The sequence below is a fragment of the Pseudomonas sp. SIMBA_041 genome (assembly GCF_046535095.1).
Taxonomy (GTDB): domain Bacteria; phylum Pseudomonadota; class Gammaproteobacteria; order Pseudomonadales; family Pseudomonadaceae; genus Aquipseudomonas; species Aquipseudomonas mucoides.
In genome coordinates, this window is the sequence record NZ_JAWRXJ010000006.1 from 55,128 (window position 1) to 108,986 (window position 53,859).

Consider the following 53,859-nt stretch of genomic DNA (forward strand, 5'->3'; position numbering starts at 1 on the left):
GATACTCCAGAGGTGTGTAATGTTTAGGCCACGGTCGGTCATTGCTGTTCAAAATGTCGAAAAGTGTCTGGCGGCGTTAGACAGGGATCAATCTGCCCAGGGCTGGTTAACAATAAAACACTGACTGGTGTCAGTTCTTTAAAGTAATCCTCATGAAGCGCCATACCGATCAGCCCTCTTGGGCAATGATTGAAATCTTGCCGTTGCGCTCAATGATCGCAAACTTAATTTCTTCCAGTTTTTCAATGCCTTGGCTGGACCGTGCAGCCTCCATGATGTCGGCTTCCACCAGTCGCGCGTGGCGTAACCGTTGATGCAACAGCTTGCCGTTCTCGACGATGATCGTGGGTTCACCATCAATCAAACGTGAGACCCAGCCCGAACGTTGTTTGAGCAATGAAAAACCAACATCGATAGCGATCAGGGTGACGATAACAAGCATCGAATTGGTCAGTGAAAAATCATCGCCCAGCAGCGCTTGCTGAGTGGCTTCGCCAATGATCATCAGCAATACAAAATCGAAGGTGGTCAGCTCGGCCAGCGAGCGTCGGCCGGCAATCTTAAACAGCACCATGAGCGCCACATACATCGCTGCCGCACGCAATACCGAATCCATAGGGTCACCTAGGGGAATATGAACTGATTTAGTGTCACACCAGGGCTACCGGGCGTAGTGACGTGACTACGAAAAAAACCTAATCCGTCGCCGCGCAGCGTGAGATACAAGGTGGCCTGCCCCTGATTGTCGGTTTGTACCCAGACGCGCATGCCCTGAGACAAACTTCTGCTGCGCAACGGTTCAGGCTGCAGCGACTCGATGCTGAAGCCCTCTAACATTTCCCCGGACAAATCCAGTTCGATTTGTGTTTCAGGTTTTCCGTTCACGCTGATCTTCATCGAATTCATTGAGCCGTTACGGTGGAACATCTCGTATTCCACCCTGACGCTGCCATCCATACTGTTTACATCTCGGGTACTGAGCAGCCCACGAGAGAACAGGCCAATCAAGCCGCACACCATCAGCAACACCAGTAAGTACCAACCGATCCGCTCAAAACGCCAAACCTTCATCTGGTAGGACATGTCTTCGCAAATTGGGTAATCACGACTCTGTAGATCCGGGTGCTCGGCATCATCCTTCATCATTTTCACCTCACTCTCCAAGCAATGCCTGACTATGGAAATGGGGTAGCCGTCGTAATGCATACTCTGTTGCCTCTGTTTGTACCTGGCAACGGGTGCCGAAAAAACGATGCTCCTGACAAAATACGCTTTTGACTTCTTTAGATTGAAACGCCCAAGCGAAGCAGATGGTGCCCGCCGGAATGCCGTCAACATCTTCTGGGCCGAGAATGCCCGTCGTCGCCACCGCGACGTTGGCTGTGCTGTCTTGCAAAGCGCCTAAGGCCATCTCCTTGGCAACTTCCACGCTTGTCAGATTGAATGTTTTGATGGTGTAAGCGCTGACATGAAGGAGACGTTGCTTGGCTTGCGGTGAATAAACCACATACCCACATTCGATGAACGCGCCGCTACCTTCGACCTCAGACAACAGCGTCACGATTTTACCGGCGGTGCACGACTCGGCCGTGGTCAGGACCAGGGAATGTTTACGTAGATAAGCGACGGTGTCGTCAGCGATGGCCATGATTAACTCTCGCAGGCTTTTCGTTGCTGCCAGCCTGGTAATCTTCTCCCGCGACTGCGAGGAGATACGCTTGATCAGCTTGCACTCTCAAATCTCGCCACTCGTTCCAAGACACGAGGCCTAACCGATCCATTTCATTGCTTTGACGAACTAGTTCTTCATGGTAAGCATCGGGACAGTCCATACGCAGCTGCCTGTTTTCCAGTGCGCAATGCCAGACATCAAGGGCACGCAGTCTCGCCTCTTGAGCCGGCGTCAGCAGATTTTTGAAGGCATTCATTTCATTCGTCCGACCCGGATATTTCTTGGTTGAGCAGTCGCTCTACGATTTGGTTCAGATCGACTGACGAGAAGCAGGCGGCATTCAGCGCAACCTGTCCACCCGCTGGCGGTTCTTTAAGAAAGTTACGAATGTGCTGCCGAAACCGTATTGCACGCTACTTGCGAACACTGACCGGCCCGTTTTTGACATCCATCACCAAACGCTTGGAATATGCGTAAATAATCGGCGTTAATCAGTACTTGCCATTCTGGGTGCCACTGGATTGCCAACGCGAAAGCTTGGCTGTCTTCCACGGACAGACCCTCCACCAGCCCATCCTCTGCTACCGCCTCGAGGCGCAGCCCATGTCCCACCCTGGCAATGCCCTGACTGTGAACAGAATTGACCTCAATAATGCCCTCCAACCCCAGTCGGGACAGTGCGCCGCCCGGGTTTATCGTGATTGCATGGGAGCGGGCATATTGTTTCTCAATCGATTCGCCATTAGCAGGATGGTGCTCGGGCCTGGCCCCATCCAGCCTCTGCACCAGAGTCCCCCCAAAAGCTACGTTTAATTCCTTGAGACCGCGGCAGATGCCGAGCGATGGAAGGCCGGCTTCACAGCCGCGCGCCAGAGCGGTAGGGTAAGGTGATCACGAGCGGCATCAAGTTCTGCACCTGGTGGGCTCGGTGGACCGCCGTAATGTGTGGGGTTTACATTGGAAGGAGAGCCTGTGAACAGCAGTCCGTCCAAGCCCTCAATGATGTCGGCAGGGTCAAGCAGCTGTGGAAATTGAGGCAAAATAAGCGGTAACCCTTTGGCTGCAGAAATAACGGCCTGTGCATATTTGTCGTCAACCATCTGAACGGCGTGTGAATCGATTTGCCATGAGCAAGCAGTGATTCCGATTCTTGGGAGGCTAGACATAGAGCGCTCCGTTTAAAAGATAGCGACCGGCCCCAGAATTGTCAGTGCAAATGGTTATCTGCTTAATTGCTCGGCGACGGCAGCTCGTAGGCAGCGCCCGTTCGCTGAGCGGACGGACGCGCTTCGTTGGTTATTTCTTGGCTTCCTTGTCAGGATCTGCCGAGCGTTCGAGAAATGCTTCGGTCAGCTGCGGCAAATGCTCGAGCAGCCAGTCCGCCATCGCAACTTCCTGTGGCAGTATCTTTTCGCAGGCTTTCTGGGTCTGCGTGTCGCCCGCCGCTTGCGCCGCTGCGATCAGCACGGTGTAGCTGGCGATTTCCATATTCTCAAATACGTAACCTGCCATCGCCCCTTTGATGACTTCGTCACTCATCAACGATCCGCCGACGGCTTGGCCAAACGCCATCAGCTTGCCGCCCAAATCCTTGATGGTCGATGAGTCACCGCCCAAGCGCTTCAGGCATTCGTCGATCAATTTCTGCTGGCCCAGCGTCTCTTCAATGTGCTGATCGATACGCGCCTTGAGCTGTGGATAATGCTCCAGACGTTTGGATTGCGCCTTGAGCATTTGCTCAGCTTGTTGCTCCATGGCGTGGGCGTCACGCAGCCAGTCGAGCAGGTTTTCCTGTGGGGTAGCCATGTCAAATCCTCTTTCCGCTGATTTCTCAGTCATTCGCAGGAGCGCCGAGTGGTGACCCGCGTATCCCGGGGACCGCACGCAGAGCGCGCGATTTTGCTTGGTTAAATCCCTTTCTCGGCCTGCGTACCAGAGCCCAGATCCGCACCAGTGACTGGCTCGCTATTGGGGTCGGACATCGTCCGGGCTTTCAGATTTTCGAGCAATGCTTCGTCGGCGCTGTCCAGCTGCACCGTAGCCAGCCCATCGCCACCGTCGACGGCCGGCGCCGGAGTCTCGACGAATTCCCAATCGTCACCCTGGTTCCACGGTCCGCGCATACTTTCCGTGCCCTGCGACATGTTGAAATAGACATTGGTAAATTCAGGCATGCCCGGAAGCTTGCCTTGCGGAAAGTTTGGCTGGATCGCGTGCAGGGCTTTTTCAAAGGACAGCTGATGTGCGATCTCACGCGTCATTAGAAAACCCAACGCCTCTTTTACGCCCGGATCATCGGTGACATTCATCAAGCGTTCGTAGACGATCTTCGCCCGCGCTTCAGCGGCAATGTTGGAGCGCATGTCCGCCGTGGGTTCACCGATGGTGTCTACGTAGGCCGCAGTCCATGGCACACCGGCCGAATTGGTCAGTGGCGAGCCGGCGCCATACAGAAGGCTGGTAATGTGTGAATCGTTGCCTGCACCATTCAGCGAACGGTACAGCTCACCTTCCTCCTCGACACCTTCGGCCATCCGTCCCTTGGCGCCTTTATTGAGCATGACGATGATCGATCCAACGATCTCCAAATGACTAAGCTCTTCGGTGGCAATGTCCATCAGCAGGTCTTTACGGCCAGGATCATCCTCGGCCAAGGCCTGGGTGAAGTAACGCGACGCCGCCGCCAACTCGCCTTGCGCGCCACCGAACTGTTCCAGTAAAAGATTGGCAAGGCCAGGGTTGGGTTGAGCGACACGTACAGTGTATTGAAGTCGCTTGTTATGTAGAAACATGACAAATCTCCTCAGTTTTGAAAAGCGCGGCGGCATGCACGGGTTAAACACCGCCTACTCTTTTGTGAAACATCGGCGTTGCGAAAATTTCAAAAAAAAACAACTTTCAGGACCAGTGGTTGAATGCGCCGAACAAGCGAAACGGCGAATGGGCGCTGCGATCTGGCATCCACCGGACCGGGCTTCACCGGTGTCGTCTCGTTAATGCCTCCTGGGGGTCATTGCGGGGCGGCTGGTTTAGCGCCACTTCTGAGAGCTGCGTAATTCACCGGTCAGCGAGATTACGACACACACGTCGCTCCTTGACGGGTGTAGGGCATTCACCCAGCGGCGATACCGCAGCGTTTTGGCGAGCCCCCCAGTTCTTGTGTTCGCCGTTCGTCGATTATTTCAGCTCCTAAACATTGAAAATGGAACAAGGTCGAACCAAGGCTTTTCTAACTGTTAAGCCCGACTTCTAAAGGCGAGCTGCTCATGCATAAACTCCTATTTGCCCGTGCCATGCACGGGCGTTTTTAATGAGTGTCGCTAATTGCACGCATGCAAATTGGCAGTGTTATGCGGAGCGTTCGATGAATAGTGAAAAAGCTCAAAAAGAAAATAATCCTGTCTGCCCGCACAACTATATTCGTAACGGTTATCTCGGATTGCAGATAGATGTTTATTACTGCATGGAATGTGGTGAGTCACAAGTTGCAGTGCAATGGAAAAAATTTGAATTGCGCAACGCCCCACCGCGTGGATTGCTGAATAAATCGACTTGATCGCTCACTGCACGAAAGATTCGCCATTTCTCCTTCACTTTGCCCGTTTAAGCGGCACGTCAACGTCACGCCAATATGCCGATGAGCAATCACCTGATGAACAAGTGGACCCGCTACGTCACCGCATGGGTCCTTATCCGACCGTTAGCAATAATCGACTTTTATAGATATAAGACTGGCTGTTACTCCTCCTCGACGCGGCTGGCTTCGCCTTTTGCAGGCCATTCGCTATCCGCCGTCGACGTTTCGCGAGCACGTTCGGGTTCGTGCAAATCCTGCCATTCGCCGTCGGCAGGTTCAGACGCAATTACTCCAGTGTGTGGGGTCTCCCTCTCGAGCTGGTCTTGGGCGAGCCGCCAATAAAATTCCTCAGCGCCGTCAGGACGCGCATCCTTTTCCCACAGCTCGTAAGCTCTTTGCCGGATTTGCGCTTCACCATTCATGGTCATTCCTCCTACGATCGAGTTTTTTATCTGTGAAATGCGGGACCTTCCATATTTAAGGGTTGAATCAACTCACAAAGGTTCAACCTATTTTTTCAGCAAGCTACGCTGAGACATCGCGTTATCCAAACGGGTGAGCAGGTCCAAATACCCACGTTCTGATGACTTCATCTACCGGTACTGCGGTCTCCATTTTCCATGCGTTCACGCACCCCGCCGCCCACCTCACGTCCACTTTCCATGGGTTTGTATAGCGAGCCAGACGTAGGCGCTGCCGAAGGCGCCTGTTCCATTTGATATTTATGCGCGACGTCAGCAGAAAATCGCTCGGTGAAATCGGGTGCAAGTTGATGCGACCAGATCGAACTCCTGGCTTTCCAGCCGACCGGGATTTCCTCGCTGGGATGGAGGGTCGCTCGGACAATGGCATCGATAACGATTGGCGGGTCGTCCATGCTCGCCATGCGCGGGGTGTGCCCGCTGTAATTGGCAGCACGTTCCCACCAGGGCGTATCGACTGCCCACGGCATCACCGTCGATACCGTAAGGGTGTCGGTGTTGCTCAAGCGAATTTCTTCGTTGAGCGTACGACCCAGACTGAGTACCGCCGCTTTCGACGCGGCATAAGAGCTCTGATAAGCGAGCGGCACTTCGCTGTCGACCGAACCGACATGGATCAGCGCGCCATGCCCCTGCAAACGAAACTGTTTCATCGCGACGAAACTGCCATTGACCACGCCTTTCAAGGTCACGTCGATCACCCGCGAATGATCCTCCAACGGAATGTCTTCAAAGCGGCCGATCGCGCCAATCCCGGCGTTATTGATCCAGCGTCGACCGTGCCGAATCTCGCGAGGGTCGCTCTCATCAATTTATGCATATCTTCCGGATTGGCGACATCGGCGGTTACCACCAGCGCCTTGCAGCCGGCCTGCCTTATCTGGCTGGCAACTTCTTCCAACAATGCCGTGCGCCGGGCAGCCACAACGACGTTAACGCGTAGTTGCCCGAGGGCCAAAGCCGTACCACGCCCAAATCCGCTTGAAGCTCCGGTGATAACAATGGTCTTGCCCATCAGGGCTGCCTTGTCGGCGGGGCTCAATCCGGATGTCGCGCAGGCCGATAACGTCGCGGCACATACCAAAATGAACAGGAAACGAACAGAAGGGATCATTACCAATTCCTCGACAACGGTACGTGTCCATTCGATGCCCGGCCGCGCGGCTTAGTTGGGAAAAATACGGGCTGTTCCGATAATCGGTGAAGCACCGGCGAGGCGCAAACCGCTCATCAGCGCCGTTCGCAAATTCTTGAACCCTGCGCAGAGCCATCCTTCTACCGAACACTGCCGTGGCAGCATTGCGTCGCCATGGGCCACCGGAGGACGTTCCAGTGAATCAACAACAATTGATTGCCACCCACTCACACCCCGATGCTACTCACGGACCCAATCTCGGGTCACCCGAACGCGCATTGTCGATTGCCATCGGCGCCGTCGTGTTGATCAACGGTTTACGCATCGGTGGCGCTGGAGGAATTCTGCAAGTAGCCCTTGGGACGCTAGGCCTGATCCGCGGCGCATCGGGCCACTGCGCGGTGAAAAAAGCCTTGACGCCGACTCCGTTCGAGGAGGTGTTCCAGCAGGAACACGGTTGGAAAAACAGCGAGGCAGTGACGCGCAGCATCACCATCGGCAAGCCTCGAAGCGACGTGTTTGCCTTTATCAAAGAACCTCAGAACATCGGCGAACTGATCCCTTGGGTCAACACCGTGGAACGGACAGGGGATAGGTCAACGCGCTGGACAGCAACGGCTGCGATGGGACGCAAACTGCAGTGTAATCTTGAGCTGCAAGAACAGCAGCCCGACACACTCCTGCGCTGGGACACCGGCGTCGATTCAATGTGGCGGCATGATATTGCCCTGCACTTCAGCGACGCGCCGGGCGATCGCGGCACCCAAGTCAAAGCAGTGATTGTCGGCAAGCCTGGCTTGGGTAAACTCGGTTATGCAGCGGCTTCGGCCATCGCCGGTTTTACGGATAAGGCGTTGTTGAACCTGCTTCACAGCATCAAACAACGGCTGGAAACCGGTGAAGTGAGTACCAACCACCTACAACCGGAGCTGTCTGCCGACTTCTTCTACCTGCATCCGCACACTGACGAAGCAGCGATGACTCAACGCTCGCCGACACAGTCAGTGAAGACCGGAATCGCTTTGAAAGGAGGACATCTCTGATGCGCGCACTCACCTGGCAAGGTCCGAACAAACTTCAGGTCGACAACGTACCCGACCCGACGATTCTCAATCCGCGAGACGCGATCATCCGCGTCATTCTATCTTCGGTCTGCGGGTCTGATTTGCATTTGCTCGGCGGCTACGTGCCGTCGATGAAGCCCGGCGACATCATCGGCCACGAATTTCTTGGCGAAGTGGTCGACGCAGGCTCTGGCGTGACCGGCTTCAAGAAAGGCGATAGGGTCATTACCATTTCCATCATCGGCTGCGGCAATTGCGAGCATTGTCGGCGTAGCGATTTCGCTTGCTGCGACAACTCCAACCCGAACCCGAGCATCACTGATATCGCCTACGGTCAGCCATGCTGCGGCATCATTGGTTACAGCCATGCGTTCGGCGGATACGCCGGCAGTCATGCGACGTATATTCGCGTACCGTTCGCCGACGTCAATCTGTTCGCCGTGCCCGAAGGCGTCAGCGATGAGCAGGCCGTGTTTGTCTCCGATGCGGCACCTACGGGCTACTTCGCGGCAGACAACGCCGACATTCATCAGGGCGATACAGTCGCGGTCTGGGGCTGCGGCGGTGTCGGGCAGATGGCAATTCGCAGCGCTTATTTACTCGGCGCGGAACGAGTAATTGCGATTGATCGCTTTCCCGATCGTCTGCAAATGGCCGAATCGCGTGGTGGCGCATTGACCATAAACTACGAAACGACCAACGTTCATGACGCGTTGCTGGAACTGACCGGCGGCCGCGGACCCGATCGCTGCATCGATTGCGTGGGAATGGAGGCACACGGCACCGAGCTCGATTACGCGTACGACAAAGCCAAGCAAATGCTGCGCTTGCACACCGAACGCGGCACAGTGCTGCGCCAATCTATACGCGCTTGCCGCAAGGGTGGCACCGTCTCGGTGGTGGGTGTCTATGGCGGTTTGCTCGACAAGTTTCCGATGGGCGCGATCGTCAATAAATCGTTGACGTTGCGTTCCGGCCAACAGCCGGGGCAGCGATACGCAAAGCGCCTGTTTGAGCACATCCAACATGGTGAACTCGATCCTTCCTATCTGTTGACGCATCCGATGAGCCTTGAGGACGCTCCCGAAGGCTATTCGATGTTCAAGGACAAATCCGGGCAGTGCATGCGAGCAGTATTTCAACCTACGCGGTAGTCGACTTTTGTGAACCGCTTTACAAAATGCGTAGCCCACACGCTGGGCAAAAGGTGTAATGAAGAAGCTGGCGCGCTATTGCCGTGGCTCTAAGTTCTATGCGAAGCCACTGCCTGCGCTTTCCACAGCGCTTTGAACGGCCCATCGCGTTTGATTAGATCCTCAGAAATGCCGTCTTCGACAATCTGCCCTTCGTGCAGGATGACGAGTCGGCCGAGATTGGCCAGGGTGGACAAACGATGCACAATGGCAATAACCGTTCGCCCGCGCATCAATGCCGTGGGCGCTGTAGGAATGATCGACTCGGTTTGCGAATAGAGCGTCGACGTAGTTTCGTCCCGCTCAAAGATCGGCGAGTTCTTCAGAAATGCCCGAGCCAGGCCGAGGCGTCTTCGTTGACCGCCGGACTGGATCGCCCCGCGCTCACCGATAAACGTGCCGTAACCGTGTGGCAAGGCGCGAATGAATACATCGCAATACGCTTGTTTGGCCGCGTCCAAGACGTGTTGATCGGTGGCCTTTGGCGTAAGCGATGTTCTCAAAGATGCTGCGATTGAACAGCGCTGCATCCTGCGGGACCACCGCGGTCTGTTGGCGCGAGCTGTTCTGGCTGATCGATTGAATGTCGCGGTCGCCGATCAGGATGATGCCGCTGCGCATGTCATCAAGACGTTACAGCATATTGATTAAATTCGATTTTCCTGCGCCGGATGAACCGACAATGCCCACGGTCTGTTCTGCAGGAATTTCGAGAGACAGACGCTTAAATACCTCGCGACCGTCCGGGTAGTTGTAGCTAACATCGATAAATTTCATCGCTCCGCGTGGCCATTGTACTTCTTCCGTTTCGTCCGACAACGCATGGGCTGGACGATAATGCGCAAGGTTTCAGAAATGTCGCCCAGCTGATGAGAAATGTCGACGAGTGCCAACGCCAGATCTTAAGTACCATGCAAAATGCGGAAGGTCAGCGCACTCATCATCACGAAATCGCCCTCCGTGATGCTGGCCCGACCCGCACCGACTGCAACGCAAAATCGATGTGCCGTTTGCGCCCGCGAATGCCGAAAAAAGTAACCAGCAGACCGGCCAACAACACACAAGCGATCAGGCGCCGGCCATGCCAATACGCTCTACATAAAACAACCGCCCCGATAAAGTTCATGCCCCGACGGAATGATCTCGCATGCCAGACCACTATCAATCGAGCCCGCGCCCCTGCCGAGGAAATTCGAATAGCCTGCGGACCGGAGAAATGCTGCGAGAAATAGCGCACGGGATGACCCGTCAGATAGGCGAAGAGGTCGGCGCGCAGATTGGCAAAACTGGCGACCACCATGCGGCAACCGAGCCAACAGCCGAAACGTCAGAAAATATTTTCCAGCACGAACAAGCCGAGGAACACATAAACGGAAGCCGGAAGCCGGAAGCCGGAAGCCGGAAGCCGGAAGCCGGTGGCATGATCGCCCAGGGTTATGACATCCACCAGCAATTGCATGCCCGTATTGCACAGCCGCCGCGCAGCTTGCCGCACCGACTATTAGAAACAGCATGTCATCGAAGTACCAGGGACGCCACAGTACGTAGCGCCAGAGAAACGCTATCGGCAGGTCGGGTAAGGTCGGCTTCTGGCCGTGCTCCTCCCTTTCTATGGCGGTCGATATCGGAAATGGATTCGGTGCAAGGTAGCGCGAGCCGTTGCGTCAATTGCTGCATCGCCAACCCGAGCGGGTGGCACGGTCGCGCTGGCCTTCGCCGTCGGTATAGCCGAACAGGCCGGCCTGGCAATAGCCTCAAACAGGATAATCGAGGATCGGCTACCACCATATTCCTCGATGGGCACGCCGCGGCGCCTGGCCAATTCTACCGTCGACGACATAGGCCAGCCACGGCAGACGGTCATCGCCTTCTGCACCGGTTTCCGAGATAAACATTGGCCGCCCGTACCGCTGGTGCACTTCGCTGAGCATGCCTGCCAGCGGTCGATACCGGGGGCGCCCTGAGTAGAGTCGAAGCGTGGAAGGCGAGCGTAAGGTAGAGCTGGGGTAAACCCTCAGCCGAGCTCACCTTGGCTGTCCAATACCGCGCGAACCTTGCGGGCGAGCTCGATGGGTCGGTACGGCTTTTCCAGCAACTCGAACTCTGCGCCGCTAATGTCGTCGCGCTCCAGCGAGTCTCGTGAATAACCCGACGTCAGCAGGATTCGCGTCGCCGGATACAGGCGACAAACCTCACGTGCCAATGCCAAGCCGTTCATTGCCCCCGGCATGACCAGATCACTGAAAAGCAAATCGATACTCGCGATTTGCAGCGATCCCAACGCTTGTGCAGCGTCGTACGCGATCGTTACTTGATAACCGTAATCGGTCAGCACCTCTCTGGCCAACTCAGCGACTTCTCGCCTATCCTCAACGATCAAGATGCGCTCAGCGCCTTTGAGCAACTCATTCTCAAGGGGCTGTTTTTCTACCCATAGCTGATTGTCATCGGCAGGGAAATAAAGACGGACCTTGGTGCCAGCGCCTGGGGTCGATTCCAGCCTGGCAATGCCTCCGGACTGTTTGACGAAACCGTAGACCATCGCCAGGCCCAGCCCGGAGCCTTTGCCCTCTTCCTTGGTTGTGAAGAATGGCTCCATGACTCTGTCTAGATTTTCAGCGGCGATACCCACGCCATTATCCGCCACGATGAGGCTGACGTAGCGCCCCGAGGCAAGCCCGGCGTGCGCATCGTCCGCCGCCGAGACGGAGAGATTGAAGGTTTGCACGGTAATGAGTGGCTGGTCTCGACCGCGCAACGAATCCCGAGCATTGGAGAGCAAGTGCTTCACCGCTATCTCTGCCTGGGTCGGGTCGATTCGGCAGTTCCATAAATTCGCCGCGAGGTCTAAGCGCAGTTCCAATTCGGCACAATCGCGTACGCACACACTCGTATGTTCGAGCAAGGCGTTGAGATTGATTACCCTGCCCTGCAACCGCTGCCGGCGGGAAAACGCCAGCAGGTGCTGCGTCAGCAGACGCGCTTTTTCCGCTGCGTCACGGGCATGGCCGGCGCCCGTGACGATACGTTGCGGATCACCGTTGGGTCGCTTGGCTGTGTGCTGGATCAACTCGATGTAACCGATCATCACTTGAAGCAGATTATTGAAATCGTGAGCGATTCCACCCGTCAGTTGCCCCAGTGCCTCCATATTCTGTGCGTAGCGCAAGCCGTCCTCAGCATCGCGGCGACGGCTCACATCCAACTGCGAGGCGAAGAAATACACCAGCTTGCCGTGTTCATTGAACGATGGCGCAATGAACAATTCGTTCCAGAACGTTGTGCCATCTTTGCGGTAGTTGAGCACTTCCACGCAGATTTCATGCTGATTCTTCAGCGCTTCCTCCACGCGTTGCAAAGTGACTTTGTCCGTTTGCTCACCCTGCAGAAACCGGCAATTGCGCCCCAGGACTTCGTCCAGTGTAAATTCCGTGAGATCAAGAAAAGCCTGGTTGGCAAACACAATAGGGTTATCGGACTTCCCAGGATCGGTGACGATCATGGCCGTGCGGCTAATTTGCACCGCCGCGAAAAAGAGTCCCTTTCTGCTTTCCGAAATGACGGCTGAGTTATCGTCGTCGATGATAGACTTTGATTTTCTTGGCATTTGATTCTCCTGGTCACGACGCTCTTTTGACGCTCTGACTTCAAGAGCCAGCCGGAGTGCCGCACTACACATCGTTTCAAATACGGCGTGGTTTAGCGCGCCTGAAATGTCGCGATGTGCGGATCCATGCGCGCCTATAGCTGCGGATAATGTTCCAAACACTAGGATTGCGCCGTAAGCAACTGCTCAGCCTGTTGCCTCATGGCATGGGCGTCCCACAGCCAGCCGCAGAATTTTCCTGTGGAGTCGCCATTATCGGATCCTCTTTTTTATAAATCTCTCCGTCGTAGGCCTCGACGCCGTCGGCGTTTCAATGCAACCGGATTCCCGTCAGGATTGTTGATGCTTTCCAACGGCGTTTGTCGGCGCTGCTGCTGTTCTTTGGGTTTTTCTAGAACGGTTTAATCGGCACTGCATTGTCCTGCGAGGACGTTTCATTATCGTCGGGAACCTCGGTTTCTGCCGATGGGTATGACGATTGGCGCGTTGGGGCATTGGGATAGCCGGGTAAGCCACGAGTATCGCCCCGCGTGGTGCCCTCGTCGCCTTTCAGCGGATGCTGCCAGTCAGTCGTCGCGTTTGGGTCTTCGTCTCGTCCAGCAGTGCCAAGAACGAAACCGTCATCGTTGGGGCTCCGATCGTTCTTGAGCGATGCTTCAGGCAGTGGCTTATTCATGGCTACCTCCAAATAGCGTGGGGTCGAACTTTTTGGAAGCGCACTGAACTGGTGAGTGCGATGCGCAAGACGAACGGTGCGCGCGTTCATCTCTTTATGCTCGATCACTTTACGCCTATCCGAAAACTTATACGAAACGGCGCTGCTCGCGCGTCTTTGTACAACTTCCGAGCATGTGCGATACCGTTCATCGGCCGCATAAAAAAAATATCAAGCATTTCTCAACGAGGCGAAATCCGAGTAAGTGTCCATTGCGACAATAAGCAACTAACGAAACGCTATTTTGATACTGGAGAGCCATCATGACTACAAGTAATAAAAACCCGGGCAACTTCGCCAATGATCGCGAGAAAGCTTCCGAAGCTGGTAAGAAAGGCGGTCAGGCGTCGGGCGGCAACTTTGCCAACGACCGTGAAAAAGCTTCTGAAGCAGGACGCAAAGGTGGCGAAAACAGCCACGGTGGCGGCCGTAAATCCGAGTAAACAAGGGTAACGTGCTTCCCCTGCGCATGGATGCGATAGCCGGGACGCAACCACGTAAGTTGAAACCTACGATCCATGGGACGTCTCGCGACTGCGAACGGTGGGCGTAATTGAACTATCAATCTACGTTAACTGTAATAGGCGAAGCGACGCGAGACATCTTTCTGGTGCTGGGTTGTCATATAGGCATTCAACTAAGGAATATAGGCGTATCTATATGACCATCGTTATACATATGAGGTAGACAGAAATGGCACAAGACAAACAAAGCGGTATGTCTGTAAACGAAGCGGGTAAAAAAGGTGGCGAAGCCACTTCCGCGTCCCATGATAAAGAGTTCTACCAGGAGATTGGCAGCAAAGGTGGCCAAAATAGTGGTGGCAACTTTAAGAATGATCCGGAACGTGCAGCCGAAGCCGGAAGCAAAGGCGGTCAAAACAGCGGCGGCAACTTCAAAAACGATCCGGAACGAGCCGCCGAGGCCGGCAGCAAAGGTGGTCAGAACAGCGGCGGCAATTTTGCCAATGATCGGGAAAAGGCCTCCGAAGCAGGACGCAAGGGCGGTGAAAACAGCCATGGTGGTGGACGCAACAGCAATAGCTAATGCGATCGATGCAGGGGAGCCTTGCTCCCCTGCCATTTCGCTACCGCAGCGGCAAGTTGCTGCTTGATGTCGGTTTCATCCTCCCTCCAAAGGCAACTCTAACGGACGGCACTTTACCCGGAGCCCCCAATGACGAACGCCCAATCGAACTCCCGTTGCGCATGCCCGGGATGCACCTGCAGTTTTAATTCTGACAATGCGGTCGAGCGCGACGGCAAGCGTTATTGCAGCCAGGCCTGTGCAGACCTTCACCCGAACGGCAGTCCCTGCCCGGACTCTGATTGTCATTGTGAACGCAGCATGGCGATGCATGACCGCCACGTTAGCGATTCGAAGCTGGACGAAGCGGTTGAAGAAACATTTCCCGCAAGCGACCCGATATCGCCCTGATCGACGCGCCGATCGGGCGCCACCTTTTGTCCTTCAATAGAACCCGGTAGGCGCGCTGTTTACTCCAAGCGCCAAAGCAGAGGACTTCACCATGATTGCCCCCGCAACCGGTATGAAACCGGGCGAGCGTTACATCATTGATAGCGTCGACGGTACAGGTCACACAAGTGAAGACGTACCCACATTCTGAACGGAGCGTTCACCATGACCTCACCCGTATCGATACCCATCGGGGCTGACGAAGAAGATGAACAGGCTCGGATAAACGCTTTGTTTTATGAGGCGGACAAGCTTGAAGATATTGCCTACCGCCTGTTCGATGAGAGCACTCGAGACGCTGACGTTTGGCAACATTTCAGCGAAGTCAAAGCCGCAGCCGATCTTAAACGCACCGAGGCGTGTCGCGCGTGGATGAACATGCGCCGCAAAGCGCTGCGCCCTGCGGATTAGGCCCTCGGATGCTAGGGGCGCAACCCGACAGCGTCGAGTTCAACGCAAGACCCGATCAATACCTGCGCCCGATGACCGGCCCCTGACGCCCGACGGTCGTAGCGCAGGCCATACACGCCTGCGTGCGGACACAGCTAACTATTCGTTGGCGTGGGCGCGAGCGTCGGCACAGGGCAAACGTCCAGCTTCCCCCCCAGCGATTCTCTCGGCCTGATCGATGCCACGTTTAAGCGCGTCTTCCACATTCCATTCATTGCCGGGCAACGTCTTGACGCGTTCCGCGACTGCCTGGCCGGTAGCGGTATAGACACTGACGAAGATCTCAATATCACCGTCCGGCTGCTCCCTCGCCCTGACTTCGACGTGGCATCCGTTCTCGACCTTCTGGGTATAGCATTCATCGGTTCGTCCCTGTTCTACCCAGTGTTTAAAGGTTTCGCCTCGAATAAACATGACCTCTCTCCCGTGCTTGATGCGCTCGTCACAGAGACCTCACTGAGGTTGGAATGATTCCGGGTTTCAGCGGCGCTTTTTGATCATAGCGCGGGGCGAAATGCTCGCCGCTTCGCCTGTTCAGCCACTCGTCAGACAAGGACACATTTTGTTAAACCATCCTGCCAAGGCCCTTTCACAGCCTTGAGGCCAGGCGAATCCATTCGCGTGAATGTTCTCCCTTTACATGATCCGTCGCGTTGCGGAAGTGATTTTTCTGCACTGGTTTTTATCGGGCATTGCGCGGTGCGCCGTTGCCAAGCCAGCGGATGCGCAGCGTCGACTTTTCGCCACTGCATATTTTCAACCCGGCGCGCCATGGTTCCGCACATGAAAGGATCTGGCGTCTAACAGGAGCAATTCATGAAGCGCACTATTGGCTATTGCCTGGGCTATCTCGCTGCGAGCTTTCTTTTGGCCGGCTGCAATCTGATCATTTTCCACCCCAAGGGCGACGTCGCCAGGGATGAGCGCGATCTGATCGTTCTGGCGACGGGCCTCATGTTGCTGGTGGTGGTACCGGTTATCGGGATGATGTTCGTGTTTGCCTACCGCTACCGGGCAACCAACAAGAAAGCTCGCTATTCACCACGCTGGGCCAGCTCGCACAAGATCGAAGCCATCGTCTGGGGTGTGCCATTCCTGATCATCTGCGTCTTGGGCTGGGTTACCTGGCAAACCACTCACAAGCTTGATCCCTATCGACCGCTGGATTCCGATGTAGCGCCGCTGAACGTAGAGGTGGTCGCCACCGACTGGAAATGGCTGTTCATCTACCCGGACCTGGGCATCGCATCGGTCAATGAATTGGCGATGCCGGTTTACACGCCTGTGAGTTTCACGATCACCTCCGACGGCGCGATGACCTCGTTTTTCATCCCGGCCTTGGGCGGGCAGATTTATGCCATGGCCGGCATGCAGACCAAGTTGCACCTGATTGCCAACGAAATCGGCCAGTTCCGTGGAATCGCTGCCAACTACAACGGCAAGGGCTTCTCGGACATGCACTTTTCCACTCGCTCACTCAGCGGCGCCGACTTCGAAGCGTGGGTGGCCAGTGTTAAACGAGCCTCGCAACCACTGGACCAGGCCACTTACGCGAAGTTGGCCAAGCCGACCATCAAACACCCCATCACCTATTACTCGAGCGTTCAGGAACGCCTGTTTTTGAACATCGTCGACAAGTATGAAGGCATGAACAAGGCCAATCAATCCAGGCAGGCTCGGCGAGACGACAATCTCGAGCGCACCACCCAACAGCCGGGGCTGATCGCAGAGGAGCATCAATAATGTTCGGCAAACTTTCATGGGACGCGATTCCTACCAGCGAACCCATCGTCATGTACACCCTGGCCTTTGTCGGTCTGATGGGTGTGGCTCTAGTGGGAACCATCACCTGGAAACGCAAATGGGGTTACATCTGGCGTGAGTGGTTCACCACGGTAGACCACAAGAAGATCGGCTGCATGTACATCATCGTGGCGCTGGTGATGCTGCTGCGCGGTTTTTCCGACGCCATCATGATGCGCACCCAGCAGGCGATGGCAGCCAGCGGGGGGCCCGGCTATCTGCCGCCCGAACACTACGACCAGATCTTCACCGCGCACGGCACGATCATGATTTTCTTTATGGCCATGCCCTTTGTCGCTGGCTTGATGAACGTTGTTGTGCCTTTGCAAATCGGCGCTCGCGATGTCGCCTATCCATTTCTTAATGCCTTGAGCTTCTGGCTGTTCGTGGTGGGTGCAGCGCTGGTGAACATTTCGCTCGGCGTCGGCGAATTTGCCCGCACCGGCTGGGTCGCCTATCCACCCTTGTCCGAGCTGGGTTACAGCCCAGGGGTCGGCGTTGATTATTACATCTGGTCGCTGCAAATATCCGGCATAGGTACGTTACTGACCGGAGTGAACTTCTTCGTCACTATCTTGAAAATGCGCACCGAAGGCATGACCCTGTTCAAGATGCCGGTCTTCACCTGGAACGCGCTTTGCACCTCAATTCTGATCCTCGCGGCGTTTCCGATTCTTACCGCCACGCTGCTCATGCTGACGCTGGACCGCTATTTGGGCATGCACTTTTTCACCAACGAGGCGGGCGGCAATCCGATGATGTATGTGAACCTGATTTGGGCCTGGGGGCACCCGGAGGTGTACATCCTGATCCTGCCGGCGTTCGGCATTTTCTCGGAGATCGCGGCGACCTTCAGCAGCAAGCGCCTGTTCGGTTACGTGTCGCTGGTGTGGGCGACGATTGCGATCACAATTCTGTCGTTCATCGTCTGGTTGCATCACTTTTTCACGATGGGCGCCGGCGCAAACGTCAACGCCTTCTTCGGCATCATGACCATGATCATCGCCGTTCCGACCGGGGTAAAAATTTTTACCTGGCTGTTTACCATGTACCGCGGCCGGGTGCGTTTCGAAACGCCGATGCTGTGGACCCTTGGCTTCATTCTCACGTTCAGCATCGGCGGAATGACCGGCGTTCTGCTGGCGGTGCCAGGCGCGGACTTCCTGCTGCACAACAGCCTATTTCTGATCGCGCACTTCCATAACGTGATCATCGGCGGTGCCGTCTTCGGCTACATGGCGGGGCTGACCTACTGGTTCCCGAAAGCGTTCGGCTTCAGGCTCAATGATCGTCTGGGACGAATTTCGTTCTGGTGCTGGATCATCGGCTTCTATTTCGCGTTCATGCCATCCTACGTGCTCGGTTTCATGGGCATGACTCGCCGGCTCAACCACTTCGACAATCCGGAATGGCGTCCCTGGCTGATGCTTGAACTGCTGGGCGTGGGCATCATTCTTTGCGGTGTGGCAGCCCAGCTCCTGCAGCTCTACGCGAGCATTCGCAATCGGCACCGATATCGGGACCTCACCGGCGACCCTTGGGACGGTCGCACCCTGGAGTGGGCAACCGCATCCCCACCTCCGTTCTACAATTTTGCCGAGCAACCCAGGGTCGATGATCTGGACGCGTATTGGGGCATGAAGGAACGCGGGATCAGCACGCTCCTGCATACCGATTACCGCAGCATCCACATGCCCCGCAACACGTCCATGGGCCTTGTGATCAGTGTCTTTGCGTTGATAGCAAGCTTTGCGCTGGTGTGGCACATCTGGTGGATGGTGATTGCCGGATTCTTGGCGGCTGTCGCGTCGATGATCGTGCGAAGCTACGACGACGATATCGACTTTTTCGTGCCCGCTGAGGAAGTTGCGCGCATCGAACGAGCGCGTATCAAAGATCTGGCGGAGGCCTGACCCATGTCCAATATTGTGGTTGACAAAGACATTGCCCATAACCACGAGCAAGGTCACGAAGACGCGGGCTCCCTGAGCGTCTTCGGCTTCTGGATCTACCTGATGACCGACTGCATCCTGTTCGCGACGCTGTTCGCGGGGTATGCGGTGTTGCGCGACAGCGTGGCGGGCGGCCCTTCGACCATCGACATTTTCGAGCTGCCCTACGTGCTCGGCGAAACCACCCTGCTGCTGTTGAGCAGCATCACCTACGGCTACGCCATGCTGGCGATGAACCGCAACGAGCCGGTCATGGTATTGCGGTGGCTGGGCGCGACATTCCTGCTGGGCTGCGGATTCATCGCGATGGAAATCAACGAATTCCATCACCTCGTTCAGGAAGGCTACGGGCCGGACCGCAGTGGTTTCCTCACTGCGTTCTTCACATTGGTGGGTACCCATGGCGCCCACGTCCTGAGCGGTTTGGTGTGGATGGCGGTGTTGATGGCTCAGATCAAACAGCGCGGACTGACCAGCACCAATGCGACGCGGCTGAGTTGCCTGAGCCTTTTCTGGCATTTCCTGGATGTCGTTTGGATCTGCGTCTTTACCGTCGTCTACCTGCTGGGAGTGGTGTGATATGTACAAGCAAAGTCCAATTCACAGCAGCGCCGGCACCAGCCACGGCAGCAGCCGCTCCTACATGGTCGGCTTCATTATCTCGGTGTTGCTCACCGTTGTGCCTTTTGCCCTGGTCATGTACCCGACGCTGCCCCGCAGCTTGACTGCCTGGACGGTGGTCGTGCTCGGTGCAATACAAATCGTCGTGCACCTAAAGTATTTCCTGCACCTGGACACCGCTGCGGAACAACGCTGGAACTTCATTGCGCTGATCTTCTCCGCGGTGATCATTATCCTGCTGGTTGGGCTATCGCTATGGATCATGAACAGCATTCACCACAATATGCTCGCGCATTGAAGCAATGGAGTGCGTCGCTCGGCGTAGGTCTGCAGCTCACCAAGCCAGGCATCATCTTCGGCAATATGGCCTCGGTACTTGGCGGTTACTTCCTGGCTAGCACCGGCCAATCCGTTTCGGGCCTGCACTTAGCCGCCACGGTGGTCGGGACCGCGCTGGTGATCGCCTGCGGTTGTGTGATCAACAACTGCATTGATCGCGACATCGATCGACGCATGGTACGCACGTGCCACCGAGCGTTGGCGATTCGGGCAGTCTCCATCGGGACGGCAATGTGCTATGCGATTGTCCTTGGATTGATCGGCTTCGGTCTGTTGTGGATTGCAACCAATGTCGTTGCATTCGCCGCGGCCACCGCTGGTCTCGTTATCTATGCGGGGATCTACACGTGCCTGATGAAACGGCGCTCGCACTGGGGCACACTGGTGGGCAGCCTCTCGGGCGCGATGCCCCCTGTGATCGGTTACTGCGCGGTCAGTGGGCGTTTTGACTTTACCGCGCTACTGTTGGTCGCAATGTTCTGCTTCTGGCAAATGCCCCATTCGCATGCGATCACCGTCATGCGCCATGAAGACTTTCGCGCCGCGAGATTGCCTACCCTCACGCCGCTTCAAGCGCGACGGCAGATTCTCCTCTACCTTATGGCATTCCTCATCAGTGCCCTAGCATTGGGATGGGCGGCGAGCTTGAATACGGTATATGTGCTTTTGGTGGTCTTGTTCGGCGGATATTGGTTTTATCTGGCTTGGCAACAGCCAAGGGCCGGCACTACGCAGATGTGGGCTCGTAGGATTTTCACAGTCTCCATTTTCTTGATCCTGATACTGAATTTCGCGATGGCACTCAATGCGGTAATTAGGCCATTGATTTAACCGACATGTTCGGTGTACATCGACCCAAGCGTACGAGAGCCGCCATTACTGAGGCAGCTGCATGAGTTAGAACATTTAGGTAAGCGCGATCCCTCGCCAGCATCTTAAGCAAAAACGCATATGCCTCATCCGCTGCACCTTTTAGTAGCTACCGGACTTGCTGAACGATCTACTCAGAACTCCTGTTAACACGCTCCCCCCGAAGAGCATTAGGCTTTTCCTTCAGAAGAGGACGCCGGCCCGATGCGAGCCGGCAAAAAGTTGGCCGTTCATTTTATGCTGCTGGCTTGAGTACGACCTTCGTCCAGCCATCGTCACGTGCGTCGAAGTGGTTATAGGCATCTGGGCCCTCGGCGAGCTTGAGGCGATGAGAAATAATCTGAGAAGGTTTTGCGCGACCATGATGGATAAGCTCGGCCAAGCGACGGTTGTAGACTTTGACGTTAGCCTGCCCAGTTCGAATCTGCTGCCCCTTGAACCAGAAAGCACCGAAATCGAAGGCCATCTTGCCTTCTTTGGCGAGTTCATTTTTAGCGCCAGGATCCTGAGGTACAAACACACCAACGACTCCGATACCCCCAGTCGCTTTTGTCGAGGCAACAAGGTTATTCATGGTGAGGTGATTGGCTTCATGACCGTGGCGGTCGCAGCATTGATAACCAACACACTCGCATCCTCGATCGGTGCCTTTGCCGTGGGTCAGGTTCAAGATCTGTTCCACGGCCTCTTTCTCAAGCGAGTTGATGGGCGTAGCACCCATCTGAGCGGCGAGCTTTAAACGGTCGGGATGATTGTCGACCACGAACACCTGAGAGGCGCCCTTGATCATTGCTGAGTGGGCGGCCATTAAACCCACCGGGCCGGCGCCATAGATGGCAATGCTCTCCCCAGGAAGGAGGCCCGCCAGCTCGGTTGCATGCCAGCCCGTTGGAAAGATATCCGACAGCATGACGTAATCTTCTTCACGCTCTTGCGCGTCGTCGGGCAGCACCAGGCAATTGAAGTCGGCATACGGCACCCGTAGCAGCTCTGCCTGCCCGCCCTGATAAGGCCCCATATCAGCAAATCCGTAGGCCGCGCCCGCATTACCTGGGTTAGCGGTCAGGCAGAATCCGGTCAGGCCTTTTTCACAGTTTTCGCAAAAACCGCAACCAATGTTAAATGGCAGGCATACACGGTCTCCTACCATGACTCTATCTACGCCGGCGCCTACTTCAACGACCTCGCCCAGATTCTCATGGCCAAACACTCTGCCGGTTTCGAAAGAGGTTCGGCCTTCATACATATGCAGATCAGATCCGCAGATATTAGTGGCCGTCACCCGCACCAGAACGTCGGTAGGTTTTTCGATTTTGGCGTCCGGCACATTTTGCACACTGACGTCACGAGGGCCGTTATAAACGATGGCTTTCATTGCGTTCTCCCAGAGGCAAGACGAAAGGGATTTTTCGTCAATACATGTTTAATCTGTCCGAGAGAGCAAATCGTATGTTCAAGAAATTCGATGCATGTCTGACGAGCGGTACATTCTCAAAATCGCTCAAAAAATCTGAATTATTCGCCCTCGTATCCCTCTCTTTTTTATCGATAGAGATTGAGAGGTTGGCTTGAGTTATCTGGATTGGGTTCAGTGGCCCGCCATGGCAGTGACAGTGATCGCCGCGTGGCTTATCGGGTCTCAACGCCCCGCGAGAAGAATGGCCGGGTTCTTCTGTTTTATTTTGAGTAATGTCCTATGGGTCATTTGGGGGGGCTTATGCGGAGGCCTACGCACTGATCATGCTGCAGATCTGTCTTTGCTCGATGAACCTACGAGGGTTTAAAAAGAACTTTCAGAATCAGTAGGCGCCATTCATTCGGAGGCCTGGCGAGCGCGCTGATTTTTCCTGAACCCACGAGCATTCATGCCAAGCAAAATGCACTCGAGCCCAATCAATCCGAACGCATTTGTGTGCCATCCCCAGATAACCCATAGCGCGTTGCTGAGGATAAACTCCCAAAAGGCAATCATGCGTCGGCGCGGTTGTTGAGACCGATATACCAAGCTGACATGACAGTCACTATCATGGCGGGCCATTGCACCCAATCAATCAGATCCACAAGGTCACCCAGCCTCGAGGCCAGAATCTGAACCTATGGACGGCTCGACACCTTTGTCGGTATCGGGAGGCATAAGGGAAGCCAGATAATCTCCAAATCCACCCCGGCACCTGTAGTCCCGGTGTGCACTGGTGAGCACAGGATTGGTGGCTGCCCAGACAATACGAGCTCCAATCCTCTCGAGGTCTGCAACCACTTGAACATCCTCGTGTGCCCTCAAATGCTTGAACCCACCAGCGTTCTGATAAGCCTCGGCACTCAAGCCGAGATTGGCCCCATGGATATGGCGATGGTTCTCAATGAACTGGTACAACGTCAGGTATTGAGTGCGAACCGCCTCGCCGTATTCTCTCCAGCTGTCGACCTCAACTGTTCCACACACCGCGTCAGCGTCAAACTCAATCTGACGCGCTAGCCAATCGGGCGGTACAACGAAAGCAAGCCACCGTGCACCAGCTTTCAGTAACTGCTCAGCACCTACAGCTCTCGTCTTAACCACGTTTTGAAAGGAGACACCGATCGACTGTACGCCCATCGCCGCGACCATTGCCTCCGTGCTATCTGAGCAGTCATCCAAGACGACGAGTATCTCGAGCAACTGATCTTTTAGCGACGGGTGTTCAACTGCGAGGAATACGGACTCAAGGCATTGGCTGATATAGCGTTCTTTGTTATGAGCAGCTAACACGACCCCTATCATTTTCTCTCCCTTACCTCGCGACGTGTGCCCAGCAATCGACACCGCCCTGATAAGGAAGGTTTAAAGAATCTATCGTAGCGAGAGCAGCTCCATCTAAAGGAGCGTTTCGGAGCGCCATTATCCTGCCAGTATTTACGCCGCGGCATTCCGAACTAGCCTTGTCGTGTTTAGGCTTTTAATCCGGAGAACTGATGGACACGCTAACCAAAGTGGAGGTTGAAACAGCCCTTTCCGCTCGCCTTCCTAACTGCGCAGTTAACTGTGCGTTCAATCCCGACGGCAGCCTTTCGGTGACCGTGACGGCGCACGATGCTGATCAGTTCACCATCGCCAATATCAATCGCGCCCACTATCACGGGGAATCAGGAATCAATAGGCTCATACGGGAAATACTGGAAGAAATGGTCATATCGAGACAGTCTTCCAGGCGTTCAACTGTGGGGTAATAAACAGGAATTCATATGCCGGCCTCTACTGAAGCGACGATGCATTCAATCAAAATTCAATACCTAGTGGACACGCTGTTCGGAGTGAATCCACTCGCAAGCGAGTGCAGAGCACGCATAATGCGCAAAGCGTCTGGATTTCAGCTGCAACTCGCACTGCCGTGGCCTAGCGAGCTACAACACGCCCACACACTTACCTTCGAATGGGAGGGCGGCTCCTACCGTGGGGTGGTGCACCACATTGAAAAACTTCCCAGTGGGGAGCTGCTGTTGGACGTCGACCCATAGCCTTAGTCGTTTTGGCGGAGAAGTTTGAAATTGCGCCTGCCGCTCCTGTTACGCTGAGGGGTCACGCTTCAGATGGGCTTTGGCTTCCAGCACGGCCCGGGCATGCGCCGAATCAGCCAGCTTTTTGAGTTCCTCACATGGTCCCAATCAATGACACCGCCGCTTAACAGCGCTTTGACACCGTCCAGCAGAGCACGGTGGAAAGCATCCGGAGAATTGGCGCGGTACTCGTAGTCGTTCAACGCCTTGTACCAAGCTTTGAGCTCGGGTCGTTGGGGTAAGTGGCTCATAATGCTCATCCTGTTTGGAGCAGGGTTTGTCTTTTCGCCTATTTCTATGTGAGAGCGTCGCCGACCTGAATGTCCAAACACAATCACCCCAAACGCCCCCTATTCGGCATTGGATAGCGCTGCACGCCACTCGTCGAGGGATATGCAGAGCGTTAAAACTTTATTTACCGTTACGCCCTCCCACTTGTTGAGAGAAAAGAATTTGCTCCTAGATGAATCGATTCAATTGAATCCGACAGTGTGAACGCTACGTGGAGATGACAATCATGAACCTGCGTCTACCCATGTTTTTGATGTTGTGCTTTACCTTTTCAAACGCCTTGGCTGCGGCGTGTGATGTCTACACGCACTCTCAGAGCGATCAAGTACCCGTGGTTGAACAGCACACCTGCTACACGTACGAAGGCGTGCCTTCCGACGCTATCGATTGGTCGTGCAGCAATGAAAACAAGGACATGATGAACACAAAAAAAACCAAGATCGCTCAATGCGCCGGCGACTATACGGCCGTTTGCAAGGCAACACTCACACAGGAGGCACTTGCGAATCCTCATGCAACCGCCAAAGTTCCTGGCCACGCAGGCGCGATGCTTCCCAGCAACTCTGGGGTGGTGACTTATCACTATGCCGCAGAGGACCTTAAGCAAGCCAAAATCGATTGTGAGAAAGACGGCGGGCAGTGGACGTGGCAGTCAGCTCAATAACCGGATTTCAAATGGCGCATCCCATATGAACTGCTTTGAGAATGGTACAGCTGCGTCAATACCGCTTATTTTTAAGCGCGGTGATACGGTGCCCAATAACCCGGACCTGCCCGTACTTTTTTATTGAGAGGCACTGCCCAAGCCCTTCGACGACCCTGCGGCACTCTTTGAAGCCATGTTCGCCAGCCAAGGTTGGTCATCTCAGTGGTGTGATGGGATCTACAGCTATCATCATTACCATACACAGGGGCACGAAGTGCTGGGCGTCGCAAGCGGCTATGCTCAGCTGATGCTGGGTGCGAGCACGGTCAGGTTCTGAACTTGAGTACAAGCGATGTGTTGCTGTTGCCGGCAGGCACCGGGCATTGCAGCCTGAGCGCCAGTAAAGACTTTCTCGTAGTAGGCGCCTATCCGCCAGGCCAGCATGCGGATATTTGCCGCGAGGCGCCCACCCCGGGCACAGTTGAGGAATATCGAACAGTTACCATTTCCCTGATGAGGGGCCAGTAACGGGCGATCAAGGTGGCTTTCGCAGGCTGTGGGTCAGAGATTGCTAAGCGCCCTCACCCGCAATCGCTAGCTGGTGAAAATGCGGCAACGATTTCAGGGCATGGAGGGATGCCGCCAATTGGACCTCCTGGCGGGAGCCCATGAACCGTTCCTTTCGACAGAATACGCTCAGACCCCGCCCTAATCGATAGGCCCAGTCAAAACAAACAGTTCCAAGAGTTATCCCATCGATCACATCCGGACCCAGTATGCCTGTGGTCGCGATGGCTACATTTGCCGGACTGTCGCCAAGCGCCCCGAGAACCATCTCCCGAGCAACCTCACAACTCGTGAGATTAAAAATATTTATGGTGTACGGGCGTACTTTTAACAGTCGCTGTTTTCGCTTCTGGCGAATAGACGACATAACCACTCTAAATACATGCCCCCCTCCGTCGACCTCCGAAATCAATGTGATAATTTTTCCCGCGGTACAAGACTCGGCCGTCGTAATGACCAGTCGATTGAGTTTGAGGTACTCCACGATAGAAGCGGCGACAAACATGATAATTGCTCCTGCGCGCGAGCGATTGTGCTATCACCATGTTCCAAAAAGCGACCTTTCAAATCAATCAATGTTCAAGTGAAAGTGTTTTGAACCTGCACGGTGCCAGGTTTTCCAACGCTTACAGAGTTGAACCTGACCTTCACCAATTCCGCTTGAGAGAAGGCAAGAGGATGGAACCTACGATAATGATTACCACAACAGCCAGAATGGCCATGTCATTTTCCTTGGCGGCAACCTTTACCCTGCTAAGCGCCTGCGCTGGCAATGATTCTCCCTCGAAGGTGGGGGCACCCGGTAAACCCACTACTTCATCTACCCGAACCCTAGAAGCCGGTGCAGCCCTGCTCCAATCTCGTCCGCCTGTTGATGCATTGAACGCCTATCTGGACGGTTTTCACTTTTATAACGGCCATCCTGAGGTGCAGATGGAAGCGCATCACTACTGCGCGATTCTCAACGAAGAGGTGATTCAATGCGTGATCTACGACGGCAATCGTAAGGATGCAAAGTTGATGGGCGTGGAATACATCATCAGCGAGCAGTTATTCAACACACTGCCTGAACCTGAGAAGGCGCTTTGGCACAGCCACGTGCACGAAGTGAAATCAGGACAACTGGTCGCACCGGGAATCCCCGAAGTGGCCGAGCACGCTTTGATGGAAAAACTGGTACAAACCTACGGTAAGACCTGGCATACCTGGCATACCTGGCATACCGATCTCCACAAACGCCTTCCGCTGGGTGCACCGCAACTGATGATGGGGTTTACCACCGATGGCCAGGCCGACCCTGGGATGGTCGCCGAGCGAGATCAGCGAATGGGTATCGACAGCATCGAAAAGAAGAAGACTCGCATCGATATAGTTGCGCCAACCATCGCACCCGGTGCGGACGCATGGCAACAGGGCACCATTATTCAGATCACCGATCCGACTATAACGGCCCATCAGCACTGAACGCACCACTCAGTCATTTGGATTGAACGATCATTTGCTAGCCCTTCTCTATCGCAAGACCAGAGATAGGAGGATGTCATGATGATTGATTCAGCAACCGGAATGAGTCCTGGTGAACGATACGCAGTGGAGAGCCTGGAGCGAACTAGAAGCTTTTGCGGTTTTTTCCTGGATGGAAAATATTACCTGGGTCCTGAACTGTTGACGGCTGTCGGGTGGCTTGAGGGTCAGACATTTATTTACGACGAGCTCGACGCCTTAGGCGACCCGGTATTCCCCGACCGTGTCGCTGGCACGATTGAAAACCTTACCCTCCTACTGGCCGACGGTGCCCGTTTGAAGCTCCATCCGATACCTGTTCATGTGCCCGAGGATTTGCCTGCACGCTCGCCTGTAATGGGAAAAAACCATGCCCAGTTACACGGCAAAACGGTGGTGATCACCGGCGCTTCAAGCGGCATAGGTCGTGCTGCTGCTCACGCATTCGCAGAACAAAGTACCCGGTTAGTCTTGGCGGCTCGTGATGAAAGGGCGCTGGCAGAAGTGGTCGAGGAATGTGCTGTGCGCGGCGCGCAGGCGATCGCCGTTAAAACCGATGTGACACATGGCGACCAAATGCGCGCGCTGGCGGAAAAGGCTGCAGCCTTCGGAAACGGCCGCATCGATATCTGGATCAATAACGCCGGTGTAGGGGCCGTCGGCAGCTTCGAAAACACGCCTTTGGAAGCACACGAACAAGTACTGCAAACAGACCTGCTCGGTTACCTGCGTGGCGCCCACGTGGCGTGGCCCTATTTCAAAGCCCAGAAAAGCGGGATTCTGATCAATACACTCTCGCTGGGAAGCTGGGTCGCCCAGCCTTTTGCTGCCGCGTATTCAGCCAGTAAATATGGCCTGCGTGGCTTGACCGAAGCACTGCGCGGCGAACTGGTTGGCTACCCCAATATTCACGTGTGCGACATCTATCCTGCCGTGATGGATACACCGGGCTTTCGCGATGGCGCAAATTTTACCGGCCACGCATTGAAGCCGCCGCCACCGGTCTATGATCCGCGTCAGGTGGCGCGGGCGATGGTCGCTTGCGCGCTGCAACCGAGGAGCAGCACCACTGTGGGTGCCGCTGCAACCATCGCTCGAGTCGCGCACTTTTTGCTGCCTGCCTTTCCCCAGGTATCCGGCCGGCTCACCCGCACCGCCCTACAACGGGCACCCCACTCAGCGACTTCGTCGGGCAACCTGTTTACACCTTCCTGCGGTGAACGTCGCGTAGAGGGCGGCTGGAGGCAAACACGCAGCTCATCTTATTTGTGGGTGGCCGCAAGTGCAGCGCTATTACTCGGCTGTATTGTCATTGCGCGCAAGCGCTCAACAAACAGCAATCGGCATAAATGAATTCCGGGGGCAACCGCCCTCTTCACATGAGGTAACCCGACACGTCTTACAACTTCCTCTATTTACCATCGAGTATCAGCTGCACGGTGAACCGAAGTCCTTCATCGTGCGCGCATCGCAGATGAACAATGCCGAGGCTTGGCATTGGACCGCTTGCGATGCAGGTGTCGCCGTCATACCCAAATTTGGCCAACACACACTCAAGCGTGTTTCCAAGCCGATGGCGGAAAAGTACGGCATCACGCAGGTAGGCTGGAGCGCCGCGACGCAGGTGAAGTGGGCGGAGGGTATCGCATGATGAACAGCCAGACGCTTGGTTATACGAAAAAAAGACAAGCACGCGATGATGAGGTCGCGCGAAATAATGAGATGCTTTTCGAAGCCGATCGACTGGATGCGCAAGCGTACAAAATCATCGAGTCCTAAAGCGGCGACGACCCACAGACGTGGGCGCCCTTCATCGAAGCGAAGAAAGCTGCAGATGCGCAACGCACCGCCGCTTACCAAGAGTGGATGCGCATCCATCGTACAAAGCGAAGATAGCCGTCAGCCCTGTCGAAAACAGGGCTGACGCCCGGTCAAATATCACGCCCCTGACTCAGGGTGTTTTGAAGGCCCGCCAGGGGCAACGCCGCCTTGATCGACGTCCGCCTTCCAGGGGCGGTCGACCGTCGGGTCCTCCGATTTGTCGTTGCGCTTTGCCGTATCGGGCCGCACCTTTTGCCCGATTTGCCCCGACGTATGCGGTTTGGATGGTGGGTTCATGACGCCTCCTCAATCACTGATATGCAGCACGACTTTGCCGTGCACATGCTCATTGGCCAGGTAATCCAGCGCCTGCACCGCAGCCTCCACCTCGAATACCTTGGCGAGGTAGACCTGCACATTGCCGGCCTCGGATCAAGCCGGCGATCTCTGTCAGCTCCTCGCCACGTGGCGCCGCGGTAAACCGTGCGCCGGTCTTGCCGGCTGCCTGCGGATGGCTGACGTCGGGCATCGCCAGGGTCGACACCAGCCGGCCCCCCTCCCCCAGCACTTGCCAGGAACGGGCCTGCGTGTCGCCGCCGATCAAATCAATCACCAGGTCAAAATCCTTGCAAATGTCCTCAAAACGCTCGGTCTTGTAGTCGATTGCGCGGTCTGCCCCCAGCTCGCGCAAGAACGGCAGGCTGTCCGTGGAGGCGGTGGCGTATACCTGGGCACCCTTGACCTTGGCTAACTGCACGGCAAAGTGGCCCACCCCGCCGGTCCCGCCATGGATCAGCACCTTCTGCCCTTGCTCGATCTGCCCGTGCTCCACCAGGACCTACCAAGCGGTACGGCCCGCCAGCGGTACACCGGCCGCAACCGGCCAATCCAGTGACTGGGGGATATGCGCCAGATGCACCGCCGGTACCCGCGAATACTCGGCATAGCCACCGTCGGCGCCAATCATCGCAAACACCCGATCGCCCTTCTTGAAATCGCTGACGCCCTGCCCGACTTTTTCTACCAGGCCGGCGACTTCACGGCCGAGGGTGGGCGGGAGTTTGTCCTGCTTGGCCTCCGGGTATTGGCCTTCGCGAATCTTGTAGTCCACAGGGTTGATACCCACGAAAAAATTCTTGACCAGCACCTCGCCTGCCAGAGGCTCCGGCACCTCGACGTCACAAACGCGCATGACCTCGGGGCCGCCAAACTGCTCCATCCTGATTGCTTTCATGGTACGCACCTCATTGTCTGTTCAAAGCACACAGGGGTGTGGAGGACCGCCGATGTCCAGGGGTTCACTTGATATCGAGCAACGCTGACAAACGGCATCTTCCACCCACGAAGCCACTCGAACCTTTGCGTCTACCGGCCCGTCCCAACTGTATTCAGCCAAAACCCGGGGGTGCCTGATGCTTATCTATCCCAAAAGCCATTTCCAGCCCTATACCAATGCCTGTGGCGGTTGGGGTTCGGCCAAATCGGTGATGCAGATACTGTGGCGCGAACAGGCGCTGGCCAAGGCGCCCGCCGCCCTGTTCAAGCAGAACAAACCGGATGGTTTTGCCTGTGTCAGCTGTGCCTGGGCCAAGCCCGGGCAGCCGCACGCACTGGAATTCTGCGAAAACGGCGCCAAGGCTACTGCGTGGGAATTGACGTCGAAGAAGACCAGCCCGGACTTCTTCGCCGAACACACTCTCTGTGAACTGCGGCAATGGCCGGACCATGCGCTGGAACAGCAAGGCCGCCTGACCCATCCCCTGCATTACGATTCCGCCAGCGACCGCTACCGGGAAACCTCCTGGGAAGAAGCCTACCGTGACATCGGTGCGCAACTGCGGGTCATGACGCCCGACAGTGTGGTGTTTTACGCCTCGGGACGCGCCTCGCTGGAAACCTCGTTCATGTACCAGCTGTTTGCCCGTGCCTATGGCACCAACAACCTGCCCGACAGCTCGAACATGTGCCACGAAAGCACGTCAGTTGGCCTGCAGGAAAGCATCGGCGTACCGGTCGGCACAGTGACGCTGGCGGATTTCGATCACACCGACTGCTTGTTTTTCTTCGGTCAGAACGTCGGCAGCAACAGTCCCAGAATGCTTCATCAATTGCAGGATGTGCGCAAACGCAACGTGCCGATCATTACCTTCAACCCCTTGCATGAACGGGGGCTGGAACGTTTTGTCAATCCGCAGTCGCCGACCGAAATGCTCACGCCCGAGTCGACCACCATCAGCACCCAGTACCACCAGGTTGCCATCGGCGGTGACACTGCAGCCGCGATCGGCATCGCCAAGGCTTTGCTGGAAATGGATGACCTGGCTCGGCAGGGCGGGGCGAAGCCCGTTCTCGACCACGATTTCATTGCCCGGCACACCGACGGGTTCGAGGCGTTCGCCACGGCCGTGCGCGGCTGTCACTGGCAAACCATCGAGCGGCGCTCGGCCTTAAGCCGCTGCGCGCTTGAAGCGGCAGCCACCGTTTACGCCCGCAGCCACAAGGTCATGATGATTTATGGCATGGGCCTGACCCAGCACCGGCACGGCGTCGAGAATGTGCAGATGCTTGTGAATCTGCTGCTGATGCGCGGCAACATCGGCAAACCCGGGGCGGGTATATGCCCGGTGCGCGGCCACTCCAACGTCCAAGGGCAGCGCACTGTGGGGATCACCGAAGATCCGAAAAAAGTCCCGGCCGAACTGATCGAGCAACACTTCGGATTCAAGGTGCCACCGCAGATGGGTCTTTGCACCGTGGATGCCTGCGAAGGCATTCTGGCCGGTCGCGTTCGCGGCTTCATTGGCCTGGGCGGCAATTTTCTGCGGGCGATTCCGGACACCTCGCGCATGGAGCCTGCCTGGAACACGCTGCAGTTGAATGTGCAGATTGCGACCAAGCTTAATCGCAGCCATTTGCTGCCCGCACAGAACATGTGGTTGCTGCCCTGCCTGGGGCGTATTGAAATCGACCGGCAAAACGGCGTCGCGCAGACTTACACCACCGAGGACAGCACGGGTTGCATCCATGGCTGGCATGGCAGTGCGGAACCGGTCAGCCCGCAAGTGCGTGCCGAAGCCAGCATCGTCGCCGGACTGGCGCTGGCCACCCTGCCCTCCAGCTACGGGATCGACTGGCAAGGCTGGTGCGATGATTATTCAAAAGTCAGGACGGCCATCGGCACGATTTATCCGGAGATTTTCCATGACATGGAAAGCCGCATGAACGAACCCGGTGGGTTCCATCGGCCCATCGCCGCGGCTCGACGGGAATGGTTGACCGACACCGGCAAGGCCCAATTTATCACGCCGCGCTCGCTCAATGAGGATGACGATGTGAACCCCGGCGATGCTCCGCGTGACGTGCTGCAACTGATGACGTTGCGCAGCAACGATCAGTTCAACACCACGATCTACGGTTATGACGATCGTTTTCGCGGCATCAGCGGGACGCGCGAGGTGATTTTCATGCACCGTAATGACATCGTGCGCCTGGGCTTCGAGGCTGGCGAGCGGGTGCTGCTCACCACCGCCATCGAGCCCGAGGTCAAGCGTCAAGTCGGGCCATTCGAGATCATTGCCTACGATATTCCCGAGGGGTGCGCTGCGGCGTACTACCCGGAATGCAATCCGCTGGTGCCGCTGTGGCACCATGCCGAACGCAGTAAGGTGCCAGCCGCCAAATCGGTGCCGGTGCGGCTGAGTGCGGCGCGTCACATGCCCGGCTGAAGCTTACGCAATACGGGTTGTGCAAGGTGGGTTGTGGAGTTCGCCTTGAAAGAATCCGGGTTCCTGCGCCGTTTCCGCCATTAACTGATCCACCACGTGCGAGAGCGCCGTTTCGACGCCCTCGCCCCGGCTCAACCCGCACTGATAGGCCTCACGCTGCCGCTGTGCGCTCGTGCCGTGCAGAAGCCATTGCCTGATCCGGGCAAAAACCGACTCGACCCCGAGCCTTCGCGCCGTCTCACCCAAGACCTGCTCTGCCTTAAACAGCCACTGCTCCAGGGTGAACGGCCGGTCGTAACCCTCGATAATGAACGAGGCATGAATCCCGTAGCGCTTCGCCCGCCAACGATTCTCTTTGAGTATCCACTGGGAGGCTTGCGAATACCCAGCGCCGGGGTTCGTTTGCGCAATGGCATCGGCCACCAGGAGGCGAAAAAAAGAAGCGATGCACACGCTGTCATCCAGGCGTGGGCAGGCGTCGGTCATGCGCAATTCCAGGGTCGGGTACCTGGCAGCCGGACGCACGCCCCACCAGCAATCGCCGGCCTGGCGGATCGTGCCGGTCTGGATCAGCAGCGCGAGGTAGGCGTCGTAGGCTTTTTGATCCTCCAGGTACTCGGGAATGCCCATTCGCGGCCACTCATCACAGGCGGTTTGCCGGTAACTGTTGAAACCGCTGTCGGCGCCGTCCCAGAACGGCGAAGAACTGCTGAGGGCCAACAGCAACGGCGTCCACGGCAAGACCTCGTTCATCACGCGGATGCGATCCAGGTGACCCGGCACTTCTACATGCACGTGCAGACCCGACAGTAGGCTGCGCCGGGCGACGCGCTGGTAGTCCTCGAACAGCTGCAGAAAATGATCTTGCCTCGTGGGCTGCTGCAGTCGCCAATCCGCCATCGGGTGGCTGCCGACACTGAGCAGGCCAAGGTCATAAGGTTCAAGGATTTGACGCAACGTCCGGCGAACCGTCGCCAGGTACTGCGCGGCTTCTGGAATGCGGGTAAATACCGGAGACGGGACTTCGATCTGGCCCTGGAACATTTCATAGGCAAAGCATGGCCCCAGCGCAGCCTGGCACGCTTCGATCACCGCGCCGGGTGGCTGCGCCGCCATGCGCCGAGTGCTCAGGTCGGTGATGAAGTATTCCTCTTCAATGCCGAATTTCAGCTGTAGGTCCATCGAAGCCCTCCGTGCGTCCGCGTAGCGACCTTACTCGGTGGATCAACGGGTTCAGGCATCGGTTCATGAGGGCCGACCGGAGGCGCTTGATTCAGCGGGTCGCAGACTCGCCGAGAATAAACACCAGCATCACCAGCAGCCAGAACAGATACAGCCAGCCAAACAACCGCACCCATCCCTGATGACGATAAAGGCCCAGGTAAAACACCAGCAGCAACAGAAACTGGCCAGCGGCGGCGAGCATGACCACGCTGTCGTGCTGCGGCCAGAACAACGCGACCAGCACTTCCACGGCCAGCAACAACAGCAGGCCGGCATAGACTTTCAGCGCATTCACCGGGGTCATATCAGCGCCCCACCAGGTAAAGCGTCGGAAACAGCAACACCCAGATCCCGTCCACCAGGTGCCAGTACAGGATGACCATTTCCAGACGCGTGCTGGCCTGATGTCCTTGCAGCCGACCCCGTGCGAATCCCAAGTAAAGCCAAAGCCCTAACCCCACGGCGATCAAGACGTGCACACCATGCAGCGCCGTGGCAATGAAATACAGGTTCATGAACAAGCGCGCCGAGGGCAGGTGCAGCGGTGAATCCGCCGCGAAACCGGGTAGCAAGCCTTCGCGGTATTCCAGCGAGTATTCAAGGCCCTTGCAGGCCAGGAACAGCGCAGCCAACAACGTTGCGCCCATCAGGCAGTGACGCAGACGCCGCTCACTCGCCTGCTCACTGGCGGTCAGCGCCAGGGTCATCAGCAAACTGCTGGTCAACAGAGTGAAGGTGTTGAGTGTCGCCAAGCCGAAGTGCAAACCCGCCACGGCTTCGGCGACGCCGTCGGGATGCTGCAACCGGTAGAACCACGCCACCAGGATCAGGCTGCCGAACATCATCGCTTCACCGGCGAGGAACAGCCACATGCCCAGCTGTGCCGCCTCACGCTGTTGCGCCCAGGCTACGAACGGTTCGGATGGCCTTTGCTCAGAGCGGATCACGGCGCGCCTCCGGGGAGTAATCGTAGGCTTCGAAGTCCACGGTCACCGGCGCATCGAAATTGTGCACCGGCGGTGGCGACGGCACGCGCCATTCCAGCCCGGCCGCCTCCCACGGATTCATCGGTGCCCGCTCGCCCCACCGCAGGGAACCGAGCAGGTAGAAAAATGGCAAGGCATACGCCAGCGCCAGAATAGAAGCCCCGGCCGAAGACAGCACGTTGAGGAATTGCAGGTCCGGGTCATAGCTGTGATAGCGCCGGGGCATGCCCAGGTAACCCAGCAAAAACTGCGGAAAAAACGTCAGGTTGAAGCCGCAGAAAATCAGCACCGCGGTGATTTTCCCCCATAGCTGCGAGTACATACGCCCGGTGATTTTCGGCCACCAGAAATGCAGCGCGCCGAAGTACCCGGCCACCGCCGCGCCGACCATGATGTAGTGAAAGTGTGCGACCACGAAGTAGGTGTCATGGGCATGCAGATCGGCGGCGAGCAGCGCCAGGAACAACCCGGTCACCCCGCCGACGATGAACAGCCCGATAAAGGTCAGGGCAAACAGAAATGGCGCGTGCAGCGTCAGGTCGCTCTTGTACAGCGTCGCGCTCCAGTTGTAGGCCTTGATCGCCGAGGGAATCGACACCAGAAAGCTCAAGAGCGAAAACACCAGGCTGGCGTACATCGACTGCCCGGCGACGAACATGTGATGACCCCAGACCAGGAAACCGATCACCGCAATCGCCACGCTGGACCAGGCGACAAAGCGATAACCGAAGATCCGTTTGTGCCCGGCCGCTGTGATCAGCTCGCTGACCACGCCCATCGCCGGCAGGATCATGATGTACACCGCCGGATGGCTGTAGAACCAGAACAGGTGCTGGAACAGCAGCGGATCGCCGCCCAGTCGCGGATCGAACACGCCGATGTTGAACAGGTGCTCGGCGGCCACCAGCAACAAGGTGATCGCCAGCACCGGCGTGGCCAGCACCAGAATGATCGAGGTCGCGTACATCGCCCAGATGAACAGCGGCAGGCGCATCCAGGTCATGCCCGGCGCGCGCAACGTGTGCACGGTGACGATGATGTTGATACCGGTGAAGATCGAAGAAAACCCGGCGATGAACACGCCGCAGATCACCGCCACCACGTGGCCGTTGCTGAACATCGTCGACAGCGGCGTGTAGAAGGTCCAGCCGGTGTCGACCCCGCCGAGCAACAGCGCCAGCAAGGTGAACAACCCGCCACCCAGCAGCAGGTACCAGCTGAACAGGTTCAGGCGTGGGAACGCCATGTCCCGGGCGCCGATCATGATCGGCACCAGGAAGTTGCCGAACACGCTGGGAATCGACGGGATCAAGAAGAACCAGACCATGATCACCCCGTGCAAGGTGAACGCACGGTTGTAGCCGTCGGCGGTCAGCAAGTCGCCGTTGGGCGTCACCAGTTCGATGCGGATCAGGCTTGCCGCCAACCCGCCGACGAAGAAAAAGAAGGTCACGGTGATCATGTACAGCACGGCGATGCGCTTGTGGTCACGGGTCAGGAACCACGACAGCAAGCCTTGCCGGTGTAGATAACTGGGTGAGCTCATTTCGAATCCCCGAAGGCGGTGGCAGGCAATGAACGCAAGTAAGCCACCAGGCGCTGCACGGCTTCTTCGTCCAATAGATTGCTGTAGGTCGGCATGACCGGCAGGTAACCCGCCACTAACTGTTTCTGTGGCAGCAGGATGCTGTCGCGCAGGTAGGCGTCGTCGGCCACGACCTCGCTGCCGTCACTCAAGCGCACCGGGCGGTTGAACACTCCGGCCAGGGGCGGTGCGCTACCGGACTCATGGCAGCTGCCACAGCCGTACTGGCGGTACAAGTCCTGGCCCTGGCTGATCAGGTCGGCGGCGCTGCCGTTGTCCTGCAGCCAGTGCTCGTAATCACCGGGGTCGAGCACCACCAGCCGGGCGAGCATCGCGGCATGGTCGGTGCCGCAGTATTCGGCGCAGTACACCTGATAGGTGCCGCTGTGTTCGGCCTGAAACCAGAGCATGCTGTAGCGCCCCGGCAGCACGTCCTGCTTGATGCGCAGGCTGGGGAAAAACAGGCTGTGGATCACGTCCTCGGAAATCATCGTCAGCTTCACCGGGCGCCGCGCCGGGACGTGCAAGGTGTTGATCTCGCGCTGCCCGCCCTGGTGCTGGAATTTCCACATCCACTGGCGCGCGGTGACCTGTACTTCCAGGGCATCGGCCGGTGGCGTGCGGGCGAAAAAGAACAGGCGCGCCGAAAACAGGAAGATCACCAGCGAGCCAATGAACGGCAGGATAATCCACGCCAGCTCGATCGGCAGATTGCTCTGCGGCCGGTGATCGCGATCGGCCTTTTTCCCGCGTCGATAACGCCAGATGAAGATCCACAACGCCACGAACACCGGCACCACGAACAACGCCATCATCGCGGTGAAACCGATCACCAGCCAATCGACCGAGACTGCGTAATCCGAGGCCTGCTCGGGCCACAAATGCAGGAAGCGCTCGTTCATGACAGCCTCCGGCGTTCGCGGCGCAGCGCCAACAGAATGAACAGGCCCAGCGCCAGCACGGTGGTCACCCCAGCCACTTGCAGCATCAGGACGATCCGGCTGTTGTAAGTGCCGCTCTGCGGATCGTAGTGATAACACAGCAGCAGAAGCTGCTCCTTGAGCGCACCCAACTTGCCCTGCCCGGCTTCGGTCAACGCCAGGCGCAAATCATCGGCCTGATAGCCGAGGCCGTAGAGCCAGCGCGACAGACGCCCGTCGCCGGTCACCACGGCGACGGCGGAACTGTGGGCGTATTGCTGCTGTTGTTGGTCATAGCGGTAGCCAAACCCGATCGAACCAGCCAAGGTTTGACTGGCCGCCGCATCGCCGCTGAGCAAATGCAGGCCCGATTCGTTGGTCAGCGCCGGCCAGTGCTGGCTCAGTTTGGCCAGCTCCTCCCGGGCGGCCGTGGCGTCTTCCCGCGGATCGAAACTGAAGGCGATCACCTGAAAGTCGCGGCCGATCCGGTAAGGCTGATTGGCCAGTTGGCTGAACAGCGTCGAAAGCGCCGCGCCACAGACATTCGGGCAGCGGTAATACAACGGAACCAGGAGCGTTGGCTGACCGTTCAACAGGTCGCCCAGACGAACCGGACGGTCGCGCTGATCGATAAACCGAGTGTCCAGCGCCAGATGCTCGCCGACCCGCGCCGGGTCGATGCCGGCGGCGCTGAACGGGTCGAACGCCTGCGCAACGCTGTGCTGCAGCGTCATCAGCCACAGCAATGCCAGCACCAGCGCAACCCGTTCAAGGTTCATTGGGCACGTCCTCGGGGGTTGGCCATCCCCGTTCCAGCAGGATTGCCCGCGCCTGTTCCAGTGGCAGGTGGACGACGCGGTGGTCGCGGTCGACCCAACCGAAGCTGTCGAGATGAATGCGCTCGACAGCAAGCTGCCGTTCGCCGTCCTGGCGCGGTTGGGATTGCAGGCGTGGAGCTGGCGGCAGCAGACGTTCCCGTTCGAGAGCACTCAAGGGTGGCTGCTGTGACGCCGCGTGCTGCTGATAACCATTGAGCAGCCAGGCCACGCCGGTCAGGCACAACGCAATGGCGGCCAGCAGCAGCGCCACGAACCCGCCGACTTTGCGACTGTCGAGCCGATTCGGTTCATGACCGAGCGGCTGTTCAGGTTTCATGGAGCCTCCTTTGCCACCGCCATTGCCACCAGGTCCACAGACCGATGCCGTAGACGCCCTGACAGAACAGCGCCACGACACCGGCGCCGAGCGACGCGTCCGGAAATAGCGCTGGCAGACTGAGCCAGATCGACTCCAGCGTCCCCAGCAACAGGATAGCCACACAACCCCAGACCAACACCCTAGGTCGACCACCCCACGGCGAAGCCAGCGCCAGCAGACACGCCAACTGCCCCGCTACCAGCACCGCGCTGACCCCACCCCACGCGCCCACTTCGCGCACGCGATACCACTGGGTTTCGTGCTCAAGGTTCACCGACCAGATGATCAGGTACTGCATGAAGTGTACGTACGCCCAGAAGGCCAGCGCGCTGACCAGCAATCCTCGCAGCACCTGACACTGTGGCGCGGGCAGCGGCACGAGGTTCCAGCACAGCACGCAGAGACCGGCGAACGCCAGGCCCTCGAGCAGTTGCCGCGCTATCAACAGCAAACCAAAAATGCTGGAGGCAAACCCCGGCTGCAACGACATCAACCAGTCGACCGCCGCGAGGCTGGCGACCAGTGCGTAAACAATCAGCCCCGGTCCACAGCGCCGGGGCGCCCAGCGTTGCAGAATCAGGGCAACGCCAGCGTACAGCACAGTGCGCAGCACAAAGAACCATGGCGACAACCACACCCCGCGAAATCCGGAACCCTCGACCGCGAACCACGGATACACCCACGCCATGGCAAATAACACCGGCAGCAGCATTGGCAATAACCACACCACCGCGCTGCCCCCTAATCGACTGCCCGGTGTCAGCAACACTTGCCAGCGGCCTTTGATCAAGGGCGTGAGCAGCGCCAGCAACAAACAGCCGAACACGATGTTGCTGCCGTTGATCGCGGCGGCCAACGCGCCGACGCCGAGCCCGGCCGGTTGCCAGAGTCCGAGCAGCACGACGACGCCGGCGCCAATGGCGAAGGCTGCGGTCAGACGCTTCATGGAGCGCCCTCGTCGAACGCCTGTCGCACCGAGCCGGGCAAATCGTCCAGCGGAGCGTGCTGACTCAATTGCAACACGCGCACATGGGCGACGATGGCCCAGCGCTCGGCCGGCGGGATGCGCGATTCGTAGCCGTACATCAAGCCTTTGCCGTGGGCGATTACCTCCATCAGTTGAGCATCGGAGGCATTGAGCAAACGCGCTTCGGTCAAGGGTGGCGGTGCCGGAAAACCACGACCGACCACCAGACCATCGCCCCGTCCACTCAGGCCATGACACGGCGTGCAAAATGTCTGATAACCCGCCTCGCCGCGATCGAGCAGTGCCTCGGTCATTGGCGGACGCTGCCGCACCATCGCTTCGCGCGCCAGCTGCCCGCGGGCGACGGTGCCATCGGGAGGCAGACGACTGCTCAAACTGTTGGCAAACAAGGCGCCGGGGCGTTGTTCCTGAACCTTGGCTTGGCGCGACATATCATCGCAACCGCTGCACAACACCGCGACGAGCAAGGCCCAAGGCCAGGCGTTCATGGCTGCACCTCGTACACGCTGATCGCGCGTTCGGCGAGCCAGGCGCGGGTGACCTGATCGTCGAACAGCGGATCGGTGGCCTCGATAAACAGAAAAAACCCATCGTCGCTGGCGCGTTCAAACGCCTGGGCGCCGAACAGCGGGTGATGCAAACGCGGCAAACGGCTGGTGATCAGCAGCGTCAGGACAGCCGCCACCGCCGCCCCGACAACGGCGAACAGAAACGTCACCACCATCAGCGACGGCACGGCAATCAACGGCCGCCCGCCGACGTTCAGCGGGTAGTTCAAGACCGAGCCGATTTGCATCAGCAGCGCCAGCGCGACGCCCAGCAATGCTCCGAAGCACGCGATGCCCGGCACCTTGGACGCCCTGGGTTCGAACAGCGGCAGCAGCGCCTCCAGCGGAAACGGCGCGAACGCATCGAGTTGCCGGTAACCCATCGCCCACGCATGCAGACTGGCCTCAACCAAGGGTTGCGGCGCGTCGAACTCGGCCAGCAAGCCCAGGGATTCAGGCATCACCACGCTCCTTGTGCAACGCTTGCTTGACCTCGAACGCCGAAACCATCGGCACGTACCGCAGGAACAGGCTGTAGGGCACCAGGAACACGCCGAAGCTGCCGAAGAACAGCGTCCAGTCCCACAGCGTCGGGGTGTAGCCGCCCCACGCTGAGACCAGGAAATCCCGGGTCTGCGGCGGGATCAACAACATGAACCGCTCGGCCCACATGCCCACCAGCACCGCCAGCGCCACCGCCGCCAACGTCCCCGGCCGCTGGCGCATCGATTGCCACCACAACGCCTGGAGCACGCCGACGTTGCAGACGATGGCCAGCCAGAAACTCCAGGCGTGAGGCCCCGCCAGGCGCGTCATCAAGACCTCGATTTCGTGGGCGTCGCCGCCGTAGAACGGCATGAACAGGTCCGCCAGATAGCCGTAGGCCGTCATCAAACCGGTGGCCAGCAGCAGGCGACCGAGCATGTCCAGATGACGCCGGGTGATCAGCGCTTCGATGCGCAACAGCCAGCGCACGCCGATGGCGAGCAACGCCACCAAGGCAAACCCGGAGAACACCGCGCCGGCCACGAAGTACGGCGGAAACAGCGTCGAGTGCCAGCCGCTTTGCAGGCCCATGGTCAGCAGGAAAGAATAGCCGCTGGACACCGCGAACACCAACGGGATTGCCAGCATCGCCAGTACGCGAGTGGTCTGTCGCCACAACGCCCAGTGCTGCTGCGAACCACGCCAGCCCAGCGCCATCAAGCCGTAAACACGTTGTGCAACCACACCCGTGGCACGGTCCCGCGCCGTGGCGAAATCCGGAATCGCCCCCACCAGCAGGAACATCACCGATACGCTCAGATACGACAGGATCGCAAACATGTCCCAGGCGGTCGGGCTCTTGAACTGCGGCCACAGGCCCATTTCATTCGGGTACGGCATGGTCCAGTAGAACAGCCATGGCCGCCCCAGGTGCAGGATCGGGTACAGCGCGGCACAGATCACCGCCATCAGCGTCATTAGTTCCGCGAGGCGATTGAGGCTGTGCCGCCAGGGTCGCTCGATCAGCCACAGCAGTGCCGAGATGAAGGTGCCGGCATGGCCGATGCCCAGCCACCAGATGTAATTGAGAATGCCGAAGCCCCAGTGCACCGGCTGATTGTTGCCCCACATGCCCACGCCGTTGGCCAGCAACACGGTGGCGGAAGCCAGGTACATCAGCAGCAAACCAAGGCCGATGCCGAACAACCAGCGCCAGGCCACCCGCCGCGGAAACTGCTGCAAGGGGCCGAACACCTGCCGCGACACCTGCTGGTCGCTCAGGTCCGCGGGCAGAAAATGCCCGGTGTCGTGCAACAGCGGTTCAGGCTTCATCGTTGCCCTCCCCGTCCTCGATCCGCGCCAGATAGCTGGTGCGTGGTCGCGTGCCCAAGGCTTCGAGCAAACGGTAATGCCGTGGATCACGGCGTGCGTTGCTGACGGGGCTGGCGGGATCGGCGATGTCACCAAACCGGATGGCTTGACTCGGGCACGTCTGCTGGCACGCGGTAACCACCGTGGTGGTGTCAAACTCGACGCCGCGTTGCTTACTGTCGATGCGCGCGGCGCTGATGCGTTGCGTGCAATAAGTGCACTTCTCCATGACGCCACGGGTACGGACAGTCACTTCTGGATTGCGCTGCGCCTGGATCGACGGGGCGGCGTTGGCGCTCCAGTCCAGCCAATTGAAGCGCCGCACCTTGTACGGGCAATACGACGCACAGGTGCGGGTGCCGATGCAGCGGTTGTAGACCATCTGGTTCAGGCCATCGCGGCTGTGCACGGTGGCATTCACCGGGCAACCGGTTTCACACGGCGCCTGTTCGCAATGCATGCACGGCAAGGGTTGAAAACGCGAGCGCGGTGCGTCCAGCGAGCCTTGGTAATAATGGTCGATGCGCAGCCAGTGCATGCTGCGCCCGTTGGCGACCTGTTCGGCACCGACCACCGCGATGTTGTTTTCCGCCTGACACGCCGTGACGCAGGCATTGCAGCCGGTGCACAGGTCGAGGTCGATGACCATGCCCCATTGCGGGCCGCTGTCAGTAGCCGACGTGTAGAGCGACGCCGGAATCTGCTGCACCGCAATCTGCGGCCGATCCCGCGGCACCACGCGAATCGGCGGCGTCTCATCGTCCGGCAAGGCATGATGAGCCTGAGTGAACGCCAGGGCATGGCGATCGCCATTGGAACGCACCGACGCGCTCACCGACGCGGCCTGGATCGGCCGCACCGCATAGCCCAGGCCGTTGCCGACCCGTCCGGCATGACTGCGTCCGTACCCGGCATACAAGGCGATCACCTGATCGGCCTGCCCCGGTTCGATCCACGCCGCGCCGCGCAACAGTTGGCCCGGCAGCGCCACCTCCACGCCGTCGCCATTGCGCACCCCCACCTGCTCCGCCAGCCGTGGCGATAAGCCGACCACGTTGCTCCAGGTCAGGGTGCTGATGGGTTTGGGCAGTTCCTGCAACCAGCCCAGGTTGGCGAAACGGCCGTCCCACACGCAAGGGTCCGCACGCACCACGGCTTCCAGGCCTTCGGAGTCGGGCAGGTTCAACATCACCGGCGCCGCCTCCGGGGCGTCAATCGCCGGGGCAGCGGCTTCGATCCAGCCATCGGCCAACGCCTGGCGCCACTGGTCTTGCGCAACGTGGGCCCAGGTGGATCGGACGTGGTTCAAGGCATCGCTGTCGGCGGACGTCAGCAACAACTCGATCAACTGGTGGAGGGTGCGGGTCGAGTACATCGGCTCGATCAATGGCTGAACAATGCAGGCGCTGCCGTCCGCGGCGCGCACGTCGGTCCAGCCGTCGAGCGCGTGGTTGAGCGGCACATGCCAATGACAGTGCGCGGCGCTTTCGTCGTAATAGAGCCCGGCGTGCAGGCAGAACGGCACCTTCTGCATCAGGCCCTCAAGGCCCGGCTCGGGTGCCGATGCCTGCAACGGATTGCAATCGAGCAGCAATAACTGGCTGACATTGCCCGCGGCCAGTTGCTGAGCCAACTGTTCCAGCGATGCCCAGAATTGTCCGCGTTCGTAACCCAGCAACGTCGGCGCCTGCCAGTCCAGTGTCTGGCCATGCGCGCCCAACCGCTGGTTGAGCCGCATCACCTGGGCTTGCACATCCGTCGCCGCTTGCATGCCAACGCAGATCAGGCCGCGGCCGGGATGGGCCTTGAGCGCCGTGGCGGCGGCCTCGACCCATTCGAGCTGCCGCGCACTCAGGCGCGGCTGGTCGGCGACGTTCTCACCCAATGCTCGACTCAGCGCCAATGTCAGGTCAGGCAGTCGCGACGGTGCTATCGCCAGTCGATGCGTCGCAGCAGCGCCGGTCAGGGTCGGAATGCTCTCAGCGACGAACGACAACGCCGCACCCTGCCCTTGCGCCGCTTGTCGTCGGCGTTCGGCCCAGCCCTGTTGCAACGGCGTCTGCCGCGGGCCACTGCCCAGCGGATCATCTTCCAGGCAAACCAGCACCTCGGCGTTCTGCAGATAACGTCGGGCCTGCAACGGCTGGCCGAATACACGCTCGCTGGTGCGCAAGGCTTCGGTCTCGGCAAACGACTCGGCGTGATACAAGCGCGCCTCGGGCCAGCGGCGACGCAGAGTGTCGAGTTGGCGCCCGAGGGTCGGCGAACTGCTGGCGCCGCAGACGATGTGCAGGCCTTTGCCCCGCGAGGTGTCCAGCATCAGCCGTTGCCTGGCCAGCGCACCGCGCACCTCGTCCCAACTGGTTTCCCGACCCTTGAAGCGCGGCGCCTGAGAACGGTCCGGATCGTAGAGCTGCAGGATCGCCGCCTGGGTGAAGGCATCGCAAGTACCCGCGGACATCGGGTGTTGTGGATTGCCTTCGAGTTTGATCGGCCGCCCGGCCACGGTCTTGCCCAGCACCGGTTGGGCGATTCCGCAAAACGGGATGGCGGTTGCGTACCAGCTCGCGATGCCGGGGGTCAGTTGCGGCGCCTGGCGGACTGCGGGCACGGCTTGCTCAGGGGTTTTGCCGCACGCCGCAAGGCCGGCCATGGCCAGGGACGCCGCCATCAATTGCAAAAAACGTCGGCGGTCGATCAGCGGAGCCGCACCGGGAAACTCCGCTTCGATCAAGGCCTGTGCCTCGGGCGTCGCCGCCAACGCCTCGAGCCCGCGCCAGTACGCAGCGCCCTTGAGCCCGGCAAGGTGTTCGCGCAGGGCGGCAAAATCCACGGTGGGGGCGCTCATCGATGGCAGGTCCCGCAGTCGGTCAAGCCTCGCGGGTCGATGTGCCGTTCCTTCATCAAGCGTTCACCGAGCACTCGTCGATTTTCGTCGGTGTGCCATTGCGGCGCGGTGACTTGCCCGACCGGGCGCAGGTGCGGTGCCGGATCGCGATGACAGGCCAGGCATTGCCCCATGTTCAGCGGTTCGGCCTTGAACAGCAGTTGCATGCGGTCCACTGCGCCGTGGCATTCGCTGCAACCGACGCCGGCGTTCACGTGTACGCCGTGGTGGAAGTACGCGTAATCGGGCAGCTCAACCACATGCTGCCAATGCAACGGCTGTTGCTCGCGCAGGCTCTTGCGCAACGGCTCAAGCACGTCGGCATTTTTCCAGATTTGCGAGTGGCAGGTCATGCAGGTTTCGGTGGGCGGCAGACTGGCCATCGCCGAAGACTCCACCGAGCTGTGACAGTAGCGGCAATCGATCTTCAACTCGCCCGCATGATGCGCGTGACTGAACGGCAGCGGCTGCTCGACCACCCAGTTACGGCCGGTTCGATAATCGGAACGGTCCAGGGCCAACACCACGAGCAAGCCTCCCGCGAGGCCGACGAACAGCATCAGCAGCCCCAGGCGCAGCCAGGTATCGGCCGAGCGGCTGAAGATCTGCGCCATCGCCGGATTCCAGAAATCAGATTCTTATGGCTATGGCTACGTTTGCGCTCAGGAGTTCTGATTTTTTAGCGATTTTATTAGAGCATCGACCGCCTCGGTTTGAGCGAGCCTGCTCGCAAAAGCGTTGGATCAATCGACCGCTTGACCCTCTGACACGCCGCGTTCGCGAACAGGCTCGCTGCCACACTTCACTTTTTGCTTCGAGGCAACACCGCGCCCAACACCTGCTTCGCGGTTTGCACGATCACACCGGCTTCGTCCGGGTCGCCCTTGAGCAAGGTCGAGGCAAATTTCTTTGCCTGCTCCAGTTTGATGTGCGGTGGCAGCGGCGGGACATTGGGGTCGGTCTTGAACTCGATCAGCACCGGAACGTCCGACGCCAGTGCCTGCTCCCAGGCGGCGGCAACGTCGACTTCGCGATCGACGAAAATGCCCTTGAGGCCGATGGAAATGGCGAACAAATGGTAGGGGACGTCAGGAACGTTTTGCGAGGCTTCGAATTTGGGATCGCCTTCCATCACCCGTTGCTCCCAAGTGACCTGATTGAGGTCTTCGTTGTTGAACACTGCGCAAATCCATTTCGGACTTTCCCATCGCCGCCAATATTTGGCGACGGTGATCAGCTCGGCCATATTGTTCATCTGCATCGCGCCATCGCCCACCAAGGCGATCACCGGACGTTGCGGGTAGGCGAATTTTGCCGCAATCGCATACGGCACGGCGGCGCCCATGGACGCCAGCCCGCCGGACAGCGAGCACTTCATGCCACGGCGGATTTTCAGGTCACGGGCGTACCAGTTGGCACAAGACCCCGAGTCGCTGGTGATGATGGCCAGCTCCGGTAATCGCGGCGACAGTTCGTACACCACACGCTGCGGGTTGATCGGGTCGGCTTTGGCCAGCGCGCGTTTTTCCAGGGTCTTGTCCCAGGCGCTGCGCCAGCCTTCGACCTTCTTGCGCCATTTGCGTGAGGTCTTCGGCACCAACAAAGGTGCAAGCGCGGCGAGGGTTTCAGCGGCGTCGCCCACCAGATTGACCTCCATGGGATAACGCAGGCTGAGCATGTCGGGCTGCAAATCGATCTGGACTCCCCGCGCCTGCCCTTCCTTGGGCAGGAACTCGGAATAAGGAAAACCGGAACCGATCATCAGCAAGGTGTCGCATTCCATCATCAGCTTGTAGCTGGGCTCAGTGCCCAGCAGACCGATGCTGCCCGTGACCCAGGGCAGATCGTCGGGCAAGGCCGCCTTGCCCAACAACGCCTTGGCCACTCCAGCGCCGAGTTTTTCCGCTATGGCAATCACTTGGTCGGTGGCGTTCAAGGCGCCGGCACCGATCAGGATGGCGACTTTCTCACCCGCATTCAGCACCTCGGCGGCGCGCTGCAGATCGGCCTCGTAGGGAACCACCTTTGGCTTGCTGTAACCGACGCCGGAATGCACCGTGCCGTGCGCCCTGCCCGGTTCTTCGTAATTGGCTTCCTGCAGGTCGTTGGGCAGGATCAGCGCCGTCACCCGCCGCTCGCCAATGGCGGTGCGCACCGCACGGTCGATCAGGTGCCGAACCTGCGCCGGCACCGAGGCTTGCTGCACGAACGCCCCGGCGACGTCCTTGAACATCGACAGCAGATCCAGCTCCTGTTGATAGTGACCGCCGAGCGCCGCGCGCGCCTGCTGGCCGACGATCGCCAGCACCGGCATGTGATCCATGCGTGCGTCATACAGCCCAGTGATCAGGTGCGAAGCGCCGGGGCCGGAGGTCGCGATACACACGCCCAGTTCGCCGGTGAATTTGGCATGGGCCGACGCCATGAAGGCGGCCATCTCCTCATGCCGGGCCTGGACGAATTCGATCTTTCCTTGAGCGCGGCTCAACGCACCGAATACACCATTGATGCCATCCCCCGGATACCCAAAAATCCGCGTAACGCCCCATTGGCTGAGTCGCTCTACCAGAAAGTCGCTGACTGTGATTGTCATGAAGATCCTCTTCTCTAGTCCGATGGCGATAATCGCTACAGAAACAACAGGTATTCAGCCAACCTTGTCGTTGTCCTGTTCGGGCGTTTCAATGCCGAGTTCTTCTTCATGGTCATCCCGTGGGTAACCAGGTAACCCACGCGTGTCATCTGATTCTTTAAGATGACCCGGCGGAGTCTTCTTCCCGCCCCAATCCGTGGTGCTATTCGGATCTTCATCACGGCCAGCCGTGCCAAGCACGCAGCCGTCGTCATTGGGGTTGCCCAGCCCCTCGGCGGGTCTTTCCTCAGTGATAGTTGGTTGGGTTTTCATAACGCCTCCAATTCAAGTCATGAGACTTCTTTGAAGATGTGGTCAGTACCAGAGTGCAGCTCAATTGACGAACGGTATACGCTACGTCACCTCCCACTTCGTAGCCGAAGTCAACTCGGGCATGTACCAATTGCACCTCGCATGCCTGTGCTCATGGGTAAAAAAATTACTTAAGAGCAGCGACAGTCGTGACTATTTTGCGGCTAATAAGCGCGGTGCATGCGGTGCCGCTAATAGTCGGAGCAGCTGTCCCTTCAACTTCCTAGGTATAACGCTGGCCTCGGTGGCCAATAGCTTTGGCTTATCCCGAGCAATCTTTGAGGTACGTCTCTGCAATTCGAAGCAATTCTTCGTACTGTTCTTGCGCGGTCATTCTGACTTCAGGCTTTCCATTAACTCGTGCCAACTGAAAGCACACTTGCGCCATTTGGAACCGTTCATATTCGAGAGGACTCCACCAAGAGCCAGTGGTTTTGTAGGGGTAAAAACGTTTAAAAACAAAAAGGGGTCGCGAGATAAAATCTCGCAACCCCTTGAATTATATGGTCGGGACGGAGTGATTCGAACACTCGACCCCTAGCACCCCATGCTAGTGCGCTACCGGACTGCGCTACGCCCCGACTAGGCGTGAAACTCGTCCCTCTTCTCGAAGGACGCTCAAGAATATATCGCAAGCTTTTGAAAACTGGAAGTATTCAAACGCATGAAATTATTTCTTGAGGACCACCAACACATCTTCCAGCTCGGCAATCATCTGCCGGATCATTTGTTTGTATTGGGTGGTGTCGTCTTTGGCTTCATCGCCGGACAAGCGCAAGCGCGCGCCGCCGATGGTGAACCCTTGATCGTAAAGAAGCGCGCGGATCTGCCGGATCATCAGCACGTCTTGTCGCTGATAATACCGGCGGTTCCCGCGGCGTTTGACGGGGTTGAGTTGAGGAAACTCCTGCTCCCAATAGCGCAGCACGTGCGGTTTTACCGCACACAGCTCGCTGACTTCACCAATGGTGAAGTAGCGTTTGCCTGGGATGACGGGGAGCTCGTCGTTATGACTTGGTTCCAGCATAAGCCTCAACTCGGGCCTTCAACTTCTGCCCTGGACGAAAGGTGACCACACGGCGAGCCGTGATCGGGATTTCTTCCCCCGTTTTCGGATTGCGGCCAGGCCGCTGGCGTTTGTCCCGAAGGTCGAAATTGCCGAAACCGGACAATTTGACTTGTTCGTTGTCTTCAAGAGCGTGCCTGATTTCTTCAAAAAACAGTTCGACCAATTCCTTGGCCTCCCGTTTATTCAGGCCCAGCTCTTCATACAGACGTTCCGCCATCTCAGCTTTCGTCAGAGCCCCCATACGTCACTTCCTTAACGTGGCGTTCAACCTTTGTTCGAGCGAGGTGAGGATATTTTGCGTCGTGGTATTCACCTCATCGTCATTAAGAGTGCGCGATGGATGCTGCCAGGTCAAGCCGACTGCGAGGCTTTTTCTATCAGGATCAATGCCTTTACCCTGATACACGTCAAATAGCCTGAGGTCCGTCAGCCATTCCCCTGCATTTTCACGGATTACGTCCAGTACGGCGCTGGCTGCGACGTCTTTTTCGGCAATCAGTGCAAGGTCACGACGCACTTCAGGAAAGCGCGATAACTCCTGGAATTTAGGCATTTTGCCCAACGCCACTTCCGCCAGCACCAGCTCGAAAACGAAGACCGGACGGTCGAGACCGAGGGTTTTCGACAATTCAGGGTGGATGGCGCCGACAAAACCAACCAGACGGCCTTCACGTTCGATGCGCGCGGTTTGACCCGGGTGCAACGCTGGGTGTTTGCCCGGCACGAAAGTGAACGAGTCCAGCGCACCGGCGAAGCCCAGCACCGCTTCCACGTCAGCCTTGACGTCGAAGAAGTCCACGACATCGCGACCCTGTGCCCAGCCTTCTGGCAGACGGCTACCGCACACCACACCGGCGAGCATTGGCTCTTGCTTCAGGCCTTCGAGTTGACCGACGAAGCGCAGGCCGCTTTCGAACAGACGGACGCGGTCCTGTTGACGATTCAGGTTGTGCTGAAGCGCCTTGACCAGGCCTGGCCACAAGGACGAGCGCATGGCCGCCATGTCGTTCGAAATCGGGTTGGCCAGCAGCAGTGGTTCCACACCCGGATTAAACAGTTCGAATTGTTTCGGATCGATGAAGCTGTAGGTGATCGCTTCCTGGTAACCACGGGCGACCAGCAGGCGACGCAGCTCAGGCAGATCGCTGCGCGCTTCGGCCTTGGCTTGTGGCGCCAGGCGAGCTTGCGGGTAGCGAACCGGCAGACGGTTGTAACCGTACAGACGGGCCAGCTCTTCGATCAGATCGACTTCCAGGCTGATGTCGAAGCGATGACTTGGCACTTCAACGCGCCACTGCCCTGCCCCGTCGGCGGAAACGGTCAGGCCCAAAGCGTTGAGCAGACGCTCGACTTCGGCTGAATCCATTTCCATGCCCAGCATTTGGGTGATGCGCTGTGCGCGCAACGTCACCGGAGCAATCTTCGGCAGATGCTGTTCGCTGACGGTTTCGATGATCGGGCCGGCTTCACCGCCAGTGATCTCCAGCAGCAGGCCAGTGGCGCGCTCCATGGCTTCACGGGCCAGTTGCCAGTCCACGCCACGCTCGTAGCGGTGCGAGGCGTCGGTGTGCAGGCCGTAGGAGCGGGCCTTGCCAGCGACAGCGATCTGATCGAAGAACGCGCTTTCAAGGAAAATATCGCGAGTGGTCGCGGTGTTCACACCACTGTGCTCGCCACCCATGACGCCGGCGATAGCCAGGGCGCGGGTGTGGTCGGCAATCACCAGCGTATCGCTACGCAGGGTGACTTCCTGGCCGTCGAGCAGCACCAACTTCTCGCCTTCTTCGGCCATGCGCACGCGGATGCCGCCATTGATTTCGGCGAGATCGAAGGCGTGCAGCGGTTGACCCAGCTCCAGCATCACGTAGTTGGTGATGTCGACAGCCGCGTCGATGCTGCGCACTTCGGAACGACGCAGGCGCTCAACCATCCACAACGGCGTAGGCTTGGACAGGTCGACGTTACGAATCACACGCCCCAGGTAACGTGGGCAAGCGGCTGGCGCCAGCACTTCAACCGAACGCACTTCGTCGTGCGCGGCTGGAACGGTGGCAACGACCGGGCGGGTGACGGTGGCGGCGTACAGCGCGCCGACTTCACGGGCCAGACCGGCCAGGGACAGGCAGTCGCCGCGGTTCGGGGTCAGGTCAACCTCGATGCTGGCGTCGTCCAGGCTCAGGTATTCGCGAATGTCCTGACCGACCGGTGCATCGACCGGCAATTCCATCAGGCCATCGTTGCCTTCGCCCACTTGCAGCTCGGCTTGCGAGCACAGCATGCCGTTGGACTCAACGCCACGCAGCTTGGCTTTTTTGATTTTGAAGTCGCCCGGCAGCTCGGCACCGATCATGGCGAACGGGATCTTCAGGCCCGGGCGCACGTTTGGCGCGCCGCAGACGACCTGGAAGGTCTCCGAGCCATTGCTGACCTGGCACACACGCAGCTTGTCAGCGTCAGGGTGCTGCTCGGTGCTCAGCACCTCGCCCACGACCACACCGCTGAAAACACCGGCGGCCGGCGTAACGCTATCGACCTCAAGACCGGCCATCGACAGACGAGCAACCAGCTCGTCGCGACTTACCTGCGGGCTTACCCAGCCACGCAGCCATTGTTCACTGAATTTCATCCTGCTCTCCTAAGAATTCGTTACGACTAGCGAAATTGCGCGAGGAACCGCAAGTCGTTGTCGAAGAACAGACGCAAGTCGTTCACGCCGTAACGCAGCATGGCCAGACGCTCAACGCCCATGCCGAAGGCAAAGCCCGAAAACTCTTCCGGGTCGATCCCGGACATACGCAACACGTTCGGGTGAACCATGCCGCAGCCCATGACTTCCAGCCAGCCAGTCTGTTTGCAGACGCGGCAGCCTTTACCGCTGCACATCACGCATTCCATGTCGACTTCGGCGGATGGCTCGGTGAACGGGAAGTACGAAGGACGGAAACGCACGGCCAGTTCTTTTTCGAAGAACACGCGCAGGAATTCTTCGATGGTCCCTTTCAGGTCGGCGAAGTTGATATCGCGATCGACCAGCAGGCCTTCGACCTGGTGGAACATCGGCGAGTGGGTAATATCGGAGTCGCTACGGTACACACGGCCTGGGCAGACGATGCGGATCGGCGGCTGTTTCGATTCCATGGTGCGGACCTGTACCGGCGAGGTATGGGTGCGCAGCAACATGTTGGCATTGAAATAGAAGGTGTCATGCATCGACCGGGCAGGGTGGTGGCCTGGGATGTTGAGCGCTTCAAAGTTGTGATAGTCGTCTTCGACCTCAGGGCCTTCGGCAATGCCGTAGCCAATGTGGGTGAAGAACTGTTCGATACGTTCCAGAGTCCGGGTAACCGGATGCAGACCACCGGAAGTCTGGCCGCGGCCAGGCAGGGTCACGTCAATGGACTCGGCAGACAGTTTGGCGGCCAGGTCGGCCTCTTCAAACAGTGCCTTGCGAGCATTGAGAACCTCTGTGACACGCTCCTTGGCAACGTTGATCAGGGCGCCGACTTGCGGACGCTCTTCTGCCGGCAAATTCCCCAGGGTCTTCATCACCTGAGTCAATTCACCCTTTTTGCCAAGGTAGTGAACCCGGATTTGCTCCAGGGCATTGATATCTTCAGCGCTTTGCACAGCCTCTAGTGCTTGAGAGACGAGCGCGTCCAGGTTTTCCATGTACAGACTCCAGATACAAAATAGGGGAAGAGCTTGAAGGCTCTTCCCCTATTTATGACGTTTAACACCTGACCCCACAGAGGTGAGGCCGGGTGACTGTCGGGGGTACTTAAGCCAAGGTGGCTTTAGCTTTCTCGACAATCGCAGCAAACGCCGCTTTTTCGTTCACTGCCAGATCAGCCAGAACCTTACGGTCGATCTCGATGGACGCTTTTTTCAGGCCGGCGATGAAACGGCTGTAGGACAGACCGTTGATACGTGCACCAGCGTTGATACGAGCGATCCACAGAGCGCGGAACTGACGTTTTTTCTGACGACGGTCACGGTAGGCGTATTGGCCTGCCTTGATTACCGCTTGCTTGGCAACACGGAATACGCGCGAGCGAGCGCCGTAGTAGCCTTTAGCAAGTTTCAGAATTTTTTTGTGACGTTTACGGGCAATGACGCCACGCTTTACACGAGCCATGAGTTACTTCCTCTATTCTTGACTAAATTAACGAAGGCGCAGCATGCGCTCGACTTTTGCCACGTCACACGGTGCCAGCAAGCTGCTACCGCGCAGTTGACGCTTACGCTTGGTCGACATTTTAGTCAGGATGTGGCTCTTGAAAGCGTGCTTGTGCTTGATACCGTTAGCAGTTTTCAGAAACCGCTTAGCAGCACCACTTTTAGTTTTCATTTTTGGCATGTTCGGATACTCCGCATTCAGTTGATAAACATAATCAGAAGGCCTGCCGTGCCCTGTTGATTACTTCTTCTTTTTCGGGGCGATGACCATGATCAGCTGGCGTCCTTCCATCTTAGGATGCTGTTCGACCGAACCGTACTCGAGCAAGTCACCTTCAACTCGCTTGAGGAGTTCCATCCCCAGCTCCTGGTGGGCCATCTCACGGCCGCGGAATCGCAAGGATACCTTGGCCCTGTCCCCATCACTCAGGAAAC

The 53,859-nt window shown here is 58.0% G+C and carries 62 protein-coding genes, 1 tRNA gene and 5 pseudogenes (1 of these 68 cut by a window edge); 21 read left to right on the forward strand and 47 right to left on the reverse strand.

Annotation, left to right across the window (positions count from 1 at the left end; all coding sequences use genetic code 11):
* Window positions 1-169 precede the first annotated feature (169 nt).
* The 7 genes and pseudogenes from SB725_RS15635 to SB725_RS15665 form a co-directional block, all read right to left on the reverse strand.
* Window positions 170-616 carry a DUF421 domain-containing protein gene (locus tag SB725_RS15635; protein ID WP_410922163.1) on the reverse strand — a complete coding sequence of 149 codons (447 nt, stop codon included), beginning with the start codon at window positions 614-616 and terminating at the stop codon, window positions 170-172.
* A gap of 8 nt (window positions 617-624) precedes the next feature.
* Window positions 625-1,146, reverse strand: coding sequence for a hypothetical protein (locus SB725_RS15640; protein WP_410922432.1), 522 nt, complete (start codon window positions 1,144-1,146; stop codon window positions 625-627).
* Window positions 1,147-1,153: 7 nt separating this feature from the next.
* Window positions 1,154-1,648 carry a CinA family protein gene (locus SB725_RS15645; RefSeq protein WP_410922165.1) on the reverse strand — a complete coding sequence of 165 codons (495 nt, stop codon included), beginning with the start codon at window positions 1,646-1,648 and terminating at the stop codon, window positions 1,154-1,156.
* Entirely contained in the window at window positions 1,635-1,928 is a 294-nt protein-coding gene (locus tag SB725_RS15650; protein ID WP_410922166.1) for a hypothetical protein, read from the reverse strand. The genes SB725_RS15645 and SB725_RS15650 overlap by 14 nt, the downstream gene beginning before the upstream one ends.
* A gap of 125 nt (window positions 1,929-2,053) precedes the next feature.
* Window positions 2,054-2,838: pseudogene (locus SB725_RS15655) on the reverse strand (gamma-glutamyl-gamma-aminobutyrate hydrolase family protein).
* A 130-nt stretch (window positions 2,839-2,968) separates the two neighbouring features.
* Complete coding sequence (locus SB725_RS15660; RefSeq protein WP_410922167.1) at window positions 2,969-3,478, reverse strand: ferritin-like domain-containing protein; 510 nt, start codon at window positions 3,476-3,478, stop codon at window positions 2,969-2,971.
* Between the two features lie 101 nt (window positions 3,479-3,579).
* On the reverse strand, window positions 3,580-4,464 hold the full coding sequence (locus SB725_RS15665; RefSeq protein WP_410922168.1) for a manganese catalase family protein: 885 nt from the start codon (window positions 4,462-4,464) through the stop codon (window positions 3,580-3,582).
* A gap of 572 nt (window positions 4,465-5,036) precedes the next feature.
* On the opposite strand from SB725_RS15665, the gene SB725_RS15670 reads away from it, so the two are divergent.
* The gene (locus tag SB725_RS15670; RefSeq protein ID WP_410922169.1) at window positions 5,037-5,228 is read left to right on the forward strand and encodes a hypothetical protein; all 192 of its coding nucleotides are present in this window, start codon (window positions 5,037-5,039) and stop codon (window positions 5,226-5,228) included.
* 182 nt (window positions 5,229-5,410) lie between these two features.
* Here the strand turns inward: SB725_RS15670 and SB725_RS15675 are convergent, their stop codons facing one another.
* Together SB725_RS15675 and SB725_RS15680 are read right to left on the reverse strand one after the other, a co-directional pair.
* Window positions 5,411-5,671 carry a DUF2934 domain-containing protein gene (locus tag SB725_RS15675; protein ID WP_410922170.1) on the reverse strand — a complete coding sequence of 87 codons (261 nt, stop codon included), beginning with the start codon at window positions 5,669-5,671 and terminating at the stop codon, window positions 5,411-5,413.
* A gap of 167 nt (window positions 5,672-5,838) precedes the next feature.
* Window positions 5,839-6,845: pseudogene (locus tag SB725_RS15680) on the reverse strand (SDR family NAD(P)-dependent oxidoreductase).
* Window positions 6,846-7,063: 218 nt separating this feature from the next.
* Here SB725_RS15680 and SB725_RS15685 point away from each other — a divergent pair.
* Window positions 7,064-7,909, forward strand: a complete 846-nt coding sequence (locus SB725_RS15685) for an SRPBCC family protein (RefSeq protein ID WP_410922171.1) — start codon at window positions 7,064-7,066, stop codon at window positions 7,907-7,909.
* On the forward strand, window positions 7,909-9,084 hold the full coding sequence (locus SB725_RS15690) for a zinc-dependent alcohol dehydrogenase (protein WP_410922172.1): 1,176 nt from the start codon (window positions 7,909-7,911) through the stop codon (window positions 9,082-9,084). The genes SB725_RS15685 and SB725_RS15690 overlap by 1 nt, the downstream gene beginning before the upstream one ends.
* Window positions 9,085-9,173: 89 nt before the next feature.
* Here the strand turns inward: SB725_RS15690 and SB725_RS15695 are convergent, their stop codons facing one another.
* On the reverse strand, window positions 9,174-9,584 hold the full coding sequence (locus SB725_RS15695) for a hypothetical protein (RefSeq protein WP_410922173.1): 411 nt from the start codon (window positions 9,582-9,584) through the stop codon (window positions 9,174-9,176).
* Between the two features lie 13 nt (window positions 9,585-9,597).
* On the opposite strand from SB725_RS15695, the gene SB725_RS15700 reads away from it, so the two are divergent.
* Complete coding sequence (locus SB725_RS15700) at window positions 9,598-9,774, forward strand: hypothetical protein (protein WP_410922174.1); 177 nt, start codon at window positions 9,598-9,600, stop codon at window positions 9,772-9,774.
* Here the strand turns inward: SB725_RS15700 and SB725_RS15705 are convergent.
* From SB725_RS15705 to SB725_RS15725, 5 genes are all read right to left on the reverse strand, one after another.
* Window positions 9,757-9,900 (reverse strand): ATP-binding cassette domain-containing protein, encoded by a 144-nt coding sequence (locus SB725_RS15705; RefSeq protein ID WP_410922175.1) that lies wholly within the window; start codon window positions 9,898-9,900, stop codon window positions 9,757-9,759. The genes SB725_RS15700 and SB725_RS15705 overlap by 18 nt on opposite strands.
* Window positions 9,901-10,066: 166 nt before the next feature.
* Window positions 10,067-10,423 (reverse strand): hypothetical protein, encoded by a 357-nt coding sequence (locus tag SB725_RS15710; RefSeq protein WP_410922176.1) that lies wholly within the window; start codon window positions 10,421-10,423, stop codon window positions 10,067-10,069.
* A 27-nt stretch (window positions 10,424-10,450) separates the two neighbouring features.
* Window positions 10,451-10,582, reverse strand: coding sequence for a hypothetical protein (locus SB725_RS15715; RefSeq protein WP_410922177.1), 132 nt, complete (start codon window positions 10,580-10,582; stop codon window positions 10,451-10,453).
* A 555-nt stretch (window positions 10,583-11,137) separates the two neighbouring features.
* Entirely contained in the window at window positions 11,138-12,730 is a 1,593-nt protein-coding gene (locus SB725_RS15720; protein WP_410922178.1) for a histidine kinase famiy protein, read from the reverse strand.
* Between the two features lie 391 nt (window positions 12,731-13,121).
* Window positions 13,122-13,406, reverse strand: coding sequence for a hypothetical protein (locus SB725_RS15725; RefSeq protein WP_410922179.1), 285 nt, complete (start codon window positions 13,404-13,406; stop codon window positions 13,122-13,124).
* 302 nt (window positions 13,407-13,708) lie between these two features.
* Between SB725_RS15725 and SB725_RS15730 the strand changes: the two genes are divergently transcribed.
* The 4 genes from SB725_RS15730 to SB725_RS15745 all read left to right on the forward strand — a co-directional run bounded on the left by SB725_RS15730 (window position 13,709) and on the right by SB725_RS15745 (window position 15,332).
* The gene (locus SB725_RS15730; protein ID WP_410922180.1) at window positions 13,709-13,888 is read left to right on the forward strand and encodes a general stress protein; all 180 of its coding nucleotides are present in this window, start codon (window positions 13,709-13,711) and stop codon (window positions 13,886-13,888) included.
* 250 nt (window positions 13,889-14,138) lie between these two features.
* A complete protein-coding gene (locus tag SB725_RS15735; protein ID WP_410922181.1) occupies window positions 14,139-14,492 on the forward strand; it encodes a general stress protein in 354 nt (117 codons plus the stop codon).
* Between the two features lie 129 nt (window positions 14,493-14,621).
* Entirely contained in the window at window positions 14,622-14,882 is a 261-nt protein-coding gene (locus tag SB725_RS15740; RefSeq protein WP_410922182.1) for a metallothionein, read from the forward strand.
* A 204-nt stretch (window positions 14,883-15,086) separates the two neighbouring features.
* On the forward strand, window positions 15,087-15,332 hold the full coding sequence (locus SB725_RS15745; protein ID WP_410922183.1) for a hypothetical protein: 246 nt from the start codon (window positions 15,087-15,089) through the stop codon (window positions 15,330-15,332).
* A gap of 138 nt (window positions 15,333-15,470) precedes the next feature.
* Here SB725_RS15745 and SB725_RS15750 read toward each other — a convergent pair whose 3' ends face one another.
* Window positions 15,471-15,785: a hypothetical protein gene (locus SB725_RS15750; RefSeq protein ID WP_410922184.1), complete on the reverse strand. Its 315-nt coding sequence runs from the start codon at window positions 15,783-15,785 to the stop codon at window positions 15,471-15,473.
* A gap of 402 nt (window positions 15,786-16,187) precedes the next feature.
* Between SB725_RS15750 and cyoA the strand changes: the two genes are divergently transcribed.
* Genes cyoA through cyoE form a run of 5 tightly spaced genes read left to right on the forward strand, consistent with a single transcriptional unit; the run spans window position 16,188 to window position 20,917 of the window.
* Window positions 16,188-17,114: a ubiquinol oxidase subunit II gene (cyoA, locus tag SB725_RS15755; RefSeq protein ID WP_410922185.1), complete on the forward strand. Its 927-nt coding sequence runs from the start codon at window positions 16,188-16,190 to the stop codon at window positions 17,112-17,114.
* Window positions 17,114-19,087 carry a cytochrome o ubiquinol oxidase subunit I gene (gene cyoB, locus SB725_RS15760; protein WP_410922186.1) on the forward strand — a complete coding sequence of 658 codons (1,974 nt, stop codon included), beginning with the start codon at window positions 17,114-17,116 and terminating at the stop codon, window positions 19,085-19,087. Before cyoA ends, cyoB begins: the two co-directional genes overlap by 1 nt.
* Before the next feature lie 3 nt (window positions 19,088-19,090).
* Window positions 19,091-19,705 (forward strand): cytochrome o ubiquinol oxidase subunit III, encoded by a 615-nt coding sequence (gene cyoC / locus SB725_RS15765; protein WP_410922187.1) that lies wholly within the window; start codon window positions 19,091-19,093, stop codon window positions 19,703-19,705.
* A 1-nt stretch (window position 19,706) separates the two neighbouring features.
* Window positions 19,707-20,045, forward strand: a complete 339-nt coding sequence (cyoD, locus tag SB725_RS15770) for a cytochrome o ubiquinol oxidase subunit IV (RefSeq protein WP_410922188.1) — start codon at window positions 19,707-19,709, stop codon at window positions 20,043-20,045.
* The gene (gene cyoE, locus SB725_RS15775) at window positions 20,003-20,917 is read left to right on the forward strand and encodes a heme o synthase (RefSeq protein WP_410922190.1); all 915 of its coding nucleotides are present in this window, start codon (window positions 20,003-20,005) and stop codon (window positions 20,915-20,917) included. Before cyoD ends, cyoE begins: the two co-directional genes overlap by 43 nt.
* 274 nt (window positions 20,918-21,191) lie before the next feature.
* Here the strand turns inward: cyoE and SB725_RS15780 are convergent, their stop codons facing one another.
* Window positions 21,192-22,331, reverse strand: coding sequence for a glutathione-independent formaldehyde dehydrogenase (locus SB725_RS15780; protein WP_410922191.1), 1,140 nt, complete (start codon window positions 22,329-22,331; stop codon window positions 21,192-21,194).
* A gap of 226 nt (window positions 22,332-22,557) precedes the next feature.
* On the opposite strand from SB725_RS15780, the pseudogene SB725_RS15785 reads away from it, so the two are divergent.
* Window positions 22,558-22,762, forward strand: a pseudogene (locus tag SB725_RS15785) (hypothetical protein).
* 7 nt (window positions 22,763-22,769) lie between these two features.
* Here SB725_RS15785 and SB725_RS15790 read toward each other — a convergent pair.
* Together SB725_RS15790 and SB725_RS15795 are read right to left on the reverse strand one after the other, a co-directional pair.
* Window positions 22,770-23,017, reverse strand: a pseudogene (locus tag SB725_RS15790) (hypothetical protein).
* A gap of 4 nt (window positions 23,018-23,021) precedes the next feature.
* On the reverse strand, window positions 23,022-23,717 hold the full coding sequence (locus SB725_RS15795) for a glycosyltransferase (RefSeq protein WP_410922192.1): 696 nt from the start codon (window positions 23,715-23,717) through the stop codon (window positions 23,022-23,024).
* 191 nt (window positions 23,718-23,908) lie between these two features.
* Here SB725_RS15795 and SB725_RS15800 point away from each other — a divergent pair, with 191 nt between their 5' ends.
* Window positions 23,909-24,163 (forward strand): hypothetical protein, encoded by a 255-nt coding sequence (locus SB725_RS15800; protein WP_410922194.1) that lies wholly within the window; start codon window positions 23,909-23,911, stop codon window positions 24,161-24,163.
* Window positions 24,164-24,519: 356 nt separating this feature from the next.
* Here SB725_RS15800 and SB725_RS15805 read toward each other — a convergent pair whose 3' ends face one another.
* On the reverse strand, window positions 24,520-24,741 hold the full coding sequence (locus tag SB725_RS15805; RefSeq protein WP_410922195.1) for a hypothetical protein: 222 nt from the start codon (window positions 24,739-24,741) through the stop codon (window positions 24,520-24,522).
* A gap of 266 nt (window positions 24,742-25,007) precedes the next feature.
* Here SB725_RS15805 and SB725_RS15810 point away from each other — a divergent pair, with 266 nt between their 5' ends.
* Window positions 25,008-25,445 carry a hypothetical protein gene (locus SB725_RS15810; RefSeq protein ID WP_410922196.1) on the forward strand — a complete coding sequence of 146 codons (438 nt, stop codon included), beginning with the start codon at window positions 25,008-25,010 and terminating at the stop codon, window positions 25,443-25,445.
* A 553-nt stretch (window positions 25,446-25,998) separates the two neighbouring features.
* On the opposite strand, the gene SB725_RS15815 is transcribed toward SB725_RS15810, so the two are convergent.
* The gene (locus SB725_RS15815; protein WP_410922197.1) at window positions 25,999-26,499 is read right to left on the reverse strand and encodes a CinA family protein; all 501 of its coding nucleotides are present in this window, start codon (window positions 26,497-26,499) and stop codon (window positions 25,999-26,001) included.
* 188 nt (window positions 26,500-26,687) lie between these two features.
* Between SB725_RS15815 and SB725_RS15820 the strand changes: the two genes are divergently transcribed.
* From SB725_RS15820 to SB725_RS15835, 4 genes are all read left to right on the forward strand, one after another.
* Entirely contained in the window at window positions 26,688-27,458 is a 771-nt protein-coding gene (locus tag SB725_RS15820) for an OBAP family protein (protein ID WP_410922198.1), read from the forward strand.
* Window positions 27,459-27,539: 81 nt separating this feature from the next.
* On the forward strand, window positions 27,540-28,850 hold the full coding sequence (locus tag SB725_RS15825; protein WP_410922433.1) for an SDR family oxidoreductase: 1,311 nt from the start codon (window positions 27,540-27,542) through the stop codon (window positions 28,848-28,850).
* A 67-nt stretch (window positions 28,851-28,917) separates the two neighbouring features.
* Entirely contained in the window at window positions 28,918-29,148 is a 231-nt protein-coding gene (locus SB725_RS15830; protein WP_410922434.1) for a DUF6555 family protein, read from the forward strand.
* Window positions 29,145-29,276, forward strand: a complete 132-nt coding sequence (locus SB725_RS15835; protein ID WP_410922199.1) for a hypothetical protein — start codon at window positions 29,145-29,147, stop codon at window positions 29,274-29,276. The genes SB725_RS15830 and SB725_RS15835 overlap by 4 nt, the downstream gene beginning before the upstream one ends.
* A gap of 348 nt (window positions 29,277-29,624) precedes the next feature.
* Here SB725_RS15835 and SB725_RS15840 read toward each other — a convergent pair whose 3' ends face one another.
* From SB725_RS15840 to SB725_RS15850, 3 genes and pseudogenes are all read right to left on the reverse strand, one after another.
* Window positions 29,625-29,735, reverse strand: coding sequence for a hypothetical protein (locus SB725_RS15840; RefSeq protein WP_410922201.1), 111 nt, complete (start codon window positions 29,733-29,735; stop codon window positions 29,625-29,627).
* 70 nt (window positions 29,736-29,805) lie between these two features.
* Window positions 29,806-30,150: pseudogene (locus SB725_RS15845) on the reverse strand (zinc-binding dehydrogenase); the annotation flags it as partial.
* 6 nt (window positions 30,151-30,156) lie between these two features.
* The gene (locus SB725_RS15850) at window positions 30,157-30,552 is read right to left on the reverse strand and encodes a quinone oxidoreductase family protein (RefSeq protein WP_410922202.1); all 396 of its coding nucleotides are present in this window, start codon (window positions 30,550-30,552) and stop codon (window positions 30,157-30,159) included.
* A gap of 178 nt (window positions 30,553-30,730) precedes the next feature.
* Between SB725_RS15850 and SB725_RS15855 the strand changes: the two genes are divergently transcribed.
* Complete coding sequence (locus tag SB725_RS15855; protein WP_410922203.1) at window positions 30,731-33,043, forward strand: FdhF/YdeP family oxidoreductase; 2,313 nt, start codon at window positions 30,731-30,733, stop codon at window positions 33,041-33,043.
* 3 nt (window positions 33,044-33,046) lie between these two features.
* On the opposite strand, the gene SB725_RS15860 is transcribed toward SB725_RS15855, so the two are convergent.
* The 23 genes from SB725_RS15860 to infC form a co-directional block, all read right to left on the reverse strand.
* The gene (locus SB725_RS15860) at window positions 33,047-34,225 is read right to left on the reverse strand and encodes a carboxylate-amine ligase (protein ID WP_410922204.1); all 1,179 of its coding nucleotides are present in this window, start codon (window positions 34,223-34,225) and stop codon (window positions 33,047-33,049) included.
* 91 nt (window positions 34,226-34,316) lie between these two features.
* The gene (locus tag SB725_RS15865; protein WP_410922205.1) at window positions 34,317-34,571 is read right to left on the reverse strand and encodes a hypothetical protein; all 255 of its coding nucleotides are present in this window, start codon (window positions 34,569-34,571) and stop codon (window positions 34,317-34,319) included.
* Window position 34,572: 1 nt separating this feature from the next.
* Window positions 34,573-35,214 (reverse strand): cytochrome c oxidase subunit 3, encoded by a 642-nt coding sequence (locus tag SB725_RS15870; protein WP_410922206.1) that lies wholly within the window; start codon window positions 35,212-35,214, stop codon window positions 34,573-34,575.
* Window positions 35,201-36,799, reverse strand: coding sequence for a cbb3-type cytochrome c oxidase subunit I (locus SB725_RS15875; RefSeq protein ID WP_410922207.1), 1,599 nt, complete (start codon window positions 36,797-36,799; stop codon window positions 35,201-35,203). Before SB725_RS15875 ends, SB725_RS15870 begins: the two co-directional genes overlap by 14 nt.
* A complete protein-coding gene (gene coxB, locus SB725_RS15880) occupies window positions 36,796-37,740 on the reverse strand; it encodes a cytochrome c oxidase subunit II (protein WP_410922209.1) in 945 nt (314 codons plus the stop codon). The genes SB725_RS15875 and coxB overlap by 4 nt, the downstream gene beginning before the upstream one ends.
* The gene (locus SB725_RS15885; protein ID WP_410922211.1) at window positions 37,737-38,537 is read right to left on the reverse strand and encodes an SCO family protein; all 801 of its coding nucleotides are present in this window, start codon (window positions 38,535-38,537) and stop codon (window positions 37,737-37,739) included. The genes coxB and SB725_RS15885 overlap by 4 nt, the downstream gene beginning before the upstream one ends.
* Window positions 38,527-38,913 carry a hypothetical protein gene (locus SB725_RS15890; RefSeq protein ID WP_410922213.1) on the reverse strand — a complete coding sequence of 129 codons (387 nt, stop codon included), beginning with the start codon at window positions 38,911-38,913 and terminating at the stop codon, window positions 38,527-38,529. The genes SB725_RS15885 and SB725_RS15890 overlap by 11 nt, the downstream gene beginning before the upstream one ends.
* Complete coding sequence (locus SB725_RS15895) at window positions 38,903-39,901, reverse strand: hypothetical protein (protein WP_410922215.1); 999 nt, start codon at window positions 39,899-39,901, stop codon at window positions 38,903-38,905. The genes SB725_RS15890 and SB725_RS15895 overlap by 11 nt, the downstream gene beginning before the upstream one ends.
* Complete coding sequence (locus tag SB725_RS15900) at window positions 39,898-40,431, reverse strand: c-type cytochrome (protein WP_410922217.1); 534 nt, start codon at window positions 40,429-40,431, stop codon at window positions 39,898-39,900. The genes SB725_RS15895 and SB725_RS15900 overlap by 4 nt, the downstream gene beginning before the upstream one ends.
* Window positions 40,428-40,952, reverse strand: coding sequence for a DUF3341 domain-containing protein (locus tag SB725_RS15905; RefSeq protein WP_410922219.1), 525 nt, complete (start codon window positions 40,950-40,952; stop codon window positions 40,428-40,430). Before SB725_RS15905 ends, SB725_RS15900 begins: the two co-directional genes overlap by 4 nt.
* Window positions 40,945-42,309: an NrfD/PsrC family molybdoenzyme membrane anchor subunit gene (nrfD, locus tag SB725_RS15910; RefSeq protein ID WP_410922220.1), complete on the reverse strand. Its 1,365-nt coding sequence runs from the start codon at window positions 42,307-42,309 to the stop codon at window positions 40,945-40,947. The genes SB725_RS15905 and nrfD overlap by 8 nt, the downstream gene beginning before the upstream one ends.
* Complete coding sequence (locus SB725_RS15915; protein ID WP_410922222.1) at window positions 42,299-45,196, reverse strand: TAT-variant-translocated molybdopterin oxidoreductase; 2,898 nt, start codon at window positions 45,194-45,196, stop codon at window positions 42,299-42,301. The genes nrfD and SB725_RS15915 overlap by 11 nt, the downstream gene beginning before the upstream one ends.
* The gene (locus SB725_RS15920) at window positions 45,193-45,849 is read right to left on the reverse strand and encodes a cytochrome c3 family protein (RefSeq protein ID WP_410922223.1); all 657 of its coding nucleotides are present in this window, start codon (window positions 45,847-45,849) and stop codon (window positions 45,193-45,195) included. The genes SB725_RS15915 and SB725_RS15920 overlap by 4 nt, the downstream gene beginning before the upstream one ends.
* A 188-nt stretch (window positions 45,850-46,037) precedes the next feature.
* Complete coding sequence (locus tag SB725_RS15925; protein ID WP_410922225.1) at window positions 46,038-47,828, reverse strand: thiamine pyrophosphate-requiring protein; 1,791 nt, start codon at window positions 47,826-47,828, stop codon at window positions 46,038-46,040.
* Window positions 47,829-47,882: 54 nt separating this feature from the next.
* On the reverse strand, window positions 47,883-48,140 hold the full coding sequence (locus SB725_RS15930) for a hypothetical protein (protein ID WP_410922227.1): 258 nt from the start codon (window positions 48,138-48,140) through the stop codon (window positions 47,883-47,885).
* 543 nt (window positions 48,141-48,683) lie between these two features.
* A tRNA-Pro gene (locus SB725_RS15935) sits at window positions 48,684-48,760 on the reverse strand.
* Window positions 48,761-48,849: 89 nt separating this feature from the next.
* A complete protein-coding gene (locus SB725_RS15940) occupies window positions 48,850-49,206 on the reverse strand; it encodes a MerR family transcriptional regulator (RefSeq protein WP_003179985.1) in 357 nt (118 codons plus the stop codon).
* The gene (ihfA, locus tag SB725_RS15945) at window positions 49,187-49,489 is read right to left on the reverse strand and encodes an integration host factor subunit alpha (RefSeq protein ID WP_002553164.1); all 303 of its coding nucleotides are present in this window, start codon (window positions 49,487-49,489) and stop codon (window positions 49,187-49,189) included. Before ihfA ends, SB725_RS15940 begins: the two co-directional genes overlap by 20 nt.
* Window positions 49,490-49,492: 3 nt before the next feature.
* Window positions 49,493-51,874: a phenylalanine--tRNA ligase subunit beta gene (gene pheT, locus SB725_RS15950; protein ID WP_410922228.1), complete on the reverse strand. Its 2,382-nt coding sequence runs from the start codon at window positions 51,872-51,874 to the stop codon at window positions 49,493-49,495.
* Between the two features lie 26 nt (window positions 51,875-51,900).
* A complete protein-coding gene (gene pheS, locus SB725_RS15955) occupies window positions 51,901-52,917 on the reverse strand; it encodes a phenylalanine--tRNA ligase subunit alpha (protein WP_007905876.1) in 1,017 nt (338 codons plus the stop codon).
* A 109-nt stretch (window positions 52,918-53,026) separates the two neighbouring features.
* Window positions 53,027-53,383: a 50S ribosomal protein L20 gene (rplT, locus tag SB725_RS15960; protein WP_007905879.1), complete on the reverse strand. Its 357-nt coding sequence runs from the start codon at window positions 53,381-53,383 to the stop codon at window positions 53,027-53,029.
* Window positions 53,384-53,410: 27 nt separating this feature from the next.
* Window positions 53,411-53,605 carry a 50S ribosomal protein L35 gene (gene rpmI / locus SB725_RS15965; protein ID WP_008145659.1) on the reverse strand — a complete coding sequence of 65 codons (195 nt, stop codon included), beginning with the start codon at window positions 53,603-53,605 and terminating at the stop codon, window positions 53,411-53,413.
* 60 nt (window positions 53,606-53,665) lie between these two features.
* A protein-coding gene (gene infC, locus SB725_RS15970; protein ID WP_172435341.1) for a translation initiation factor IF-3 crosses the window boundary here: on the reverse strand, window positions 53,666-53,859 show its end. It continues 358 nt past the right edge of the window; the window shows 194 of its 552 coding nt (coding positions 359-552); its start codon lies off the right edge, out of view; it ends in the stop codon at window positions 53,666-53,668.

What these genes read in the sequence shown, in the direction of transcription:
- SB725_RS15900 (WP_410922217.1), bottom strand. Translation starts at nt 40,431, where the DNA reads ATGAACGCCTGGCCTTGGGCCTTGCTCGTCGCGGTGTTGTGCAGCGGT.
- SB725_RS15745 (WP_410922183.1), top strand. Translation starts at nt 15,087, where the DNA reads ATGACCTCACCCGTATCGATACCCATCGGGGCTGACGAAGAAGATGAA.
- coxB (WP_410922209.1), bottom strand. Translation starts at nt 37,740, where the DNA reads ATGAACGAGCGCTTCCTGCATTTGTGGCCCGAGCAGGCCTCGGATTAC.
- SB725_RS15725 (WP_410922179.1), bottom strand. Translation starts at nt 13,406, where the DNA reads ATGAATAAGCCACTGCCTGAAGCATCGCTCAAGAACGATCGGAGCCCC.
- cyoB (WP_410922186.1), top strand. Translation starts at nt 17,114, where the DNA reads ATGTTCGGCAAACTTTCATGGGACGCGATTCCTACCAGCGAACCCATC.
- SB725_RS15675 (WP_410922170.1), bottom strand. Translation starts at nt 5,671, where the DNA reads ATGAATGGTGAAGCGCAAATCCGGCAAAGAGCTTACGAGCTGTGGGAA.
- SB725_RS15795 (WP_410922192.1), bottom strand. Translation starts at nt 23,717, where the DNA reads ATGATAGGGGTCGTGTTAGCTGCTCATAACAAAGAACGCTATATCAGC.
- SB725_RS15650 (WP_410922166.1), bottom strand. Translation starts at nt 1,928, where the DNA reads ATGAATGCCTTCAAAAATCTGCTGACGCCGGCTCAAGAGGCGAGACTG.
- SB725_RS15825 (WP_410922433.1), top strand. Translation starts at nt 27,540, where the DNA reads ATGATTGATTCAGCAACCGGAATGAGTCCTGGTGAACGATACGCAGTG.
- cyoD (WP_410922188.1), top strand. Translation starts at nt 19,707, where the DNA reads ATGTACAAGCAAAGTCCAATTCACAGCAGCGCCGGCACCAGCCACGGC.
- SB725_RS15740 (WP_410922182.1), top strand. Translation starts at nt 14,622, where the DNA reads ATGACGAACGCCCAATCGAACTCCCGTTGCGCATGCCCGGGATGCACC.
- cyoC (WP_410922187.1), top strand. Translation starts at nt 19,091, where the DNA reads ATGTCCAATATTGTGGTTGACAAAGACATTGCCCATAACCACGAGCAA.
- SB725_RS15730 (WP_410922180.1), top strand. Translation starts at nt 13,709, where the DNA reads ATGACTACAAGTAATAAAAACCCGGGCAACTTCGCCAATGATCGCGAG.
- SB725_RS15810 (WP_410922196.1), top strand. Translation starts at nt 25,008, where the DNA reads ATGAACCTGCGTCTACCCATGTTTTTGATGTTGTGCTTTACCTTTTCA.
- SB725_RS15645 (WP_410922165.1), bottom strand. Translation starts at nt 1,648, where the DNA reads ATGGCCATCGCTGACGACACCGTCGCTTATCTACGTAAACATTCCCTG.
- pheS (WP_007905876.1), bottom strand. Translation starts at nt 52,917, where the DNA reads ATGGAAAACCTGGACGCGCTCGTCTCTCAAGCACTAGAGGCTGTGCAA.
- SB725_RS15710 (WP_410922176.1), bottom strand. Translation starts at nt 10,423, where the DNA reads ATGGTGGTCGCCAGTTTTGCCAATCTGCGCGCCGACCTCTTCGCCTAT.
- rpmI (WP_008145659.1), bottom strand. Translation starts at nt 53,605, where the DNA reads ATGCCAAAAATGAAAACTAAAAGTGGTGCTGCTAAGCGGTTTCTGAAA.
- SB725_RS15940 (WP_003179985.1), bottom strand. Translation starts at nt 49,206, where the DNA reads ATGCTGGAACCAAGTCATAACGACGAGCTCCCCGTCATCCCAGGCAAA.
- SB725_RS15885 (WP_410922211.1), bottom strand. Translation starts at nt 38,537, where the DNA reads ATGAACCTTGAACGGGTTGCGCTGGTGCTGGCATTGCTGTGGCTGATG.
- SB725_RS15835 (WP_410922199.1), top strand. Translation starts at nt 29,145, where the DNA reads ATGATGAACAGCCAGACGCTTGGTTATACGAAAAAAAGACAAGCACGC.
- cyoE (WP_410922190.1), top strand. Translation starts at nt 20,003, where the DNA reads ATGGATCATGAACAGCATTCACCACAATATGCTCGCGCATTGAAGCAA.
- SB725_RS15890 (WP_410922213.1), bottom strand. Translation starts at nt 38,913, where the DNA reads ATGAAACCTGAACAGCCGCTCGGTCATGAACCGAATCGGCTCGACAGT.
- SB725_RS15800 (WP_410922194.1), top strand. Translation starts at nt 23,909, where the DNA reads ATGGACACGCTAACCAAAGTGGAGGTTGAAACAGCCCTTTCCGCTCGC.
- SB725_RS15640 (WP_410922432.1), bottom strand. Translation starts at nt 1,146, where the DNA reads ATGATGAAGGATGATGCCGAGCACCCGGATCTACAGAGTCGTGATTAC.
- SB725_RS15780 (WP_410922191.1), bottom strand. Translation starts at nt 22,331, where the DNA reads ATGAAAGCCATCGTTTATAACGGCCCTCGTGACGTCAGTGTGCAAAAT.
- SB725_RS15715 (WP_410922177.1), bottom strand. Translation starts at nt 10,582, where the DNA reads ATGCAATTGCTGGTGGATGTCATAACCCTGGGCGATCATGCCACCGGC.
- SB725_RS15665 (WP_410922168.1), bottom strand. Translation starts at nt 4,464, where the DNA reads ATGTTTCTACATAACAAGCGACTTCAATACACTGTACGTGTCGCTCAA.
- SB725_RS15865 (WP_410922205.1), bottom strand. Translation starts at nt 34,571, where the DNA reads ATGACCCCGGTGAATGCGCTGAAAGTCTATGCCGGCCTGCTGTTGTTG.
- SB725_RS15930 (WP_410922227.1), bottom strand. Translation starts at nt 48,140, where the DNA reads ATGAAAACCCAACCAACTATCACTGAGGAAAGACCCGCCGAGGGGCTG.
- SB725_RS15720 (WP_410922178.1), bottom strand. Translation starts at nt 12,730, where the DNA reads ATGCCAAGAAAATCAAAGTCTATCATCGACGACGATAACTCAGCCGTC.
- SB725_RS15895 (WP_410922215.1), bottom strand. Translation starts at nt 39,901, where the DNA reads ATGAAGCGTCTGACCGCAGCCTTCGCCATTGGCGCCGGCGTCGTCGTG.
- SB725_RS15815 (WP_410922197.1), bottom strand. Translation starts at nt 26,499, where the DNA reads ATGTTTGTCGCCGCTTCTATCGTGGAGTACCTCAAACTCAATCGACTG.
- cyoA (WP_410922185.1), top strand. Translation starts at nt 16,188, where the DNA reads ATGAAGCGCACTATTGGCTATTGCCTGGGCTATCTCGCTGCGAGCTTT.
- pheT (WP_410922228.1), bottom strand. Translation starts at nt 51,874, where the DNA reads ATGAAATTCAGTGAACAATGGCTGCGTGGCTGGGTAAGCCCGCAGGTA.
- SB725_RS15750 (WP_410922184.1), bottom strand. Translation starts at nt 15,785, where the DNA reads ATGTTTATTCGAGGCGAAACCTTTAAACACTGGGTAGAACAGGGACGA.
- SB725_RS15805 (WP_410922195.1), bottom strand. Translation starts at nt 24,741, where the DNA reads ATGAGCCACTTACCCCAACGACCCGAGCTCAAAGCTTGGTACAAGGCG.
- SB725_RS15855 (WP_410922203.1), top strand. Translation starts at nt 30,731, where the DNA reads ATGCTTATCTATCCCAAAAGCCATTTCCAGCCCTATACCAATGCCTGT.
- SB725_RS15635 (WP_410922163.1), bottom strand. Translation starts at nt 616, where the DNA reads ATGGATTCGGTATTGCGTGCGGCAGCGATGTATGTGGCGCTCATGGTG.
- nrfD (WP_410922220.1), bottom strand. Translation starts at nt 42,309, where the DNA reads ATGAAGCCTGAACCGCTGTTGCACGACACCGGGCATTTTCTGCCCGCG.
- rplT (WP_007905879.1), bottom strand. Translation starts at nt 53,383, where the DNA reads ATGGCTCGTGTAAAGCGTGGCGTCATTGCCCGTAAACGTCACAAAAAA.
- ihfA (WP_002553164.1), bottom strand. Translation starts at nt 49,489, where the DNA reads ATGGGGGCTCTGACGAAAGCTGAGATGGCGGAACGTCTGTATGAAGAG.
- SB725_RS15915 (WP_410922222.1), bottom strand. Translation starts at nt 45,196, where the DNA reads ATGAGCGCCCCCACCGTGGATTTTGCCGCCCTGCGCGAACACCTTGCC.
- SB725_RS15820 (WP_410922198.1), top strand. Translation starts at nt 26,688, where the DNA reads ATGATTACCACAACAGCCAGAATGGCCATGTCATTTTCCTTGGCGGCA.
- SB725_RS15705 (WP_410922175.1), bottom strand. Translation starts at nt 9,900, where the DNA reads ATGAAATTTATCGATGTTAGCTACAACTACCCGGACGGTCGCGAGGTA.
- SB725_RS15660 (WP_410922167.1), bottom strand. Translation starts at nt 3,478, where the DNA reads ATGGCTACCCCACAGGAAAACCTGCTCGACTGGCTGCGTGACGCCCAC.
- SB725_RS15670 (WP_410922169.1), top strand. Translation starts at nt 5,037, where the DNA reads ATGAATAGTGAAAAAGCTCAAAAAGAAAATAATCCTGTCTGCCCGCAC.
- SB725_RS15690 (WP_410922172.1), top strand. Translation starts at nt 7,909, where the DNA reads ATGCGCGCACTCACCTGGCAAGGTCCGAACAAACTTCAGGTCGACAAC.
- SB725_RS15905 (WP_410922219.1), bottom strand. Translation starts at nt 40,952, where the DNA reads ATGCCTGAATCCCTGGGCTTGCTGGCCGAGTTCGACGCGCCGCAACCC.
- SB725_RS15860 (WP_410922204.1), bottom strand. Translation starts at nt 34,225, where the DNA reads ATGGACCTACAGCTGAAATTCGGCATTGAAGAGGAATACTTCATCACC.
- SB725_RS15850 (WP_410922202.1), bottom strand. Translation starts at nt 30,552, where the DNA reads ATGAAAGCAATCAGGATGGAGCAGTTTGGCGGCCCCGAGGTCATGCGC.
- SB725_RS15920 (WP_410922223.1), bottom strand. Translation starts at nt 45,849, where the DNA reads ATGGCGCAGATCTTCAGCCGCTCGGCCGATACCTGGCTGCGCCTGGGG.
- SB725_RS15925 (WP_410922225.1), bottom strand. Translation starts at nt 47,828, where the DNA reads ATGACAATCACAGTCAGCGACTTTCTGGTAGAGCGACTCAGCCAATGG.
- SB725_RS15735 (WP_410922181.1), top strand. Translation starts at nt 14,139, where the DNA reads ATGGCACAAGACAAACAAAGCGGTATGTCTGTAAACGAAGCGGGTAAA.
- SB725_RS15875 (WP_410922207.1), bottom strand. Translation starts at nt 36,799, where the DNA reads ATGAGCTCACCCAGTTATCTACACCGGCAAGGCTTGCTGTCGTGGTTC.